The organism is Oscillibacter sp. (genome assembly GCF_040505565.1).
Taxonomy (GTDB): domain Bacteria; phylum Bacillota; class Clostridia; order Oscillospirales; family Oscillospiraceae; genus Oscillibacter.
In genome coordinates this window covers 1-57,671 of the sequence record NZ_JBEUWZ010000025.1, presented here as the reverse complement: position 1 = coordinate 57,671, position 57,671 = coordinate 1, and the positions used below count along the sequence as shown (strand labels likewise).

Here is a 57,671-nt window from a genome sequence, read left to right as displayed (position 1 = left end):
CTACCGGCGTTGACTGTGACGGCTGCATTGGTCTGCGCGGGCAGCCAGAGATAGAGCTTGCCGTCCGTGTCGGTTGTGCTGGTAACGGTACTGCCGCTATTGACGGAATAAGAAACCGCCGTTGCCGCCGTGATGCCCGGAACCGTGACGCTTACAGGATAGGCCGGTGTGCCGGCAGCATCATAACGGACTGCTACCTGCTCGGCGCTGATTCTGCTATAAATATTTACCGAGCCGCCGGTGACAATGCAGGAGCCTGCGGAGGACCCGTTATACCCGGGACCGATGCCTGTACGTCCAGTGGCCGTCACCGTTCCGCCGGTGATAATCACATCGCAGCCGTTGCCGCCGAATCCGCCTCCTATACCTGCGGAGTTGTTAAGGTTAAGATCAGCAGTAGCGTTCACCGTTCCGCCGCTGATTAATACCGTGCAGCTTGACTGGTGATCGGGGACCCCTTCTCCATTGCCAATGGCGGCGCCGCTGCCGCCGGAGGCCGCAGTCACGCTGCCGCCGGTGATGGTGACCTTGGCACCGGTGCTGCCATACCCATTTCCGATTGCGGCGCTAACGTCTATAGAGGACGCCCGCACTTCGCCGCCGTTAATGGTGATGGAGCAGTCTCCTGTGGCCTTAAAGCCGCTGCCGATGGCGGCGCCGCCGCCTTCTGCACCGGCGCTTGCGTCAACCTTGCCGCCGTTGATGGTAATGCTGCCGCCGCTGCCTTCATAGCCGCTCCCGATACCGGCGGAGTTTCTGAATCCGATAGCTTTGATCAGCGCGCCGCCGTTAATCGTGATCGTCCCGCAGGTGCCGCCTTTTGCCCCACCGATTCCCGCCGCGCTTTGGGCTATGGAATTAGTGGCACATTTTGTTGACAGCTTTCCGGCACCGTCGATGATCAGTTTCGCGCCGTCCGGGACGAGGATGCCCGGTGCGTTGGCACCGATCAAGAAATTTACGCCGGTTACCGTCAGGTTCACGGTTGTTCCGGAACCGATTTCCAGTGCACTGACAGTTTTGTTCTGCGGCGGTATTTCATCAGCCCCTATTTTCACTTCGTTGAGGGTGATGTTGACGTCCCCGCTGATATTCGGGCTTACAAGGATATGATAGCCGGTCACCAAGGTCCCGCTAAAGGTATAGCTGCCGCTTTCGGAGATTGTATAATCCGCCGTGAGGATTGTAAGATCAACCGTATCATCATCATCCAGGGCCAAAGCCGTCAGTCCGCCGGGGCCAATCACGATCCCCAGCGTCATAACGATGCTCATAAGCACAGCGAGCAAGCGTTTTTGAATTTGTTTCATTTGCATAACTCCCCCTAAAAGCTCAATTTTTATTTGGTTTGTGTGGGTATCCGGCTCAGTATGGGCCCTATGGTTTCTGCGCCAGCTGGAATGCCTCGTTCAGGGAAATTTCGACTTTTCCCTCCCATGAAACGCAGATACCATCGGTCGTTACTTTCCGGAAGAAAGTCTCGTCAGCCAGCAGCCCAAACCGAATCGTTTCCAGTCGGCTCTTCAAGTTCAGATGTAAGCTGCTGCCGGTGTCCAGAACAATTTCCAGACAGTAGTCCTCCTTGGGTATCACCTGTACGATTTTGCTCACTGTCTCACCTCCATGCAAAACAAAAAATCCACTGCACTTAATTGTACAGTGGATTTTTTCAGTTGTCTGTCACCCGGTGGGTGACAAGGGCGGGTGACAAACCCAAACTATTCCCGAGACTGTATGTATTGCCGCAGCATCTCCCTTGAGCGGATGCCGAGCTTTTCGAAGATGCGCTTCATCATGGTCTTGACGGTGTTGTTCGTAATAAAAAGTCTTGTGCCGATCTCGCTGTTGGAAAGCCCCTGTGATACAAGACGGGCGATTTCCATTTCCCGCTCGGTCAGTTCGGGACGCTTTTCCGTGAAATAGTCTTGCGTCATCTCCAGCACCGCCTGGTGATAGGGTGCATACAGCTTCAATATGACACTGATGGCGTTTCGATACTCTCCGCTATGAGAAAGCCCCTCCAAAACAGGCGTGAGCAAATCACTGTTTTCCACAAAGGGCATCAAAAGCCCGTCGGGCAGCGCCAAAGCGAGCGCCTGACGCAGCTCCTCAAGCGCAGCGTTTCGCCGATGCAGCTTCTCGTTTGCTGCGGCTGCATAAATATGGGCATAAATTTGGCTTAGCAAATTCGGGAAGGCAGTCGCGGTTTCAAGAAAGTAGTCCAGATTTCCCAGCAGTTTTGCATATTCCCCGCACACCAGCAGCGCCCGGCCGTAAACGATATGAAACATCCCCATGGCGGGGAAATACATGCGGCTGGAGAAAAAATCTCCCTCCAAAATCCACTGGGGAATATCCTGCTTCCGTCCCAGGCTGAGCTGAATCCACGCATTACACAGCTCCATCGTATGCATGAGGTTATACCAGCCCCCGCGTTCAAGATCTTCACGCAGATTTTTTAAGCTGTAAGCCGCCAGCGCATAATCTCCTCTGCAAAAGGCTATTCGCGCCTGAAGAAACACCGCGCACAGAAGAATATCCTCCTGCTTGCTGCCGCCCGCCAGATGCAGGGCCTTATGTACGGCGATTTCCGCGCTGCCGAAATCTCCGCGGAGATAGTCCCGCTCCGCCTCCATGACAAGCTCCGCGCCCCGGCCGTGGCCCTTCGCGAAGCGGTCGTAAAGGAGGATACCCTCCCGGAGCAGCTTCACCTCATTGTCCAGCAGTCCAGGTGCGCGATGGAACATATACAGCACGGAGGGCGAGCCGAAGGTCCAGCCGCCGCGGGTATCCAGAAATGCGACCGGGCGGTCCAGCAGCTCTGCCGCCCGCTGATAGTGCGCAACCATTTTCTCAATGTCATTGTAGTCGCCGAAGCTAAGCAGAACCTCAAATTCGCCGGAAAGAGCCCGCACCGTTTCCTTGTCCAGCGCGCCGCCGTAAAGGATGCCGGACAGCTCCGCGCAGGTCGCGGAAAATCGCTCCGTCTCATTATAGGAAAACAGGCAGATGGCGTAGATCAGCAGAGCCACCGGATGTACCCGCCGCAGGGGCGCAGGGCAAGACTCCATATACGCGATAAGGCTTTCCTTATGCTCGTTGTGCATGCTGTGTCCCTGGTCAAGCTCCAAAACGGTCAGCAAACCTTCAAAATCCTGACTAAGTTCATAATAGGTCATAGCCAGAATATAGTCTCCGATCTGCCGGTACCACGCTGCCGCCCGCCTGTATAGGCATTGTTTTTCCTCCGGTGTTTTCTGCTCAAAAATGCCTCTGAGAAATTCGGCAAATATTCGGTGCATCTGGTAGGTGCCGCTCCGCGCATCCCAGCGTATAAAGGCATTTGCACCAGTTATTTTCTCCATCAGCTTCTCGCTGCCGCCCGTTTGCCACATATGAGCCGCCTGCTCCGGCGTAAACGTATCAAAGAGGCAGACGGTTATCAAAAAAGCCTTGATCTCGTCGGACAGAGGCGCATAGACCGTTTTTTCCATCAGCGCCGTGATATTGGGCGGCGCTGTGAATGCCCTCTCCGCCTGATAACTGAGCATTAAAAGATACAATGCGCTGATCCAGCCCTCGGTGTAGGCGTAAAGCCAGTGTACTTCTTTGTCCTTGGGTGACAGACCACACAGACGGTAATAGGCGACAATATCCGCCTGAGTCAGCTCAAGGGTATCCTTCTGGATATGGTTTACGTACCCCTTGAGCGCCATCTCATCCAGGTTTATAAAGTGCGTGTAACGCGCGGTCAGAACAATATGAAGGTTTGGCAGCTCGTTCCAGAGCAAGTATTCGATTAAGCCGGCCACCTCAGGGCAGTCCACCAGATGATAATCATCGATGACCCAAATCACGCCGGAGGGAGGCAGCACGCTCTGAATGAGATCAAGCGCTTTTTCCTTCGTTGTGCTGTCGCCCGGAAACCCGAGCTGCCGCAAATACTCTGCCTGTAAAGCGTCCAGTTCCCGGAACTGCCGGCAGAACGCCAGCCAGAAGCCCGAAACCGATTCGCTGAAAACCTTCTGCCAAAATACGCAGTACGTCGTATTCACCAGGCATTCCCGGACAGCTGTGGTTTTTCCGTAGCCGATTGGTGCTTCCACAAGCGTGCAGGGATATTGCGGTATCAGTTGAAGCTGAAGCCGAACTTTATCCGACAGGAATATTGCTTTGCTGTTAAAGATTTTTTTCTTTGGCATTTTCATCCCTCTCAACCTGTCGTTTCGAGCATTCATTGCATACCCGTTAGGGCGGTACTCTCGTGCTCTCTTCAAGATATTATACTTCAGAGTGTGAAGGATTTCAAATGTAATTGAGAATTTATGGAAATATCATAGTTGCGCAAGCAGGAAAGGGATGATAAAATAGGCTCATGATTGACTGCATGGGTGCGGATGGCTGCGTCTCCGTCGGCAGCGAAACCGTGATTTACAAGAATGTGCCGGTTTCTGCAAAATATGTATGGAACCAGTTCTCCTGGATGACAGGAAATTTCGGCACAGGGTTGCACGAAACGAAGGATGACAGATTAAGGCCTCGCTTGGCATAGATAATTTGTCAAGAGGGATGTGTAAATTCTGCTCTGCCTTTTGAAGCTTGTTAGTGGAAGGAAAATTCAATGAACAATCAACAGTTTATTAAGGAAAATGCACCTTGCTATATTTACGATAAGAAATTGATTAATGAGCAGTGCCGAAAGCTTAAATCTACGCTATCAGCCTTTCATATTCTATACTCAATCAAGGCCAATCCGTTCGACAGGGTAATCCAATGTATTACCGACCAAGGTTTTGGTGCGGATGCAGCATCTGCTAATGAGGTTCTTATTGCGGCTAGGAATGGGCTTCAACCGGAACAAATTTTTTATTCCGCCCCGGGAAAAACAGAAAATGATCTCGTTCTTTGTTATGGCAAGTGTATCATGATTGCGGACAGCTTTACAGAAATTGAGCGAATGAATGCGCAGGCGATGCATAACAAGGATGTATTAAAAATCGGCGTCCGTATAAATCCAAGCTTTTCGATGGGAAATGGCCCCGGTGCGGCAAGTAAATTCGGCATTGACGAGGAACAGATGGGAGAGTTGCAGCAGTTGCTGCGTAAATGCCAGTATCTTCAAATTGTTGGCATTCATATTCATATAAAATCACAGATACTGGATTATAAAACGCTCGAGGCGTACTACCACAACTGTTTTCGTTTGGCGCAGAAAATGGGTAGCCTAGAAAATGTTAAAATGGAATTCATTAATTTCGGCAGCGGTATTGGGACAATTTATGATACTGCTCAGGATCAGCCAGTCAATCTGGAAAAGTTGGCTGATGTTGTTTCAAAAATAGTGAACGAGAACTGCGCGGGATTAAATGCGAAACTCTATATTGAAACCGGACGTTTTGTCGTTTGTAATGCCGGTACATACTACACAAAAATTATTGACATTAAGTTTTCGCACGGGAAAAAGTTTCTCATTGTACAGAATGGCTTAAACGGGTTTATGCGTCCCGCAATCGCCAACTTGCTGCATAAAGTCACTGGAGAAATTGAGATTCCAGAGCAGGAACCATTCTACACCTGCCGCCATGAATTTGCGCTGAATGTTTTGAATCATGCTAATTCACAAGAACCAGTAACTGTTGCAGGAAGTCTCTGCACGGCGCTTGATATTTTAGGTGAAGATGTCGAGTTAAATGTTGCGCAGATCGGCGATGTGATTGCTGTCTCAAACGCAGGTAGCTATGCTTGCACACTCTCTCCTTTGCTGTTTTCAAGTCATGCTGCGCCAAAGGAATTCCTGCAAGCGGAAAACGGGGCAATGCTATAATAAGCATTCAGCACCATACAACAGTGGCATGTTCATATGTAGCAAATTATCCGAGCAAAGGCACGAAAAAAGCAGTCGAAATGAACTTTGCTATAAAAAATTGAGGAAGTGACGACATGGAGATAGAAAGTGCGAGTGGGCATCGTTATCATAAATTTGGGACAGGAAAAGTGGATTTGGTCATTGAAATGGGGCTTGGTTCCGCTCTTGGCGAATGGTGGCACGTTGCGGAAATCCTCTCAAATAAATATACGGTTTTGCTGTATGAGCGTCTCCGTTCCATCTTGCCGGAGCGCACGCCTGAGAATATTGCGAAGGAGCTTCACGCCCTTCTTTCCAACTTCGACTGTGCCGAAAAAATGGTCATCCTTGCACACTCTCAAGGCGGACTTTATGCCGGGCAGTTCGCGCGCCTCTATCCACACAGAGTCAAGGGAATTGTTTTGCTTGACCCACTTTCTCCCTTTGACGATCAATACAAGCAGCTGCTGACGCCGGAGGAACAAAAGAAAAGCGGCTTTGACAAGTCGGGCAACCTTGTTATCATGAGACGGTTGGCTAAATTACATCTTGGATTTGTTATTCAAGCTGTGCTGAAAAAGACCCCTCCATTTTACTATTATACAGGCTTTTCCAAGGACGCTTCGGACGACATTTTGAAAGCAATGACAAAGCCGGAACTTTATGACGCCGCGATAGAGGAATACTGCCTGGCACATACCGAACGTTGCGTTCTGCCTCTCAGGACAAAGGAGTCTTTTCCACAGATTCCTCTTGTACTGGTCACCCACACGAGCGAATATTCCATTAAAGAAATTATGGAATTTGGGCAGACCACAAGAGTGCTTGCCGAGAAAGTGGAACAGATCTGGCAGGAACTGATGCAGAAATACCTCGCTTTTTCCAAGGTTTCTAAACTGATCCGAGCGCGTGACAGCGGTCATTATCTGCATTTGAGTGAGCCGGAATTGATAAACGAGGCGCTTGACTGGGTCAGTGCTCAAATGTAATTTGTGGTTTACTGGAGGCTCATAAACGGATTTCATTTTGCAAAGGTCTGGCGTGCGTGAAATTCCATGCTTTAAGTTGCGCAGTATGTTTTATATACCATACTTAGGACCTTTATAAGATCGGGACTGCTTTAGACTTGTTGCGCCATAATAAAAGTGAAAGAACGAATAGCTTGCGATCAACATGACTAATAATTTTTTTAAAATATTACGGAGGATTTTTAATAATGAGTAAACGGTTAATAATGTGTGCCCTGTTCCTATTAAGCCTTATTTTTGTTGTAGGTTGCCAAGACAGCGGCTCCGGCACAGCAAAGGCATCTGGTTCAAATGCAACGTCCGCTTCTGATACCTCCGCGCAAGGCTCCCAAGTTGATTCCCAGGCATCTCAAGATCAAATAAGGGCTTCATTTGAAGCGCTCTTGAAAAACCCCGGCAATGAAGCAGCCGCTCTTGAGCAAATGAGGCAGGACCTATCGAAGCTGTCACCGGAGAATGCGGATCAGATGATCTTGTCGTTTGAAGCATACCAGAATACCGCAATCAGTGACCTTCCGGATATCAGCCTTATTAAACTAATGCAGACGGAAACGGAAGATCCGTATAATGAGGAGCGGTTGAACAACCCTTCCTCAATTCAAAATACGGATTTGAAAAATGCACTTCAGGAGTTTTTGAATCGGGGCTATAAACTTATAATACCAGAAGGCATGTATCAGGCGGTGATCGATTATGATGTTTATCAATTCGCTGAGAAAAGCGTTACCCCAGATATTGCCGCATATATTCAATTGATGTCAGCGGAATCGGAGAACATAATGCTGGAAGACGGCGGAATCATGATTTCGATTGACGACGTCTTTTCCCGGATGCAGGCTAGCGAAGGTTTTATATCAACATACCAGAATTCAGTAAAATTGGATCAGGTTAAAGTATTATATAACTCACAACTTGAATCATATTTTCTTGGACAAAACAATACTCCGGCTTTTGATTACACATCGAATAAGCTCAACCAAGAATTCTTGGACAGTTATAAAAAAAGAGCCCTAAGCAGTACAGACAGTCCGGTGATAAAGGCCACGGTTGAATATCTCAACCTATTAAAGAATAACGGATACACGCTCACCACGGAAGTAAAAAATTACAGGGATAATATGATAGCTGGATTGAAAGCATAAATCTGCCATACAAGCTTATTTTATCATGGATAAGCTTGAACTTTTTACGATACGAATGACACCGGAATAATTCAAAACCTCTTGCAGTATAAAACTTTGCACTCCATTCATGGTATAATAGGTGCAGGGAAACCAGCCTGGATAGGTCAAAAAACTTGCACAAGGGCGTAATGGGTATGTACAAATACAGCAACGGACAGATCAGTCTGCCGGATTTCAGACAGCCGGTGGGGATGCACATGAAAGATGAAAATCGGTGGGCGAAGAAGGCGCAGATCATCCCCTGGCTGGAAATCGAAAACAAAGACTGCAAATCGTGTCTCTTTTAATGCCCTCTAGAAAGTGTGCAACTTATTCTACCTTATCGCGGTTGACATTACCTAAGCAGCGCCTCAATTAAGAAACTCTGCCTAGTGGAGGCTAAAGAAGATGTCCAAAATAGAAACCTGCCCATGGCCAAGAAATGGAAGAAGGAACATTGAGAAGTAAAGGCGGAAACTGTTTTTTACCTATAGATGAAAATATGCCGTCTCACTCCCTCCTGATATTTTAGAAGCCCATCCAACTTGGCCGGCAGCGTTTATTTGCCGTAACTGTAGAAAGATCATAATTCCATATTGATAGAAAAAATATGAAACTCATTTTTGAATTTTTGCGGTTCTGTGGAACTCATAATCTTCGCAGTTTGTTCAATAGGTAGCCCAAAGGGAACTCCTTGGGTTTGAACAATAAGATGGCAAATAAATTAGAAAATGGAAGCTCTGCGGAGGTAAACTGTATAATGGAATTCCAGAAAAGCAAAAAAGAATTGGAAGAGATTGCGTCCTTTGGAAGCCGCTTTACAATTCTTTTCCTCACTTCTTCCATTTTATCTAGGATTATTACTATGCTTTTACATAAGAGCATCATAAAAACATTTGAGGATGCTTTGAGCAATATTTTGATTCTAATCTTTGCACTTATTTTCGGCAGCCGATTTTTTGGCACGACTCCTAAAGAAATTATTCTTGGAAAACGGACAGCTCCTAAGCTGACGGCTATTGACAGTATTCTTTTAACATGTTCTCTTTTCTTCTTCGAATGGGGAATTGTTTTATTGAGTATGCCTTTCTTGAAGAGATATTTACCCGACGAACTTAACCCGGAGTCCCTTTTTTATTTAACTCTATCCATAATTGGCCCCTGCATTTTAGGACCTGTCAATGAAGAAATTATATTCCGCAGAATCGGTTTTCAGTATGCTCAAAAATATGGGACGATGTTTGCCGTAATTACTTCTTCCGTTATTTTCGCATTCGCACACGGCATTAGTCTTCAAACCATTTTTGCTCTTTTACTTGGATTGTGCGCCGGAATCCTCTGCGCCAAGACAGGAAGTGTTTTGTGGCCCATTTTTCTGCATATGGCACATAACAGCTTTGATGTGGCTATGGTTTACTTGTTTCCCTCCTACGAAGGTATACCATCCTTCCGTTATTATCTCCTTTTGTTGATGTTTGCTATGCTAGGTGCTTTTTGCTTTTTTCTTTATGCAGCTCACCAGAAGATCAACCTACAAAACATTTCAATAAGAATAACAATGAAAAAATTCTGCGAACAAATGAAATTAGATAAAAGAGAATATAAGGCTTACTTTTCCTCGGCAGGGGTGCTAATCTTTTTTCTTTTCTGTGTCATGAGTTTCTTAGGCCAAATAACTTAGCAAAGTCCATCAACGTGACCACGCATGTTAACTGCCCATTATGCTTAATGCAGGACAAGTCCAAGGGGTACCCCTTGGACTTGCGATTAGAAGGGACGTGGTGCAATGAAGGTTGAGAAGGAACTTATCAAGTATCATGCAGTAGCTTTTTCAGCCTTAACTGCCGTGGCGTGCTTTGAAATATTTTTGGTTATCTACTGGTTCCTGATCCAAAGAGTGATTCACCCACATTATTATTTGGGGCTTCTATTTGCTGTACCTTCTCTATATTTTGCTGCAATTGCGTACTGGAGCAAAAGACGTATACAAAAAGAATCCTATTCCGTGCTTACAGCTACTTCGGCCATTATTTTTGGGTTCGTGTTTAGTTTGCTGATGTTAATTCTATTTTCCTGCGTGATGGTTCACGACGAGGTTTCAGATGTAACAGATGTTGAAAGTTATGAACGAGTTATAAAACTCTGCTGCTTTCAACATGACCTGATTGCCGATTTCCCAGATAAACTCCCAACGGACGCAGAGAATGCGAACCTTTATTATTCACCGTTTGCCATAGGTCAGGGCGGTCAAGAAATCGCCGTGGGGTTCCGGGCAAGCACTGACACGACTGAGAGATATCTTAGAAAATTTTCACAAGAGGCCAACTGGATTGGGACGGAGAACGATGCAGCAGCTACCCGACACGGCGTATTTCCCGGAATCTTTTCCTGCTTGGATGGCTCTGTTTCAGGATTGTCGGCGGACTTCAAAGTCTATGTGATTTCGGAAAATCCATATAGAAGTGGAGATTGGAACCACGGAGAACTCAGCCTCGTTGCCATCAGTGAAGAGAAAAATGAGATCCTATTTTGGGCAAGCAACTGGTGATGTTACTAAGTATTAAAAGTGTGGTACATACACTCTGCGAAGAAAATAAATTCCTATCAGCTTTATATAATTTAATAATAAAAAATATAAAATATAAGGGCGCTAACAAATGAAGAAAAAAGTAAGAGTAAAACCAAGTAAAGGGCAATCAATTGTCGGATTCATTGTCGGCATATGTTTCTGCGCTATAGGCGTTTTTGAGGTAATACCACACGCGGGAATATTTGGGATTGTTTGGACGCTATTTGCGGTAATTATCACGGTGATAGATGCGATAAATATTTGGACAAATGATGGAATTGCAACACATGAGATAATATTTGAAGAAGATGAAAAAAACGACGATAAAAATGGGACGATAGAGGAGCGGCTAATTGAAGTACAGCAGCTTTATGAAAAAGGGATGATAACTGCAGAAGAATATAAAGAAAAGCGCAAACAGCTTATAAATAGAATATAAGCGGCTTCCCATTATTCAGATAACATAGAACTACTTAAACTTCGTGTAATATTTATACTGCAAAAGGAGAACGCTAAGAATGCAAAACAAATATGCAGGAGACGCGGGGCTTTTGAAAAATTGGTATATTGCGTAGCCTTTGTCAAGTCAATCCACAGAAAGGCCGCCGATAAAATCGGTGGCCTTTCTGTGGATTGGGGGGGCAATACGCGTTTTCGCGCAGCCGTAATCAACCGCTGTTTTAAGAGTGGACATCCTGACTGCCGCCGAAAATGTCATTGAATAATCCGTTCGCTTTGTCCATAGTCTAGATTATTAAAAGGCAAAGCGGTGCTGATTTGAGAAACGTAAAAGCTCTGTTTCTTAACTTTATACTCCTTTGCGGCGTTTCCGTCATATTGCAGACCGTCGCCCTTTCCTTCCAGGCATATCTCGCCAGGAATCTGGGGTCGGAGGGGCTGGGACTCCTCCAGCTGACTTTATCGGTCTATTTTCTGGCCGCAACGTTTGCCTCCTCCGGGATGCGGTTCACAGTTACCCGGCTGGTGGCCGAGGAGCTGGGCGCCCGCCGACCGAACGGCGCCATTCAGGCGGTACGCTTGTGCCTGGCCTGTGCCGCAGCTTTCAGCATTGCCGCAACGATTCTGGTGAATCTGGGGTCAAATTGGATTGGGACGGTCTGGCTCAATGATGCCAGAGCCATCCTGCCGCTTCGCGTCTTTTCTTTCAGTCTTCCTCTGATTTCACTGTCCGGGGTCTTCAGCGGTTATTTCATCGGCGTGCGCAAAGCGGCAGATATCGCCGCAGCACAATTGATCGAGCAGGTGCTGGAGGTCACCGCCAGCGTCGCGCTTTTGCGTATATGTCTGCCCATGGGGCTTGCATACTCCTGCGCTGCCGCAGCTTTAGGTTGTGTGCTTGGTGAATTGGGCTCCTGCTTCATACAGTTTGTGCTTTACCGCAAAGCCATCAAAAACCAGAGCCGGAAAAACAGTGCGCCAACGCCCCATCTTTTTCACCGACTGCTTCATATTGCCGCGCCAACCGCTTTGAGTTCCTATGTTACATCCGGTATCCGCACAATCGAGCAGCTGCTGATTCCCTACGGTCTGAAAAAGGGCGGTGCCTCCGGAAGCGGGGCTCTTGCCACATTCGGAATCATCCGGGGCATGGCAATGCCGCTGATCCTTTTTCCCGCCTTTCTGCTTAGCACAGCGCTGGATCTGGTTCTTCCCGAACTGACGGAAAGCCAGGCTGCGGGCCACCTTAGGCATCTGAGTTATATCATCCGGCGGGTATATCGAATGGGGATTTTGTTTTCAGTCTGTATGATGTGGATCTTTCTGCGGTTTAGTCACGAATTGGGGATGCTGATCTATCAAAGCACCGATGCCGCATACTTCATCCGTCGTCTGGCCGTTCTGGCCCCATTCTTTTACCTGGACATGATTACCGATATGATGGTTAGAGGCCTGGGCAGGCACATGAGCACGATGAAATATAACCTAATCACTTCTTTGGTCAGTGTTGTACTGCTTTACCTGCTTTTGCCCAAGTTTGCCATTACCGGCTATCTCATCACGGTTTATTGCTCCAAAATTCTGAATTTTACATTGAGCCTCCACAAATTGGTGCATATTTCCGATCTGAAGTTCCGATTGTTCGATATTTTCAAGGCTGTACTGTGTGTGGTTGCATCCGCTCAACTTGCAAATCTGATGAGCCGATTGCTCCCGGCGTTCCCCGAACCTTTTTCATTCCTGACGCAGATTGCCCTGACAATTCTGTTCTATATTCTGAACCTGCGAATTTTTGCCTGTGTTTCCCGGGAAGACATTGCCTGGTGCCGCTCGCTGTTGAAATAGGAGAATCTCCGCCGATCGTGCTTGGACTGGCATGTGACACTGGTACTGTATCGCATGCGGACAATATGATTGATTCGATCCTGAAATTTATTGAGGTTCAGCGCGAAATCAGATAAGTAGACAGCTAGTTATGAATATTCTGAGTCAGGAGCTGAGCTTCGCAGTATGTCTATAATATGACAAGACTGGATAAGAGGGGTACCCCCTGTGGAATGGTTTGATACCTTTTAGGCCGGCTGGCTCATAATCCTATTGGAGGGATATCATAGAAGTGCAGAGGACAAACACCCAAAATGTGATAGAATCAAAGAAAGAACAAGGTGGTGTTTGCTATGCGGAAATATGATAAGGAGTTCAAGGATGAATCGGTCAAGCTGTCCGATGAAATCGGCGTGAAGCAAGCGGCGGCACAGTTGGGCATTCCGTACTACTCTCTGGCGGAGTGGCGGCAGAAGCGAAAGGCCTTCGGAGATCACGCCTTCGTCGGCAGCGGTATTCGCCGCGACGCGCCGCTTTCCGAGAACGAGCGCCGACTGATCAAGGAAAACGCGGAGCTGCGGAAAGCCAATGAAATTCTCAAGGATGCGCTGTTTTTTTTCGCCAAAGACCGGAAACGGTAAAGCCGGAGCGGTTGTATGAGTATATCACGCTGCGCCGTGAGCGGTTCTGCATTCATACCATGTGCCGGGTTGTGAAAGTCAGTGAATCCGGGTACTACCGCTCTTTGCAGTCGGCTGGCAAGCCAAAACCGTGGCAGCTGCTTCTGGTCAAAATACGAGAGATTTATAAACAAAACCCGGACAATGACAATTATGGTGTTGGCCGAATTCTCCTGGCGCTTACACAGCACGGTATCCGGGAAAGCCGAAGCAGCGTACGGCGAGCCATGAAGCGCGGAGGTCTGCTCCATCGTTCTTCTCGTCACCCCAGCAGTCTGACAAAAGCAGACTTGGCTGCACAGAAAGCGGAGAACCTGATTCACCGGGATTTTGCCGTATACGCTCCCAACCGGAAGTGGCTGACGGATATCACGCAGATCCAGTGTCAGGACGGCAAGCTGTATCTGGCAGCAGTTCTGGACTGTTATAACGGGGAGATCGTCGGTCTTGCCATGGATGACAACATGAAGAAGGAGCTGTGTATCCGGGCTTTTCGGTCCGCCTGCCAGGCGCAGGGAGCCTATGGAATGGCCCTGCACAGCGACCGCGGCAGCCAATTTACCAGCGCCGCATTTCGAAAAGTTCTGGCGCAATACGGTGCAATTCAAAGCATGAGCGGTACGGGACACTGCTACGACAACGCCAGGATGGAGAGTTTTTTTGCTACGTTGAAGAAAGAAAAGCTTTATCGAATCAGGACGGAGCGGATGCCCATGACACAGGTTGAGAACATCGTGTTCCGGTACATCATGACCTACTATAACCGCCAGCGTATCTATACTGCGAACCCCGGCGGCCTGCCGCCGGCCATGTATCGTCAGGCCGCCAGAGGCCTGGCTGCATAAGCCGCAGATTTTGGGTGTTCACATTCTGCACTGTTCTTGACTTCTCCATATCGCTTACTTTGCAAGAACGCAATGAGGACTGGACACAGCAAAGTAAAGCTGTGCTCAGTCCTCATTATTTGTCGTTCAGAACAAAACTGGCGTTTTTCAAAAGTCAGTCTTCAGAGAGCATTTTAGGGCTTTCAGAACAAAACCTGCCCTAAAATTTTTTCCCTTAATTTGGCGCTCAAATCAATTTAAAAAGTCCTTCAGCTTCTTGCTTCGGCTGGGATGGCGCAGCTTTCTCAGGGCCTTTGCCTCAATCTGCCGAATTCGCTCACGTGTGACGTTAAACTCTTTTCCGACCTCTTCCAGAGTCCGGGCACGGCCATCCTCAATGCCGAAGCGCAGCTTCAAGACCTGCTCCTCTCTGGGGGTCAGCGTGGACAGTACGTCCATCAGCTGTTCCCGCAGGAGCTTATAGGACGCAGCCTCAGAGGGCTCCGACGCGCCCTCGTCGGGAATAAAGTCGCCCAGATGGCTGTCTTCCTCCTCACCGATGGGGGTTTCAAGAGACACCGGCTCCTGGGCAATCTTCAAAATCTCCCGAATGCGTTCAATGGCTCGCTTTTTTTCGTCCTCCCGGACCTTTTCCCAGGCCGTAGTGCCGCCGTTCATCTCAATGGCGATTTCCAAGGGGCTGGGGTCGTGTCCCAGCTCCTGTAAAAGCTGGCGGCTCACCCGAATCACCTTGTTGATGGTCTCCACCATGTGGACGGGGATGCGGATGGTTCGGGCCTGGTCTGCGATCGCGCGGGTAATAGCCTGACGAATCCACCAGGTGGCATAGGTGGAGAACTTGTAGCCCTTCGTATAGTCAAACTTCTCCACAGCTTTGATAAGCCCCAGATTGCCCTCCTGAATCAGGTCCAGAAACAGCATGCCTCGGCCCACATACCGCTTGGCGATGGAAACAACCAGACGGAGGTTTGCCTCCGCCAACTTCTGCTTGGCGGTCTCCCCGCTGTGGAGGGCCTTCTTTATAGCCGCTTCCTCTTCCGGTGTGATGGCCGCGGGCTCACCTGCCGCCCGCTGGCGGGCCAACTCCTTCTGTGTCTGCTCCGCTTCCGCGCCAGCCGCCATGCGCTGGGCCAGATCAATTTCCTCGTCGGGGGACAGCAGTGGCACCTTGCCAATTTCCTTGAGATACATCCGCACAGGGTCATCAATAGCAAAATTCCCCACCAGAGAGCTGGGGTCCACCAGCTCCTCTTCTTCCACATCGGCGATCTCCTCTGCTGCCGGACCGTCGTCGGGCAGTTCCGGGAGAATATCCTCGTCGGTGCTGATATCAATGTTCAGGGCCTCCAGAGAATCATAGAGCTGATCCATCTGGTCACCCTCCAGGTTGAGGTTGTCCAGAGACTCCGCCAGTTCACCGGAGTCCAGTTTCCCTTTTTTCTGAGCCTTATACAGCAGCTCCCGCAGCTTTTCGTTGCTGGCCAGCCACGCGGCGGCGGGCAGCGTGGACACCTGCTTGTCATCCAGGCGGAGGATGCCGGCTTTCTTTGCCTCCTCGTCGGTCATGATGGGTGCAGGCTCCTCGGTGCTCTTCTCGCTTTTCTTTTCAGCTTTTCCCGCTTTTTCCGCCTCGGCTTCCGCTTGGGCGGCAAGAAGGGCATTGGCCTGCTGCTCCAACAATTCCTCCCGATTTAGTTCTTTCTTCTTAGCCATGTTGCTTTCCTCCGTTGCTTTTTTTCTGATCTTTGAATTTTTCCGTAACTGCCAGCAGTGGGTCCACCGTGCCCGTGCCGGCCCGTTTCTCCGCCTCCCGGCAGACGATCGCTATGTAATCCGCCAGCGCCTTCCGTCCGTTGGAAACAGACTCCGGCTTCTGACAGAGATTCGTGATGTGACTCATTTCCTGTCCGCTCAGCTCCCCTGCAAGGGAGGTGAGCCGTGGAGCGCTCCGCTGTTCTCTTTGCTGCCATAAGAGCGCAAAGACCTTTCCAAGCAGCGGGGAGGAGAATGCATCCTCTCTGAGCGGCGGTTCTGCCGGGAACAGGCTGTCATCCAGCAGAAGCAGACGCAAAATGCCCTCCTCCGCCATGGCGGAACGGACGTTGGTGTAATGCATGGTTCGCTCCTTTGGCTGGAGCTCCGCCGTCGGATTCAGGTCCCGGCGTTCCCGCGCCCGTTTTTCCTTACCCATTCGGCGTTTGAAGGCCCGTTGGACCTCCAGCTTCATGGCCTCCGGCGTCAGCTTTGCCGCCTCCGCCGCCCGAACTGTGTAAATATCCCGTTCCACGGGACTTTCCAGACCCGCCAGCAGCTCACTGACCTCCTCGGCGTAGCCCAGGCGCTGTTGGTCGTCCGTCAGATCATACTTTCCGGCCGTCTGGGCCAGCCGAAATTCGATGCCGTTCTCACTCCCGGCGAGCAGCCGCTCGAACGCCCCAGAGCCAAAACTTTTGATGAAGTCGTCCGCGTCCTGCTTCCCCATGGTCCCGTCTTCCAGCTTCTTGTTGGGCAGCTGAAGGACTCGGACGGCAAACTCCGAATTGTTCAGAATCTGTAAGGCTCGCTCGGTGGCAATCTTTCCAGCGTTATCGTTGTCGTAGCAAAGCACCAGTTCCTTGGTATACCGGCTCAAAAGCCGGGTCTGTTCCTGAGTCAGCGCAGTGCCCATGGAGGCAACCGCGTTGTCGAACCCCGCCTGGTGGAGGGTTACCACGTCGATGTTTCCCTCACACAAAATGATGTTGGACCGTTTGGACTTCTTTGCCAGATTCAGCGCATATAGCTCACGGCGCTTGCTGTATACCGGCGTTTCGGAGGAGTTCATGTACTTTGGCTCCGAGTGATCCAAAACCCGTCCGCCGAAAGCAACCACATCCCCCCGCACATCGATGACGGGGAACATCAGGCGGTTTCGAAATTTGTCGTAGATGCCGCCGTTCTTATTCTGGACCGCCAGACCCGCGGTCAGCAACTCCGACTTCGTATATCCCCGGTGAGTCATGGCGGTGATCAGGGCGTCCCACTGGTCCAGCGACGCGCCCAGTCCGAAGGCGACCGCCGTGGGCTTTCTGACCTGCCGCCGGTCCAGATAATCCCGGATTGCCCGACCCTCAGGCTGCTGGAGCATCTCGTAATAGAACCGGGCCGCGTCCCTGTTCAGGTCCAACAGGCGCTGGCGTCTGCGCCCTGCCTCCCGGTCGCCCTCTTCCTCAGGGACTTCCATGTTGGCTCGTCTGGCGAGGAACCGCACCGCGTCCGGGAAGGAGAGGTTTTCTTCCTCCATGATGAAGTTTATGACGCCGCCGCCCCTTTTACAGCCAAAGCAATAGAAGATTTGTTTGTCTGGAGAAACTGAAAAAGACCCGGTTTTCTCGCTGTGGAACGGGCATAGACCGAAAAAGTTTGCACCCTTTCTTGCCAATTGGACATAGCTTCCAACCACATCCACGATATCGCTGCGGGCGGTCAACTCGTCCAGAAAATTCTGCGGAAATGGCAACGAAACATACCTCCTTCCCGTCAGTCTTGCCAGAATCGCGCCGGGTCATACCGGCATACTCTAACGCATTCTTTTAGTTATACCCCGTTTGAGTCCGATTTCCTCTTTTTTTTCGAATTTTAAGAAAACTTTTCTCTCTTGCCTTTACAGTTTCGCATTTCCCGGCTAGAATAGAGTCTTAAGAAAGAGAGAAAGAGGTGGAAGCATGGGTGTGGAGCTCTGGGCGGCGCTGCTGGATCGTCCGTTGTCTCAGCGGGAGAACGACGCGCTGCTGGAAATGCTGCCGCCGCAGCGGCGGAAGCGTATACTCCAGGTCCATGACGCAGCCAAGTGGCGGGAACCGCTGTGCGCCTACGCCATATTGCGCCGGGCGCTGTGGGAAAAGTACCGCTGGAAGGACCTTCCCGAAATCGCGCTGACCGCTCAGGGAAAGCCCGGCTTTCCCTCCTTTCCAACCGTCCATTTCAATCTGAGTCATACGCCCGGTGCCGTGCTGGTTGGATTGGCCAGCGAACCGGTGGGCGTGGATATCGAAAAAGTCAGGCCCGTATCGGAGCGTACCATGAAGCGGCTGGCGGACGTGGCCTCCGAAAAGGCGTTTTTTCAGAGCTGGGTCCGGCGGGAGGCCCGCTTCAAGCGCAGCGGCGCGGGAGTCAGTACCATGATGGAAGGGGAGACCCCCCTCCAATACGGCGAATATTTTTACTATGTGGACACATTTCAGGGATACGTGGCCGGTGTGGCCACCCGCAGCGCGGAGGGCCTGAGCAGGATTCAAAAATTTTCCCTTGAGCAGATGATATAAGCCTGCCGTTTCGGCAGGCTTATATGCTTACGTAAAACGCTGCTTTTACAGATCGATTACCGTCACATCATGGCCGGTGGAGGGCAAAAATATATTTAAAAGATCACTGGTTTTTATCTTTAAAGAACTGGTGCAAATGCACGGGTGACAGCTGAAATACTCCGCCTTGTAGACATCCCTCTCCATCAGAAGGCGGACGGCGTGATCGGTGTCGTTCATCAGTCCCAGCACCGTGGCGGAACCGGGCGTGCAGTGCAGCAGCTCCCACAGCTGCTCCTCCGGTGCAAAGGACAGTCGGGCGGAGCCGATCTGAGCGCTCAAGTCCTTGGTGTGGAAGGGCTTGTCCGGCCCCATGGCCAGCAGATAGAACTGTGTCTTCTGCCGATTGCACAAAAACAGATTTTTGCAGATCGGCATGCCCAGAACCTGACTTACCTCTGCACATTTTTCCATCGTGTCGGCGGGTTCGCTGGATACCCGGTCATAGCCGATGCCCAGCGTCTCCAGCTGGTGGAAGCATGCGGCCTCCTGCGGTAAAAGCTCGCCCTCCGGGCGGGTGTTGTGACTCAGCGGTGTGATCGTCATATCTGTCTGTCCTTTCTTTGTTACGCTCCCCGCGCCGCATTGCGGAACGGGGAGCGCAGTGTCCCTAACGCTTGATTTGGAAGCTTCGTACGACACAGCGTGAAGCGCCGTTCGTTACTCTTGCACCAGACTTTCGCCGGCCTGGTAGATATCTCCCGCGCCCACGGTCAAAATCAAGTCTCCCGGCTGCGCGATGGCCCGGAGTCGGTCTGTCACCTGTTCGAGCGTAGAGCAGTAGACCGAGCCGGGAATCCGCTTGCACAGGTCATTGGAGCTGATGCCGATGGTGTTGGTCTCCCGGGCGGCGTAGATCTCCGCCAGAACCGCCACGTCCGCCAGCTTCAGCTCTTCTACGAAGCGGTCGAACAGCTTGGAGGTCCGGGAATAGGTGTGGGGCTGGAACGCCAGTACCACGCGTTTGTAGGGAAGCTCCTTGGCCATGGTCAGCAGGGCGTGCAGCTCGTCGGGGTGGTGAGCGTAATCGTCGTAGACATCCGCGCCGTGGAAGGTCCCTTTTCGCTCAAACCGCCGTCCCGCGCCGGTGAATGAGGCCAGGCCCTGTTCCACGGCGGAGCCGGGCAGCCCCAGAACATAGGCGGACGAGGCCGCCGCCAGAGCGTTGAGAACATTGTGCCTGCCGTGGATGGGCAGCTTTACGTGGGCATAGGGTTTGCTGTACACCGTCACGTCGAAGACCTGCTTCCCGTCCTCTTCCCGGAGATTTTCTGCGGTACAGTGGGCGGCGTGCTCCAGACCGAAGGTGAATACGGGACGGCCCAGATTTTTCAGCGCCGCCATAGCTCCGGCGTTGTCCGCGTTGGCCACCACCCGGCCGCCTTCCGGAACCAGCTGCGCAAACCGGCGGAAAGAATGCTCAATGTCTTCAAGATCCTTGAAGAAGTCCAGGTGGTCGGCTTCCACGTTCAGAATCACCGCCACCGTGGGGTAGAACGAGAGAAACGAGTTACAATACTCGCAGGACTCCAGAATAATCGTGTCGCCTTGCCCCACCCGATAGCCGGAGTGAAGCAGGGGCAGCGTGCCGCCGATCATGACCGTAGGGTCCGATTCCGCCGCCATAAAGATGTGGGTACACATGGAAGTGGTGGTGGTTTTTCCGTGGGTTCCGGAAATACACAGGGCGTTGGGATAGTGGCGCATAATGGCTCCCAGTGCCTGAGCCCGCTCATAGACCGGGATGCCCCGGGTCACCGCACCGGAAATTTCCGGGTTGTCGTCGTGGACGGCGGCGGTTCGGATGATAAAGTCGCAGTCCCCCAGATTCTCCGCGCTGTGTCCGATGTCCACGTGGATACCCAAAGACTTCAGATGCTTCACCGCGTCGCTCTCGCGGATATCGGACCCGTGCACCACAAGCCCCATACCCCGCAGGACCTCCGCCAGCGGACACATGGATACCCCGCCGATTCCAACCAGATGGACCTGCTTGCCGGGAACCATGTAAGCGCTGATGGGCTTTGGATTATTCATCATAATAGTTCGCTCCTTCTCCTGCAATTCCTTGCAAATTGGATGCCAGATGCCATTTATTGTATTATAATCTGTAACTTCATTTTTTATAGCCTTGGGCCGCGCAAAATATCGAAACAGCCGCTGGGCGGCCGATCGGCTCAGATGCAACGTTGGAACGGCATAAAAACACCCGATTTACCGGATTTGTGCCCGGTTCGTTTGACTGCCTTTCTCAAAAAGTATATTATACTAGGAGACACTGAAAAATGCAACCGAAAAGGCGCTGTCTGCTGCTTTCAGCGGGCCTCTCTTTTTGAGAAAAGAAAGTCAGGTGGACCTAGTGAACATTCCGGGACCTGTGGAGATGATCCTGAGATTATTGGAAGCTCACGGCCACGCGGCCCACTGCGTGGGCGGCTGTGTCCGTGACTCCCTCTTGGGGCGGACGCCGGAAGACTGGGACGTGGCGACCTCCGCACTGCCGGAGGAAACGCTGGCGATCTTCCCGGGCCGCGCCTTTCCAACCGGCTTGCGGCACGGTACCGTCACTGTCCGGGAAGGCTCTTGCTCGGTGGAGGTCACAACCTTTCGAACCGACGGGCCATACGCCGACAGCCGCCACCCCGATTCGGTGACCTTCACCCGCTCCCTGCGCGACGATCTGAGCCGCCGGGATTTTACGGTGAACGCCATGGCGGCGGACCTTCGGGGAGAACTGACGGACCCCTTTGGCGGACAGGCGGATTTGAAAGCTCATGTTCTGCGCTGCGTGGGGGACCCGGAGGAACGGTTTGGCGAGGATGCGCTGCGTATTCTGCGCTGCCTGAGGTTCTCCGCCACGCTGGAGTTTTCCGTCGAGGCGGAGACAGCCCGGGGACTGCGGGACTGCAAGGAGCTTCTTCTCAACATCGCGGCGGAGCGCGTTCACTCTGAGCTGACAAAATTACTCTGCGGCAAGGCCGCGGCGGAGGTGCTGCGGGAATATCCGGAAGTCGTGGGGGCGGTGCTCCCGGAGATACGGCCCATGGTGGGCTTTGAGCAGCACAGCTGCTACCACTGTTACGATGTGTGGGAGCACACGCTCCACGCTCTGGCCGCGGCTCCGCAGGAACCGGTGCTGCGCTGGGCGGTCCTGCTCCACGACATCGGCAAGCCCCGCTGCTTCACGCGGGATGAACGGGGCGGGCACTTTTACGGGCATCCCGCCGTCAGTGCGGAGATTGCGGACGCTGTTTTGCGGCGGCTGAAGTTCGACAATGCCACCCGGGATGCGGTGACAACCCTGGTGGCGTGGCACGACCGGGAGATTCCCCGGACAGAGAAAGGCGTCCGCCGGGCACTGATGAAGCTGGGTGAGGAGCGTATGCGGCAGCTGACGGAGGTAAAGCGGGCGGACAATCTGGGGCAGGCCCCGGAGCTCCGTTCCCGGCTCCGGGAGGTTGAGCGGGGCGCGGAAATTCTGGACGCCCTGCTGGCGCGGGATGCCTGCTTTTCCCTGAAACAGCTGGCGGTGAACGGACGCGACCTGATGGCGCTGGGCCTTCGCGGCCAGGAGGTTGGTGCGGCGCTGGACCGTCTGCTCTGTGCGGTGGTAGACGGCGAGCTGCCAAACGAAAAATCCGCGCTGCTCTGCGCCGTGAGGGCGCGTAAGTTCGCTGAAACCCCGGAGGAACAGCGGATCTGACGCTGTTTTAAAGAGAAATGGGCCGCCGCATATAAGCGGCGGCCCATTTTGTAATTCAGTCAATCAGCAAACAGCGGCGTGGAAAGGTAGCGGTCGCCGGTATCCGGCAGCAGGGCCACAATGGTCTTGCCCTTGTTCTCCGGCCGCTTGGCCAGCTGAATGGCGGCCCAGACGGCGGCACCGGAGGAAATACCCACCAGAACCCCCTCAGACTTGCCGATCTTCCTGCCGACGGCAAAGGCATCCTCATTCTCCACGGCGATAACCTCGTCATAGATGCCTGTATCCAGCACATCGGGAACAAAGCCAGCGCCGATGCCCTGAATTTTGTGGCTTCCGGCAGTACCCTTGCTCAGCACAGGGGAGGCCGCAGGCTCTACTGCCACAATTTTAATATTGGGATTCTGTCCCTTGAGATATTCGCCCACGCCGGTTACGGTCCCGCCGGTGCCCACGCCAGCCACAAAGATATCCACCCTGCCGTCTGTATCGTCCCAAATCTCCGGTCCGGTGGTTGCCTTATGAACAGCGGGATTGGCGGGATTGACAAACTGCCCGGGGATAAAGCTGTCGGGAATCTCCTTGGACAGCTCATCGGCCTTGGCAATGGCGCCCTTCATGCCCTTGGCCCCTTCTGTCAGTACCAGCTCCGCGCCGTAGGCCTTCATCAGTTGGCGGCGCTCTACGCTCATGGTTTCCGGCATGACAATGATGATACGGTAGCCTCGGGCGGCAGCCACGGAAGCAAGGCCGATACCGGTGTTGCCGGAGGTGGGTTCGATCATGACGGAGCCGGGTTTCAGCAGGCCTTTGGCCTCGGCGTCATCGATCATGGCCTTGGCGATGCGGTCTTTGACGCTGCCCGCCGGATTGAAATATTCCAGCTTGCCCAGCACACGGGCCTCCAGCCCCTCTTCCTTTTCAATATGGACCAGCTCCAGCAGCGGGGTCTTGCCGATCAGCTGATCGGCGGAAGTATAAATATGACTCATTGTCTATTCCTCCTGATAAATACAGTCGATGGTTTTGTGATTTATTGAAAAAGCGTTCCTTTGGTACAAATGGAATAGCAACATCGAAAGCATTTGAACAACGACGAAATAAGTCCCATCTTTAATTACCAACCTTTCAAGTAGGTTAATATGAATTATAACTGCAATTTCCAAATCTGTCAATGAGATTGCAAAATATTTTTTAGCCTCCCCGTTGATTCCCCATTAACCATGTCATATAATAGGTTTATTTCATATGGAGGAGTTTTATATGCTGATTTCAACGAAAGGCCGCTACGCGTTGCGCATTATGATCGACCTTGCCGAGCACCAGGCGGAAGGGTATATTCCCCTGAAGGAAGTTGCGCAGCGGCAGGACATTTCTGAGAAGTATCTGGAGAGCATCATCAAACTCCTTGTCAAGGCCGGGCTGCTGAGCGGACTGCGGGGAAAGGGCGGCGGATACAAGCTGACCAAAGACCCCAATCTCTATTCCGTGGGCGGCATTTTGCGGCTGACGGAGGAATCTCTGGCCCCCGTTGCCTGTCTGGAAGGCGGAAACGTACCCTGCCCCAGAATGGCGGAATGCCGCACGATTTCCATGTGGCGGGGGCTTGACAAAGTCATCAGTGACTACCTGAACAATATCACCGTCGCCGATCTCGTAAAGTCCCACCCCGAAGGCGATGATTATGTGATTTAGCTGCGGTAGGTGCAAAGGCGTGCGTGGTAAGGAGGTCCGTTTCGGAGTACCTTTGAACATGTCCCACGGAGACCAAAAGCAATGAAAACGAAAAAATCCTGTTGGCAGCACGTTGTTGTGCTGCCAACAGGATTTTACCAACCGCACCTCTGCGTATACAGAAACAGGACCATGTTTGCCGGACAAAGCAAACGTGCGTAAAAATACGGATGGAGAGGTGCTTTTTCAGAAGATTGGCTTATCGGATGCGACGATCTCAAGCCTCAGGAATTCCCTGAATTTCCAGCAGCTCCACAACGTGCTGCCCGGTGGCGGTCAGGGCCATGCTGCCCCTGTGGGGGTAGACCTTATATGCCGCATAGTTAAAGTTCGCCAGCGGCAAATCATAATCCAGCCGAATCAACCGTTTTTGATAGAGCGCGGTAATGATCTTTTCATACTCCTCTACGGTATACCGATCACTCTCCAGATAGATCGGGGCCTCGGAATCCGCCCGCCGGGCTACGGGGAGAAAGGGAGTCTGGGCAAAATCCAGCAGCAAATCGATCTCGGCTTGCGTCATCTGCAGAGTTCCTCCGCAGCCATCGCAGCCGCCGCAACCACCGCTACCGCAATGATCATGTTCACAGCTCATGCGTCCACCTTCAATCTCCAGAAATGGATTCTTTATAATCCAGCCTTAGCTGTAAGTAATGACCTTCTGTGCTTCAATTTTGCTTGGTAATTATAGCATGGACGAAGAGGTAAATCCACAGCATTTTTTGCAGCAGCAGGCCGAAATATACCTGCAATGCGCTGCATCGTCATCTTAGTTTTAAGCTGCGCTGCTTTGCGCTGGGGTGTTTTCGGAGCTGTCGGCTGAGGCGGACTGTGTGCAGGTCCGCCCGGTGCTTGTAGACCACGCCATCCATCTTTTTCTTGAGTTCCACAAAGGACTGGAAATCCGGTGCGCCGCAGAGAGCAGGAACTTCAGTTCCACGCGGCGGAATACGCTTTGATAACCGTTCATATCGTTCTCCTTTTATTACCAAGGGACTGCAGCCCCTTATTCGGTATGGCGTCAGTTTAAAAGAAATATTGAACAAGATAAAAAGCAGGTAAAATTTCAAAAGAAATTTTACCTGCTTTTTACTGTGTGAAAAAAGGAGCTTTATTTTCTCAGCGCCAGCGTTTTTTCGTATGCCGCAATGACCGCGCCCATCGCCGCCGCTCGGAATCCGCTCTGCTCCAGTGCCCGGACGCCCTGAATGGTGGTCCCGCCAGGAGAGCACACCGCATCCTTCAGTACGCCGGGATGCTTTCCGCTCGTCTGCTGAAGACGGGCGGAGCCTACCACCATCTGCGCCGCCAACTCCATGGCCGCCGCCCGGGGTAAGCCGCAGGCCACGCCCCCGTCCGCAAGCGCCTCCAGAAACAGATCCACATAGGCCGGACCGCAGCCGGAGACTGCGCTTCCGGCGTCGATCAGATGCTCGGGCAGCGCGATCAGCTTTCCGGAGCCTGTCATGTCGGAGAGAAAGGTTTTCTCCTCTTCCACCGTTACCTCCGTGCCGCAGGCATAAAGCGTCATACCTTCTCCAATGGAGCAGGGGGTGTTGGGCATAATGCGGATGACGGGATACGCTCCTCCCACCATCTGCTGGATGTTGGCAATGGTCAGGCCCGCCGCCATGGTCACCAGAATGAATCGGGTCTTCCGCGCGGCCAGCAGGGGACCGATCTGCGTCAAAAGTCCCTCCATCATTTGGGGCTTCACGCCCAGAAAGATAAAGTCGGCGCTTTCGGCGATGGCGCTGTTATCGGTAACCCGGCAGCCCAGTTCCTCCGCCAGCGCTTTGGCCTTTTCCAAAGTGTGGTTGGCCAGAAAGATCTCATCCGGTTCCGCCGTGCGGCAGACGGCCCGCGCCAGCGCGCCGCCCATATTGCCCACGCCGATGAATCCATAAGTCGCCATATTCATACTACCTTTCGTTCTTTCATTTCCCGTGCCCGACGATAAACAGACCCCGCCAAAGTAGGGAGGAGTGCCGCATTCCAAAAGCAGCCCCTGATTTAGGGCATACTGCCTGCGCACCCCTTATTCCCGGATCTGGCCCTCGCCGTAGATCACATATTTGCAGCTGGTCAGTTCCTCAAGGCCCATGGGGCCGCGGGCGTGCATTTTCTGCGTGGAGATGCCGATCTCCGCACCCAGGCCGAACTCGCCGCCGTCGGTGAACCGGGTGGAGGCGTTGACATAGACCGCAGCCGCGTCAACCGCGTCCAGAAAGTGCTGGGCGGTGAAGTAGTTCTTTGTGATAATGGATTCGGAGTGGCCGGTGCCGTGTGCATTGATGAAATCAATGGCCTCCGCCGCGTTTTTCACCACATGAACCGCAAGAATATAGTCGTCATACTCCGCGTCCCAGTCGGACTCCTGCGCCGCGATTCCGTCCCCGCCCACGAGGGCCAGAGCGGCCTTGTCGCACCGCAGTTCCACGTTTTTGGTCTTCAGCAGGGGGACGGCTTTTTGGAAAAAGTCCGCCGCGATGTCCTGCGCCACCAGCACGCATTCCGTTGCATTGCACACGGAGGGACGGGAGCATTTCGCGTTGTACAAAATCCTGGCGCCCATATCCAGATCTGCTTCGCTGTCGATGTAGACGTGGCACACGCCCTCGCCGGTGCGGATGACGGGAACGCTGGCGTTTTTAGCGACGGAGCGGATCAGGTTCGCGCCGCCCCGGGGAATGAGCACGTCCACATATGCCGTCAGGTGCATCAGCTCATTGGCGGACTCATGGCTGGTGTCCTGCACCAGAGAGATGCAGTCTGCCGGCAGGCCCGCGCTCTCCAGCGCTCCGCGCATCAGCTCCACCACGGCGCGGTTGGAGCGGATGGCTTCCTTCCCGCCCCGCAGAATGCAGGCGTTGCCGGATTTCAGGCACAGCGCCGCCGCGTCCACGGTGACATTGGGCCGGGCCTCGTAAATGATGGCAATGACGCCCAGAGGGACTCGCCGCCGCCCGATAATCAGCCCATTGGGCCGGGTCTCCATTTTTGTGACTGTGCCGATGGGATCGGGGAGCGCCGCCACCTGACGAATGCCGTCCACGATGCCTGCGATGCGCTCCTGCGTTAAGGTCAGCCGGTCCAGCATAGCCGGACGCATTCCGGTCTCCTTCGCGGCGGCCACGTCCTCCGCGTTGGCGCAGAGCCACACGTCCTGCTTTTCCGCCAGAGCTTTGGCTATGGCTTCCAGCGCGGCGTTTTTTCTTGCGGAGCCCGCAATTGCCAGCGTCCGCCCGGCGGATTTGGCCAGTTCGCCCTGCCGCTCTAATACAGTCATATCCCGTGCCTCCTTATTTTGCAGCCAGAAATCGGGTTCCGATATCCTGACCGTTTACGATGTCGTACAGGTCCTCTGTCCGCTGGCCGTTGGTGATGACCATGTCGCACCCGGCATCCATGGCGATCCGCGCGGCGGAGAGCTTGGTGGACATGCCGCCGGTACCGCGCCAGGAGCCGGCGCCGCCGGCCATTTCCAGAATTTCCGGGGTCAGAGTCTCCACGCGGTGAATGAGCTGCGCCTCCGGGTGAGAATGGGGGTCCGCGTCGTACAGCCCGTCAATGTCTGAGATCAGGATCAGAAGACGGGCCCGGCACAGACGGGCAACAATGGCAGACAGGGTATCATTGTCGCCCAGAACCTTATGCTGCCCGGTTTCGATCTCCGCCGAGGATACGGAGTCGTTTTCATTCACCACGGGGATAATGCCCATGCTCAAAAGCGCTTCAAATGTGCTGGAGAGGTGGGCTGCTCGGGTGGGGTCATCCACGTCGTCTCCCGTCAGCAGGATCTGCGAGACGATGCGGTTATACTCGCAGAACAGCTTGTCGTAAATATGCATCATGCGGCACTGGCCCACTGCCGCCGCGGCTTGCTTCATCCGCAGTTCTTTCGGCCGTTCCGGCAAGCTCAGCCGGGCGGTGCCGATGGCGATGGCGCCGGAGGATACCAAAATCACCTGATGTCCCATTCCGCTCAGATCCGCCAGCACCCGCACAAGCTGCTCCATGCGGTGCAGATTCAGCGCGCCGGAATCATGGGTGAGAGTCGATGTGCCCACCTTCACCACGATACGCTGGGTATTCAATCCGTCAGCTCCCTTCAAGGAAATTTCTCTCTTGTAAGTTTTTTATAAAAAGCGCGAAAATCTACAAACATACGGTTACGCTGCCTCCGGATTCAAGAATTTCGGCGAGGAGCGCCGAAATACGCAGATCATGGACTCATTGGCAATCGGACCTTATGTTCGCATAACGCGGCAATTATTAACATTATAGCACCGCCGTTTTTAAAATAAAACCCGATTAATTTCTAAATTTTTGCAGAAGATAGGAGAGAAAGTGAGGGATTCCATGACAGAAGAAACAAAAACCAAGAAAACAACGGAGGACGACGACGCCGACACCAAATCCGATCAGGATACGGATAAAGATAATACGGACAAGGGCGGAACCGGTCCGGAGGAATGGCAACAGCAGATCGTGGACAGCGGCTCCGTTACCACAAAGAGTAAGCGGGGAAATCTCCACTGTCTCACCATTATTGGGCAAATCGAAGGCCACATGACCGCAGCCACCAACATAAAGGCCACAAAATATGAGCACGTAATGCCTCTTTTAGCGGCACTGGAGCAGTCCGACGAGGTAGACGGTGTGCTGTTTCTTCTGAATACGGTGGGCGGCGATATCGAGGCGGGACTTGGCATTGCGGAGCTGATCGCCGGGATGAGCAAACCCACCGCGTCGCTGGTACTGGGCGGAAGCCATTCCATTGGCATTCCCCTTGCGGTGTCGACAAAGCGGAGCTTCGCTGTGCCCTCCGCGGCCATGACTATCCATCCCGTTCGCATGAGCGGCACGGTGATCGCCGCACCCCAGACTTACCATTACTTTGAACGGCTGCAGGATCGCATTGTGGATTTTGTCACCCGCAATTGCGCCATCGACAAAGATAAATTTCTTTCGCTCATGATGAAGACCGGGGAGATGGCGGCGGATGTGGGCAGCGTGATCTACGGCGAAGAGGCCGTTCGCATGGGGCTCATCGACCAGGTGGGGACGCTGTCCGACGCGTTGAACTGGTTGTATGATCAGTTAAAGTAAGCGGATAGTCGAGAACGGTAAGTGCCGAAGCCACTTTACGACCGAAAGCAGGAAAATAAAAAACGGTTCCGCGCCGCCTGCCGCTGAGAGCAGACGGCGCGGTTTTCTCAGTGTTGTCACGCGGCGCGCCACAGGTTTGCCTCGTAAAAATGTCACAAATACAGCAATCCAAAATAAGCAAAAAAGAGAAAGAAAAGAGAAGGATTTGACATTTTTTAGAAAAGCGCTATAGTAGGCCACAATGGGGCGGGCAGTTGCGCCCGCCATTTTTTAGCGCCGGAAATAAAAGATTGGGGCAGACCCATGGCAAAGGAGGCAGCGTAACGTTGAAAATCACAGTTTTAAACCAGACAGATATGCAAAGGGTCTTTACAATGAAGGACGCCGTTCAGGCCGATAAGGACGCCCTTCGGATGTATTCCGCGGGAATGACCAATATTCCGCTCCGTGCCAATCTCGACGTGCCCAAGCATGAAGGACAGAGTCTCTATATGAGCGGCTACGCCGAGCCGGCTGGCGCGCTTGGCGTCAAGATTGTATCCGTTTACCCCAAAAATGTTGAAAAAGGCTTGACGAGCGTCCCGGCGATGATGGTTCTCGTAAACGACGAGACGGGCGAAGTATGCGCCATTATGGACGGCACGTTTTTGACCCGTATTCGTACCGGGGCCGTTTCCGGCGCCGCGACCGATGAGCTTGCGCGAAAGGATAGCAAAGTTTTTGCGCTCTTCGGAACGGGCGGCCAGGCGGAAACGCAGCTTGAGGCGGTATTGACCGTCCGGCCCATTGAGCTGGTGAGGGTTTTTGGCTTGAACGACCACCGGGCGAAGGATTTCGCGGAGAGGATGATGAAGAAGTTCGGCGGGAGATTCGACGTGAAGATCATAGCCGCCCGATCCCCTGAGGACGCCCTGAAGGATGCCGACATCATCACGGCCGTAACCACCGCGAAGGAGGCGATCTTTGACGGAAGACTCGTGAAAAAGGGCGCGCATATCAACGGCGTCGGGTCGTATACGCCCGAAATGGCCGAGATCGACGAATACATCGTGACCCACGCCGATAAGGTGTATGTGGATACGCGGGACGGTGCCCTCAGCGAGTCGGGCGACCTGATCCAGCCGATTAGAAAGGGAGTTTTTAGCGAAGACAGAGTGTCGGGAGAGCTTGGCGAAGTGATTGCCGGCAAAGTCCCGGGACGGGAGTCGGACGACGAGATAACGTTCTTTAACACGACGGGAAGCGCCGTTCTCGATCTGGTAACGGCAAAGCGCATTTACGAATGCGCTCTGAAACAGGGGATCGGCGGCGTTCTTGACATGTAAATGAAAGAAACATCCGGGTGCAAGAGAAAAAAGACCGGATGTTCAGACGGAGTATCATGGGGACAGAGAAAGGGTCGGACAGTCTAGGCTGTCCGACCCTTTCTCTGTTATTTGAGGAATTGACCGACATTTATCAATGTAATTTAGACAAATCTTGAAAAGAAGAGGCCGGTATGTTATGATTAAATGATATGTCAGGTAGGCCTGAGAACCTGTGAGAGGTTACGTGAGCATCTAAACCTCGAAACCCCTTGATAGCAGGGGACTTATGAACTTATGAGAAGAAAGAGGCCGCTTATGTACCTCAAAGCATTGGAAATCCAGGGTTTCAAATCCTTCCCGGACAAGACGGTCCTGAAATTCGGAGAGGACATCACCGCGATCGTGGGCCCCAACGGCTCAGGTAAATCAAATACCTCCGACGCCATTCGCTGGGTCATGGGTGAGCAGAGTGCCAAGGGTCTCCGGGGCGCGAAGATGGAGGATGTGATCTTCGGTGGCACCGCCAAACGGCCCCAGCAGGGCTTTGCGCAGGTGACGCTGGTGCTGGACAACACGGCGCACATCTTTCCCGCCTTGGAGGAATCCGAGGTGGCAGTTACCCGCCGATACTATCGCAGCGGAGAAAGTGAGTATTATATCAACCGCCAGTCCGTCCGGCTCAAGGACGTGACGGAGCTGTTTCTGGACACCGGCATGGGCCGGGAGGGCTACTCCATTATCGGTCAGGGCAAGATCGACGAGATTTTGTCCACCAAAAGCGCTGACCGCCGGGAGATTTTCGAGGAGGCTGCGGGCATCTCAAAATACCGCCACCGCAAGGAGGAGGCGGAGCGAAAGTTGGAGCGTACGGATGAAAATCTGGTGCGCATCAACGACAAAATCGCGGAGCTGGAGCTTCAGGTGGAGCCCTTGCGGGAGCAGGCGGAAAAGGCGAAAAAATTTCTGGTCTTTCGGGACGAACTGCGGCTGTTGGAGATATCCACCTGGCTGGAGGATCTGGACGCCCTAAAGGCCGGGGCCAGAAAGCTGGAATCTGATTTCCTTGCCGCCGAGTCCGCCCGGGACGAGGCCAGAACCCGGTTGGATGCTCTGTACGCCGAGGGTGAGCAGTACGGTGAGCGAATGCGCCGGAAGGACGTGGAGGCGGAGCACCTGCGAGCGGAGGCAGCGGAGCAGGACTCCGACGCGGCGGAACAGGAATCCGCCATCGCTGTGCTGAAAACCACAATCGCCCACAATCAGGAGAACATCGACCGCATGGAGCGGGAATTGCAGGATCAGGAGAGTCGGGCGGAGGGTCTCGCAAAGCAAATCGGGGAGCAGACGGCCCGCATTGCGGAGATCGACCGGCAGACCGCGGAGGAGACCGAGCAGCTGGACGCGCTGCTGGCGCAGGCCCAGGAGGCCGCGCAGGCCGCGGGCGGTAAGCTGTCCGAGGCAGAGCGCCTGCGGGCGCAGGAGACGCTGACCGTCGCCGCCGCTGCCGACGCCCGGGCAGAGGCGTCCGCCGCTGCGGCGGAGAGCGCACAGATTCTGGAGCGCCGGATCGCGGCTGAAACAGAGCTGGCGAATGTCAAAGACCAGCTGACTCAGAACGAAGAAGAAGCAAAATCCAACCGCCGCGCTTTGGAGGACGCCCGGGACGAGGCCGCCGCGGTGACCAACATCATCGCCGGGCATACCATGAAAATGGAAGAGCGCCGCCGGAAGGCCGACGAGGCGGCGGAGCAGGCCGGCAAGCTGACGATCGACGCCGGGGCGCTGGACAACCGCATTCGGATGCTGACGGAGATGGAGAAGGAATACGAGGGCTTTTCCAAGGCCGTCCGGCTGGTGTGTCAGGCGCAGAGCAGTCTGCGGGGTATCCGCGGCCCGGTGGCCGGACTGATGACCACCGAGCGGAAATACTCCGTGGCCATCGAAATCGCTCTGGGCGCGGGCCTGCAAAATATTGTAGTGGACCGGGAAGAGGACGCGAAAGCCGCCATCGGCTTTTTAAAGCAGCGGGACGCGGGCCGGGCCACCTTCCTGCCCCTGTCCGCCATCCGGGGGGACGAACTGCGGGAGAGCGGCGTGGAGCGGGAGTACGGCTACGTGGGCCTTGCCTCCCGGCTGGTGGAATACGACCCCCCATACAAGAACATTTTTGAAAACCTACTGGGCCGCACCGTTGTGGCGGAGGACCTGGACTGCGGCATTGCCATGGCTCGGAAATACGCCAATCGCTTTCGCATCGTCACGCTGGACGGCCAGGTCATCAACCGCGGTGGTTCCATGACCGGCGGCAGCGTCAGCCGCAGCGCCGGCGTTCTGAGCCGGGCGGCGGAGCTGAAGGAGCTTCACGGCAAAGCAGACGCCATGCACCGCCGGCTCTCCGACGCGAAGACGGAGGCAGAGGAGCTGGCACGGGAGCTGGAAAAGGCGAAGTATGAGCTGGAGACTGCCCAGAGCCAGCAGCGGACGGCGGAGGATGAGGTTCTGCGGCTGGACGGTCGGAAGAACCACTTTGATATCCTGATTCAAAGCCTGAAGGCGAGCCTTGAAAATCTGGAGGGCGAATACGGGGCCCTCTCCGGCCGACTGGCCGACAACGCCAAACGGGCGGAGGCCGCGGCGGCGGATATCGCCGCGAAGGAAGCGGAGGCCGCCGCCCTCCGGGCAAAGGCCGACGAGCAGCTTTCCGGCCAGACGGAGCTACTGGCCCGCTCCGGTGAGCTGACGGAGGCCGTCAGCCAGCGGAAGTCCCAGTTGGCCGCCCTGCGGGCGGAGCGGGAGAGTACCGCAAGACGTGCGGAAGACTTGCAGAGCTTGAAAACCGACCTCTCCGGCGACCGCTCCGCGCGGGAGAACATGCTGGAATCCTGTCGTCAGGCCATTGCCGCAGCGGATGGGGAGATCGAGCGGAGGATGGGGGAGATCCAGACTCTGCGCGCGCGACAGCAGGAGCTGCGTGACCGCCTGACCGCTCTGGATCAGGAGAAGATCGCGCTGGAGGCCGAGCGCACGGCCAAGAGCCGTGCCGGTCAGGAGATGAACGAACATCTGCTGGATCTGGAACGCACCGCCAGCAAGCTGGAACAGAAGATCGCCACAGGCGCCATGGAGGAAAAGCAGATTCTGGACCGCCTGTGGGAACACTATGAGCTGAGCCATTCCGACGCGCAGGCCCAGCGCGTGGAGTTGGAGAGCCGCCCCAAAGCAAACCGCCGCATCGGGGAACTGAAGCGGGATATCGCCGCGCTGGGAACCCCCAACATCGGCGCCATTGAGGAATTCGACCGGGTGAATACCCGCTATACGTATCTCAGCGAACAGCGGGACGACGTGGAAAAGGCCAAGGGGGAGATTGCGGGGGTTATCCAAAATCTGACGAAAGAGATGACTGCCATCTTTGCCGAGCAGTTTAAGCTGCTCAGTGAGAGCTTTCAGGCCACGTTTATGGACCTGTTCGGCGGCGGACAGGCGACGCTGGAGTTGGAAGACGAGGATGATATTCTCAACTGCGGCATCGAGATCAAAGCCCAGCCCCCCGGAAAGACGCTGAAGACGATCTCCCTTCTCTCCGGCGGAGAAAAGGCGTTTGTGGCCATTGCGCTGTACTTTTCCATATTAAAGGTCCACCCCACGCCGTTTTGCGTCATGGACGAGATCGAGGCCGCGCTGGACGACGCCAACGTCACCCGCTACGCCCGGTACATGCGCACCCTTGCGGGAAAGACGCAGTTTATCGTCATCACCCACCGCCGTGGTACCATGGAGGAGGCCGACGTCCTTTACGGCGTCACGATGCAGGAGCAGGGCATCAGCAAGATTTTGACCATCAATCTCAACGATATGTCGAAGGAACTGAAATTCAAGTGAAGAGGGAGCTCCGTGTCCGCCAGAAAAAAGCAGGCAATTGTGCTCACATTTCTTGTTGCGGGAGGAGCTTTGGTGCTTCTGGGCAGACTACAGAATCCTGAAATGGGGCGGTTCATCGGCGTGCCGTATATTCTGATAGGGCTCGTATTGGAAGTGGCCTTATTCCGCTGTCCGCACTGCGGGCGGCGTCTGGGAAAGAGTTTCCGGCCCGGGAGGCATTGCCCCTACTGCGGCGAAATAATCGATTAAAGGACGGGTGTTATGGGCTTTTTCAGCAAACTGAAAAAAATCTGGCAGGAGGATATTACCGGCTACGCCATCTCCGCAGACGACGAGACGTTTTTTGACGATTTGGAGGAACAGCTGATTCTGGCGGACGTGGGTATGGAGACCGCCACAGAAGCGGTGGAAAAGCTGCGGTCCAAAATGAAGCGGGAGGGCGTCTCCGGAGAGACGGCAGTCCGCGCGGCTCTCCGAGACATTCTGGCGGAGATGCTGAACGTCGGGGATACGGCTCTGAACCTCTCGGCAAAGCCCGCCGTGGTGCTGTTTATCGGCGTCAACGGCGTGGGGAAGACCACCTCCATCGGAAAGCTGGGACATCAGATGAAGGAAGAGGGCAAAAAGGTTCTCTTCTGCGCGGCGGACACCTTCCGCGCCGCCGCCGCCGACCAGCTGCAGATCTGGGCGGAGCGGGCGAATTGCGAGCTTGTGCGAAGCCGCGAGGGAGCAGACCCCGGCGCGGTGCTGTTTGATGCGCTGGCCGCCGCAAAAGCCCGGAACATGGACGTGGTCTTGTGCGACACCGCCGGACGTCTCCATAACAAGGAAAATCTGATGAAGGAGCTGTCGAAGCTCTCCAAAATTATCGACCGGGAGTGCCCGGATGCCAGCCGGGAAACGCTGCTGGTGCTGGATGCCACCACCGGGCAGAACGGATTGATTCAGGCGCGGACCTTCAAGGAGACCGCGGGCCTCACCGGCATCGTTCTCACCAAGCTGGACGGCACCGCCAAGGGCGGCATTGTCATCGCCATCGCCCGGGAGCTGGGCGTGCCTGTCAAGTATGTGGGGCTGGGCGAGGGGATCGACGACCTCCGACCCTTTGACGCAAAGGAATATGTGGAGGCTATCATTTAAGGAGGAATCTCCATGATTACGATTTTCAACCGTCGGGAGCTGATTACCCTTGCGTCTACGGAGAAATTTTTCAATGTAAGGGAGGCGCTGTCCGCCGCCGGAATTTCAAACCACGTCAAGATCAGAGGCAGCGGCGCGGGCTGGTCCAGCCGGGGACGGGGAATTCCCGGGATGCGGCAGGACGCTATGTATACCTACACGTTTTACGTCCTCCGGGACGACTATAACAAAGCGGCGGCAGCCATGCAAACGGCGCTGCGGAACGGATAAAGGAGAAGAACCATGACCAGAATCGACGGCCGGGCTTTTGACCAGCTTCGGCCCATAAAAATTACCACCGACTTTGTGAAATTCCCGGAGGGAAGCTGCCTCATTGAGTGCGGAAACACAAAAGTCCTCTGCTGCGCCAGCGTGGAGGACCGGGTTCCGCCCCATGTTGCGGAGGGGACCGGCTGGGTGACCGCAGAGTACAGCATGCTGCCCCGGGCGAATCGGGAGCGGAGCAAGCGGGATATTTCCAAGCTGAAGCTGTCCGCCCGCAGCGCGGAGATTCAGCGGCTTGTGGGCCGGTCCCTCCGGGCCGCCGTGGACATGACCAAACTGGGGGAGCGGACGATCAACATCGACTGTGACGTTTTGCAGGGCGACGGCGGGACCCGGACGGCCTCCGTCACCGGCGGCTTCATCGCGTTGTCGCTGGCTCTGCGCAAGCTGGCGGAGGAGGGGGCTTTGAAGGAGATACCTTTGTTAACCTCCGTGGCGGCGGTGTCCGCCGGGATCGTGGACGACAGGCTGCTGCTGGACCTTTGCTATGAAGAGGACTCGGCGGCGCAGGTGGACCTGAACTGCGTCATGACCGGCGACGGACGGCTGGTGGAGTTGCAGGGAACCGGCGAGGGCCGGGCCTTTACGATTGAAGAACAGCGGACGCTGGTGGACCTGTGCGCCAAGGGTATCCGGGAGCTTCAGGCCATTCAGAAAGCCGCGTTGGGAGGTTAATATGGAACCGCTGAAATTTGTACTGGCGACCCATAATCCCGGTAAGCTGAAGGAGATGTCCGCCATTCTGGGGGCTTTGGGCGTGGAGGTGGTCAGTCCCTCCGATCTGGGTCTCACCGTGGATGTGGAGGAGACCGGAGAGACCTTTGCGGAAAATGCCATGCTGAAGGCAAAGGCCGTCTGTGGGTTGGCGGGGCTGCCCGCCATCGCGGATGATTCCGGCCTTTGCGTGGACGCGCTGAATGGCGGCCCGGGCGTGTACTCCGCCCGGTATGGCGGCGAGGAACTGGACGACCGGGGGCGGTATATGCTGCTGCTGAACTCCATGCGGGGCGCTTCTTCCCGTTCGGCCCACTTTGAAACCGCCGTTGCCTGCGCCTTTCCCAACGGAGAAACCCTGACGGCGGCGGGGCGGTGTGACGGGGCGATCGCCTTTGCCCCCATGGGTACCGGCGGCTTTGGGTACGATCCGGTGTTTCTGGTGCCGGAGCAAGCCAAAACCTTCGGACAGATGACGGAGGAGGAAAAGGCAGCGCTTTCCCACCGGGGCAAGGCCTTGCGGGCCTTTGCGGCGGGGCTGGAGGCGTATCTCAGAAACTAGACGCCTGACTGCGGAAAACCGACGTCTTCTGCCGGAGCAAATGCCGTTTTAGTGAGCCTTTGAAAAAAGATTCCTGAAAATGGGGGAAACTTATTGACAAATTCGAGCGTCTGACATAGAACTATAAAAATTAAGGGGAGATCATACTAAATTTATGGAACTGACAAGTAAACAGCGCGCGCAGCTGCGCGGCATGGCAAATACAATTGACACAATTCTGCAGGTGGGTAAAGAGGGCATTACCGACAATCTCATCCATCAGGCGGATGAGGCGCTGGAGGCACGGGAACTCATCAAGGGCCGGGTGTTGGAAAATTCCATGCTCACCGCGCAGGAGGTCTGCGACCAGCTGGCAAAGCCCACCCGCAGCGAGCCGGTACAGGTGATCGGAAGCAAGTTCGTGCTGTACCGGGAGACCCACGCAAGGCCGAAGGACAAGCGCATTGCACTTGTAAAAGAAAGAAAGCGTAAGGCCTGATTTTAAAAAGCAAGGGGGAAGTTCCATGCGGATCGGTGTCTACGGCGGGACCTTCAATCCGCCCCATCTGGGCCATATCACGGCGGCGCGAGCGGTATTTGAACTGCTCAAGTTGGACAAGCTGCTTTTGATACCCGACGCCCAGCCTCCCCACAAGCCCCTGCCGGAGGGCAGCCCCACGGCGCAGCAGCGCCTGGAGCTGACGCGTTTGGCGGGAGAGCAGCTGGGACTGGAGGAAAGGGTGGAAACTCTGGACATCGAGCTGTGCCGCGGCGGCAAGAGCTATACCGCCGACACGCTGACGGCGGTCCGGGCGCTGTATCCGGATGACGAGCTGTGGCTGCTGATGGGAACGGACATGTTTTTGACCCTTCATACATGGCATGAGCCAGAGCGCATCATGGCTCTGGCGGGAATTGCGGCCTTCGGCCGGTCGGAGAAGGACTCGGAGGAGCTGTTTGCCATTCAGCGGGAGCGGCTCTACCAGACGTACCCCTTTGCACGTATCTTCACGCTCACCGTCCCCGGCGTGGTGGACATTTCCTCCACGGACCTGCGGGATAAGCTGGCGGAGGGCGGAGGAAGCTATTATCTGGCCCCGGCGGTATACGGCGCCATTCTGCGGGATAAGCTGTACGGTACGGATGAGAACCTGAAGGCTCTGCCGCTGGAAAAGCTCCGGCCCGTGGCGCTGAGCTTCCTCAAGCACAAGCGCATCCCCCACGTGCTGGGTACGGAGCAGGAAGCGATCCGCCTGTCTGTGCGGTACGGCGCGGACGTGGGGAAGGCCCGGGTGGCGGCCCTGCTGCATGACTGCACGAAAAGACTGGAGATGGACGAGCAAACTGCCCTTTGCCGAGCTTACGGCATCCAGCTGGACCAACTGGAACAGCACGCGCTGAAGCTGCTGCACGCCAAGACCGGCGCGGCCATCGCACGGGATGCCTTCGGCGTGGACAACGAGATCTACACAGCAATTTTCTGGCACACCACGGGCCATGCCAACATGACGCTTCTGGAAAAGATCATGTACCTCGCGGATTACATCGAGCCTACCCGTGACTTTCCCGGTGTGGACGGGCTGCGGGCGGCGTGTTATGAAGATCTGGACAAGGGGCTGCGGATGGGCCTTGAAATGACGATTCAGGAAATGCATGACCGGGGCAACCCGGTCCACAGCGCCACGCTGGAAGCGGATGAGTATCTGAAAGGAAACTAATAAACAGACGATGAACGACTATAGAGAGGCTAAGAACGGGGGACAGAAAAAGTCCTCACAGGGATCGGAGCGGAAAGCAAAGCACAAAAGCCGCCTGACGGGAAAGCAAAAGATCCTGCTTTCCGTGGCAATCGTGCTGACTGTGGTTTTGGCGGTGACGCTGGCGTATCGGGCAATATTTGTCAAGCCGGAGCTGATCCCAAAAGACCCGGACTCCTCCGTGGAGGAGATTGACTACGGCGACGGCGTCCGCCCCCGCAGCGACGGAGAGCGGAAGAGCAAGGATTATTACACCATTCTGGTGATGGGCCGTGACACCGGCGGCGGAGGCAATACGGATACCATGATGCTGGCCAGTTATGACGTGACCAACCAGAAGCTGACCGTCATGAATATTCCCCGGGATACCATGGTGAATGTCTCCTGGGACATCAAGCGCATCAACTCCGTTTATAATTACTACGGCGGCGGAGATAAGGGCGTCAAAAAGGTCTACCAGGAGGTTTCCCAATTGGTTGGCTTTGAGCCGGATTATCAGGTCATCGTCGAATGGGATGCTGTGGGCAAGCTGGTGGACGCCATCGGTGGGGTCTATTTCGACGTACCCAGAAACATGAATTATGAGGACCCCTATCAGGATCTTTCCATTCATATCGACAAGGGCTATCAGCTGTTGGACGGAAAGCAGGCCATGGGGGTCATCCGCTATCGTCACGACAACAACATGAAATACGGCTACGCCAACGGAGACCTGGGCCGCATTGAGACCCAGCAGGCGTTTTTAAAGGCGGTCATCCAGCAGCTTTTGCAGGTAAAAAATGTAGGTAAGATCAATCAGTTCGCTAAAATTTTCGAGGAGAACGTGGAGACCGACCTGAGCGTACAGAATCTGTTCTGGTTTGGCCAGGCGGCTATTATGGGCGGACTAACCATGGACAATGTGAAATTTGTCACCATGCCCAACACGCCGAAATCCTGTTACAGCCGGGTCTATCACAACTACCAGTCCTACGTGGTTCCCAAAGCCACGGAGCTGCTGGATCTGGTGAACAATCAGCTCAGTCCCTTTGTGGAGACCTTTACCCTCAGTGATTTGGATATCATGGCCATCAATTCCGACGGCTCCGTCAGTTCTTCCACCGGACATGTGGAGGACAGCAAGGCCGTGTTCGCCCCGGTGATCCCCTCCAATACGCCCACCGACCCAGTGGAGGAGGAGAACAGCGAGACCGATAGCGGCAAGACTGCAACAGACCCGTCGACCACTGACCCGTCCACCACGAATCCGCCGACCACGGACCCAAGTGTGACGGATCCGTCCACAGCGCCCCCTAACGGAACCACTGGAGGGACTACCGGAGGAACCACCGGAGGAACCACCGGAGGAACTACCGGAGGAACCACCGGAGGAACTACCGGAGGGACCACAGGTGGAACCACCACGACGCCCTCCACCGATGGGACCGGCGGCCCCGCCACCACCGATCCGGGCACGCAGACCACCCCACCGGACAATTCGGTGATCGTTCCGCCGGAGGTTACTACAGTGCCGGACAACGCCTCCGGGACTTAAGGCGCAGGTGTGCCAAATTGCGTCGTATTACTTTAAAATGCCGTGTATTGAGACGGCTTAAATTGAAAGGAAAAATAGAATGACACCAAAGGAAATTGCTCTGGCGGCCGTTCGCGCGCTGGATGAGAAGAAGGGCAAGGAGATCGCCGCCATCGAGATTGCGGACCTGACGGCATTGGCGGACTATTTTGTCATCGCCTCCGGCACGTCCAACACCCAGATCAACGCGCTGTGCGACGCCGTGGAAAAGGCGCTGAAGGAGCAGGGGGAGACGCCTTTGCGCCGGGAAGGCTACCGGGACGGAACCTGGGTTCTGCTGGACTACGGTTGCGTTGCCGTGCATGTATTTTCACAGGAGGCGAGAGAATTTTACGACTTGGAACGCCTGTGGAGGGACGGCAGGCAGGTGGACCTGACGGGACTTCTGACGCAGGACTGAGGAAGACCGTGAGAAAGCTCGCGGATTTTTCTTGACAAAAAGCAAAAACCCCCGTAGAATAGCGATGTTAAAGACGTTGAAGGGATGAAAGACGATCTTGTCTGCCTCAGAGAGCCGGCGGCTGGTGCGAGCCGGTGGAGACATGTTCGTGAATGACTGCTCCCGGAGTTTTCCGCCTGAACCGGAGTAGGGCGGGACGGACGGCCCCGTTACAGGCTGATGGTCCGAGAAGGCGCGTGGAGGTTCGCGGCAGACGCCGATGTCCCAGTCCGGTGCCTTTTCGGGACCCAAGAGAGCCGTCCGGGCGACCGGTGGCTGAATCAGGGTGGTATCGCGTTACAACGCCCCTGACCGCTGCGGTCAGGGGCGCGTTTTTTTGCGTTTTCCCGGCCGGGGCAAAAACCAGAAAGGAACGGTCTTGTAAAATGAAGTATGATTTTACCGGCATCGAAAAGAAATGGCAGGCAAAGTGGCTGGAGGAAAAGCCCTTCGCCGCTGTCAACGGCGACACGTCCCGGCCTAAGTTCTACGGCCTGATCGAATTTCCCTACCCCTCCGGGCAGGGACTGCACGTTGGCCATCCGCGGCCCTATACCGCCATGGACATCATCTGCCGCAAAAAGCGGATGCAGGGGTATAACGTCCTGTTTCCCATCGGGTTCGACGCTTTCGGACTGCCCACGGAAAACTATGCCATTAAAATGCATATCCATCCCCGGAAGGTGACGGAGGACAACATCGCCAACTTCCGCAAGCAGATCCAGTCTCTTGGCTATTCCTTCGACTGGGACCGGGAGGTGGACACCACCGACCCCAGCTACTACAAGTGGACGCAGTGGATCTTCCTCCAGATGTACAAGAAGGGCCTGGCCTATAAGACCACCATGCCTGTGAACTGGTGTACGTCCTGCAAGTGCGTCCTGGCCAACGAGGAAGTGGTGGAGGGCGTGTGCGAGCGCTGCGGCAGCGCCGTCATCCGCAAGGAGAAGAGCCAGTGGATGCTGAAGATCACGGAGTACGCCGAGCGGCTCATCGACGATCTGGACGATGTGGACTTTATTGAGCGGGTCAAGATTCAGCAGCGCAACTGGATCGGTCGGTCCGAGGGTACCGAGTTGGATTTTACCGCCACCAACGGCGACAGGCTGACGGTTTATACAACTCGGTGCGACACCCTGTACGGCGTGACCTATATGGTCCTGTCGCCGGAGCACGAGTATTTGAAAAAGTGGAAGGACCAGATCAAAAACTGGGGCGAGGTGGCCAGCTATATAGACGCCGCGGCCCGGAAGTCCGATCTGGAGCGCACCGAGCTGAACAAGGAGAAGACCGGTGTCCGGCTGGAGGGCATTGAAGCCGTCAACCCCGTCACCGGCGAGAAGATCCCCGTGTTCGTCTCCGACTATGTTCTGATCACGTACGGCACCGGTATCGTCATGGGCGTGCCCGGTCATGACCAGCGCGACTGGGAATTTGCAACGAAGTTCCACCTCCCCATTGTGGAGGTGGTCAAGGGCGGCGACATCACCAAAGAAGCGTTTGCTCTGAAGGACGACACCGGCATTATGGTGAACTCCGGCTTCCTGAACGGAAAGACCGTGAAAGAGGCCATTCCCGCCATGAAGCAGTGGGTCACGGAGAAGGGCATCGGCCGTCCCAAGACCAACTACAAGCTCCGCGACTGGGTTTTCTCCCGTCAGCGGTACTGGGGAGAGCCTATCCCCATGGTGAAGTGCGAAAAGTGTGGTTGGGTACCCCTGCCGGAGGATCAGCTGCCCCTGCTGCTGCCAAACGTGGAGAACTACGAGCCCACGGACGACGGCGAGAGCCCCCTGTCCGCCATGACCGACTGGGTGAGCACGACCTGCCCCCACTGCGGCGGAAGCGCCAATCGGGAGACGGATACCATGCCTCAGTGGGCCGGTTCCAGCTGGTATTTCCTGCGGTATATGGACCCCCACAACGACAAGGCCCTGGCGTCTAAAGAGGCGCTGGAATACTGGTCTCCCGTGGATTGGTACAACGGCGGCATGGAGCACACCACACTGCATCTGCTGTACAGCCGGTTCTGGCATAAGTTCCTCTATGACATCGGTGCGGTTCCCACCAAGGAGCCCTATCAAAAGCGCACCAGCCACGGCATGATTCTGGGCGAGGGCGGCGAGAAGATGTCTAAGTCCCGGGGCAACGTGGTGAACCCCAACGACATTGTGGAGCAGTACGGCGCGGATACCATGCGCCTGCACATCATGTTCATTGGCGACTTTGAGAAGGCCGTTACCTGGTCCAACGAGGCCGTAAAGGGCTCCAAGCGGTTTTTGGACCGCGTGTGGAATCTGGCGGAGTCCGCCTCCGACAGCTATGAGGTGACGCCCGCGAATGAGTCTATCATCCACAAGACCATTAAAAAGGTGACGGAGGACATCGACGAGCTGAAGATGAACACCGCCATCTCGGCAATGATGACCATGGTCAACGAGTTTTACGCCAACGGCGTCAGCCGGGGCGATATGAAGTATCTGCTGCTGCTTCTCAGCCCCTTTGCACCGCATATTGTGGAGGAGCTGTGGGAGGACCTTGGCTTTGCCAGAATGACGGGCAGGATGGCCAGCCAGAACAACTGGCCCTCCTTTGATGAAACCAAGACCGCCGCCGCCACTGTGGAGATGGCGGTGCAGGTGGGCGGCAAACTGAGGGGTACCGTGATCCTTCCCGCCGACAGTGACGAGGAGACGGTCATGTCCGCTGCGCTGAAGGTGGAGAAGGTTCAGAAAGCCACCGAAGGAATGCAGATTGTTAAGACGATCTACATTAAAAACCGTCTGATTAACATGATTGTGAAGCCGCGGTAACCGGAGTCAACGAATGAAGATCGTATTGGTCATCGACCAGTTTGATGACGCCAACAACGGCACCACCATCAGCGCCCAGCGGTTTGCCCGCGCTCTGATCGCACACGGAAATCAGGTGCGGGTCATCGCCTGCGGAAAACCGGCGGACTATAAGTACGCCGTGCGGCAGATGAGATTTCTGCCGGTGGTGGAGCATCTGATTACCAGCCAGGGGATGCGGCTGGCCATTCCCAACCGCCATGTGTTTGAAAAGGCGGCGGCCTGGGCGGACGTGGTGCATTTCATGATGCCCTCGCCGCTGGGAATCATGGGACTGAGACATGTGGAAAAACTGGGAATTCCCCATACGGCGGCGTTTCACTGCCAGCCCGAGAACATCACGTTTTCCATCCACCTTGGCAACAGCCAACGGGCCAACGACTTTGTCTACAGCCGTTTCCGAGACACCTTTTTCAATCGCTTCACGCACATCCACTGTCCCAGCCGTATGATTGCGGACCAGCTCCGCCAGCACGGGTATACCGCTCAACTCCATGTGATCTCCAACGGAATCAGTCCTGCCTATTTCTATCAGAAACGGGAGAAGGAGGATTTTTTGAAGGGGAAATTCACCGTTTTGATGGTAGGGCGGTATTCTGGTGAGAAGCGTCAGGACGTGCTGATCGACGCATGCGCAAAGTCCCGCCACGCATCTCACCTCCAGTTGATTCTGGCGGGCAAGGGTCCCACGGAAAAGAAGCTGCGAAGACTGTGTGAGAAGCGGCTGGCGAATCCGGTTATTATGGAATTCTATTCGCCCCAGCGGTTGATTGAAATCATCGATCAATGCGACTTGTACGTTCATACCTCCGATGCGGAAATTGAGGCTATGAGCTGCATGGAGGCGTTCGCCTGCGGCTTGGTGCCGGTGATCGCTCAGTCGCCCCGTTCCGCAACGCCCCAGTTTGCGCTGGACGAGCGCAGCTTGTTCCCGGCGGGTGACAGTGCGGCCTTGGCCAGGCGCATTGACTATTGGCTCGAGCACCCGGAGGAGCGGGGGGAGATGGAAAAGCGCTACGCGGAAAGCGCCGCAGATTATTCTCTGGAAAATTCCATTCTCCATACGGAGGAGATGTTCCGCATGGCGATTCATGAAATTCGGCCCTGACGAGAGAAGCCGAGACGGTCCCTCCCTCGAAATGCGCCGGTTAGGTGTGGTGCGATTTCACCAGACGGAAATAGCACGGCAATCCGAGACGGGGTCCTCCCTTTGGGGAGGGCCCTCTTTTTATGGAAGCCTGCGATTTCAGCAAAGAAAGAATCTGTGTAAACTTGCGCTTATGCAAAGAAAATGCTACAATAAAACAAATGCAGTGCGCTTAGGCGCATGGACGGACCGGAGAATGATTCCGGCTGAAGATCGGCGTACCGCTCGCCGCAAAAGCGGCTGACCGCGGCGCGCGTCAAGCCTCCAAAGGGGGCTTTTTCAATGGACGCGGACGCGGCGCATGGAGGTTCCTGCTATGAAACTTGGCATCGTGGGCCTGCCCAACGTGGGCAAGAGCACTTTGTTCAACGCAATTACCAACGCCGGTGCGGAGAGCGCCAATTACCCTTTCTGCACCATCGATCCCAATGTGGGAATGGTGGCTGTGCCGGATGAGCGGCTGGACCGCCTTGCGGAGATGTATGAGCCAGATAAGAAGACCCCGGCAGTCGTCGAATTCGTTGATATCGCGGGTCTGGTTAAGGGCGCCAGCCAGGGTGCGGGTCTGGGGAACAAGTTCCTGGCCAATATTCGGGAGACAGATGCCATCGTTCATGTGGTCCGCTGCTTTGACGACGAAAACATCATGCATGTGGTGGCGGATGCCGGTACCAACGTACCTGTGGACCCGCTGGGCGATATCGAGACCATCGACCTGGAGCTTGTGATGGCCGATTTGGAAATGGTGAACCGCCGCATGGAAAGGGCCGCCAAAGCAGCCAAGGGCGACAAGAAGTTCCTCCACGAGGCGGAGGTTTTCAAGGCCCTTGCGGAGCATCTGAATGCGGGAAAGTCTGCCCGCACCTACGAATGCGAGCCGGAGGATATGGCGCTGATCTCCACCTCTGACCTGCTGAGCCTGAAGCCCGTCATTTATGCCGCCAACACCGATGAAGATGGCTTCACCAATTTGGACGGGAATCAATATTACCAGCAGGTAAAGGAGCTGGCGGAGCGGGAGGGCAGTCAGGTGCTTCCCATCTGCGCCCGAATGGAGCAGGACATCGCCGAGCTGGAGGGCGAGGAGAAAGAGATGTTTCTGGAGGAGTTGGGCGTAAAGGAGTCCGGGCTGGACCGGCTGATTAAATGCTCCTATTCGCTGCTGGGCCTGATTTCTTTCCTGACCTACGGAAAGGATGAGTGCCGGGCTTGGACCATCCGAAAGGGAACAAAAGCGCCGCAGGCCGCCGGTAAGATTCACACCGACATTGAGCGGGGCTTTATCCGTGCGGAGGTCATCTCCTATGAGGATATGATGAAATGCGGCGGAATTGCTGCAGCCAGAGAGAAGGGCCTTTTGCGCAGCGAGGGTAAGGATTACGTGGTACAGGACGGCGACATGATCTATTTCCGCTTCAACGTGTGATATTGAACGGAGGGCACCCAGCGCGGAGAAAATCTCCTGAGCCGGACCACGGTATGGGGATTGAAAGAACGGAAGGGCTATATAAAAGAAAGTACCACGCGTGGCCTTATAATTTTCCGATTTCAGCCGATAAGAGAGTAAGTCTAGCTGCGCATATATCGGTCAGCTTTCGGGAGGTAGCCAACCGGGAAAGAGCTTTGGCGCAGGGCGGATTTGAAGACAATGGGTGAGAAAGGAAAACATTTATGAGACGTGAAACGAAGAGGGGCAACGAATCCAAAGAACAAAACAACGGACGGAAAGAAAAGCAGTCCACAATCCGAAAAGAACTAATGGTGCAAATTTGTATCCTTGTCTCCATTCCCATGATTCTGTTGGGGGCCCTTGCCGCTTTTTTAATCTTCAGAAGTACTGAGACCACCCTGGAGCAGACCATGACGCAATTGTCCAGTGTCGCGGCCGACAAGGTTCAGGAGCGGTTGGGTTCCATTGAGAACGTGGCGATTGAGACCGGCTACTTGACGCGACTGTCCAGCAGCTCCAGCACCATCGAGGACAAGCAGGCCATCATCGACCAGCGCGTCGAAAGCCATGGTTTTCACCAGGGCAACATCCTGTCACTGGACGGGAAAAGCATTTTTGACGGTACCGACTTCTCTGACCGGGAGTATTTTCAGCAGGCAAAGGCGGGCAAGGCGTGGGTTTCCGATCCGCTGGTCAGCAGGGTTACCGGCGAGATGACAATCGTTGTCGCCGCTCCGATCTGGAAGGACGGCGTCCCTAACAGCACGGTGACGGGTGTGGTGTATTTTGTCCCCCAGGAGACATTCCTCAACGATATTGTGACTGAGATTCACGTCAGCGAGAATGGCGGTGCCTATATGCTAAACAAAAACGGCATTACCATTGCTCATAAGGACATGGATGTCGTGAAAAATCAGGAGAACACCGCTGAGGACGCCAAGACGGATTCCTCTCTGGCGGCTCTGGCCGCGCTTGAGAAAAAAATGGCCAACGGCGAATCCGGCTTCGGACAGTATACCTATAACGGTGTGACCAAGTTTCTGTCGTACGCGCCCATTGGAGGGACCGACGGCTGGAGCATCGGCGTCAATGCCCCGGTGGGCGACTTCATGGGTTCCACTTATCAGGGAGTCCTTCTCACCGTGATTCTGATTGCGATTACAATTATTACGTCTATTCTTATTGCCATCCGGGTTGCCAAGGGTATCGGTGACCCCGTGGCGCGGTGCACTGCCCGGTTGGAGCTGTTGGCGCAGGGCGATTTAAAGTCGCCGGTGCCGGAGGTCCGAAGCAGAAACGAGACGAAACGGCTGGCGGAGACCACGGCTTCGATGACCCGTACAATCTCCGGTATCATAGGAGATCTGGGGCAGGGGCTGGAGACCATTGCCCGCGGCGATTTTACCGTTACCACCACGAACCAGGAACTGTATCAGGGCGACTATACCGCCCTGCTGGCCTCCATCAGGAATTTGATTAAGCTCCAAAGTGGGACTATGCGCCAGATTGGCCTGTCTGCCGAACAAGTGTCCGCGGGAAGCGAGCAGGTGTCTGCCGGTGCGCAGGCCCTGAGTCAGGGCGCCACGGAGCAGGCTTCATCCGTTGAGGAGCTGGCGGCTACCATCTCGGAGATCTCTGGCCAGATCGGTGAAACCTCTAAGAATGCGGGGGAGGCCAGACAGAAGGTCGATGAGACCGGCGCGATGATGGTCCAGTGCGACAGGCAGATGAAGGAAATGGTTGCCGCGATGGGCGAGATCAGCGAGAACTCCCAGCAGATCGGCCGCATCATCAAGACCATCGAGGACATCGCGTTCCAGACGAATATTCTGGCGCTGAACGCTGCCGTGGAGGCTGCGAGAGCCGGCGAGGCCGGCAAGGGTTTTGCCGTGGTGGCGGACGAGGTACGGAATCTGGCTGGAAAATCCGCCACAGCGTCCAAGGATACCTCCGCTTTGATTGAGGCCGCAGTGCAGTCCGTGGAAAGGGGCGCGGGTATTGCCAATACCACCGCTGCAACCCTGGACAATGTGGCGGAGAACTCCAAAGCCACGGCGAAGATGGTGGAGAAGATCGCGGAGGCGGCCCAGCAGCAGGCTGTTTCCATCACCCAGGTTTCTCAGGGAATCGATCAGATCTCCAGTGTGGTGCAGACCAATTCTGCCACCGCTGAGGAGAGCGCCGCATCCAGCGAGGAGATGTCGGCACAGGCACAGACGCTGAAAGATCTGGTGAGCCAGTTTAAGCTGAAAGAGGATAAGCCGGCTCCTGCGGCGGCTTCCTCTGAGACTTCTGCGGAGATTTCGACAAGGACTCCGGCCGGAACTTCAGCAGGACCTTCGGTAAAGGCTTCAGCGGTCATTTCGACAAAAGCCCCGGCAAAGGCTCCGGTTTCTTTGTCCGGAAAGTATTGATTGAATAGAAAAAAACCGCTCCAGCCAGCCAATAATATTTTGCGCCGACGGCCTGCCGAATACATTCGGCAGGCCGTCGTATTAGAAGCAAGTGCGTAGTATCTTACAAAATGTTATACAGCGTGGACATGACAAGGTAGAGCTGAGAGAAGGGGCGCATGACGTTCCAGATACCCGCCCCCTGAAAGCCGTACTCCTGAATAAGCCGAAGGCGGGCAGCGAGGCTGCGGGCGTCGTCAAACCAGACCTCGTGGACCGCGCTGCCGGAATCGGTATAATGGAAAAAGGGAGCTTGGGCGGTCTCGTCGTACTGGATGGCGACGCCGTGCTGGATGGCAAGCTGGATGGCCCGCTGGTTTGAGATGGACTGAGCTTTTGTCTCTCCCTGTACAAAGGGGAGAGACCAGTCGTAACCGTAATTGGAGAGGCCCAGAAAAATCTTTTTAGCGGGGATTTCCGTGACGGCGTAATCAAGCACTGCACGGACCTGAGGCATAGGAGAGACTGCCATGGGTGGACCATATGTATATCAACAGCTAGGCTATAAGTCATTTTCGAATGGAGAAATTTTAGGAAAAATGTAAAGCTGCATGTCGCTCTTCTTCCACTGTCCCCCAACGGATTTTGAATAGATTACATGATCCAGTACAGACTTGAGCAGCGCGTTTTGGTCGGCGGGATTGTCAAGGGTGTTATAAATGTCCAAGACATTTTGTATACGGGGAATCAGCTGGCTGCGGGTCTGCTCGGCCTCGTTGATGGATGCCAAATGCTCGTGCAAGCGCTGCACGGCTGCCTCGGCTTCGGTTATTCTGGATGCCAGAAGGCGGGAGCGCTCCAGAAACACGTCCTGCGTATAAACGCCCTGCTCCAGCAAATCATACAGCTTTCCCTTTTGCGCCGACAGCTTCTCCAGATTCTTTTGCGCAGATGCCAGGGCGGACTCCGATTCCTCCCGCTGCTCCGCGCCCTGCTCCGACTGCGGGCTGATCTTGATACGATAGCTTATGAGCCAGTCGGACAGGCTCTCCATCAGCGCCTGCTCCACCACTTCCCGCCGGCTGCCGACGGTGGGACATTTGGACGTTGGACACATGACGGTGGGACCGCTCTTCGTACCTTTAGGCAGCTGCACCAATGAGCGGCCGCACACAGAGCAATAGAGCAGCCCCGCCAGTGGGTTTGCAATGTGCTTGGCGCTGGGTAACGGAGCATGGCTGCGGTCTCGCATGGACGCCATAGCACGCCGCCACGTCAGCTCTGCTATGATCGGCGCGTGGACTCCCTCTTGGAGCTTACAGTCCTTGTTGACGGGGTAGGAGACCGTCAGCTCGCCGCCGACCATCTGCTTTGTCTGCGGACGATAGGCCCAGCGGACGTATCCGGCATAGGTCGGATTTTTGAGCACGTCCCGCACGCTGACGGCAGACCATTTCATGCCGCCGGGAGATGGGATGCCCTGGGCGTTGAGCTGATTTGCAATGGCATAGCTGCCGATCGGGTCCAGCGTGCCGTCCGGTCGAGGATCTCCGTCGGTGTACAACCGGAAGATCTCTTTTACCACGCGGGCCTGCTCCGGGTTGATCTCCAGTGTATAGCCCTTTTGATGCTCAATCTTTACCTTACGGTACCCATAGGGGGGAGTCCCGGCAATATATTTGCCCTCGTTGAGCGACGCCATGCGTCCACGCTGCAGGCGGCGATTAATCGCCATGTATTCCCGCCGGGACATAAACAGGCCAAACTCAAAATATTCCTCGTCCGCCTCGTCGGAGGGGTCATAGACCTTATCCGGCGTGACAATCTTGGTGTCGCTATACTTAAATGTCTCGGCCACGGTGCCCTGGTCCCGGGTGTTGCCACGGGCCAGACGGGGGACTTCCATGACCAGCACGCCGGTATACTTGCCTGTCTCCACAGCGGCCAGCAGCTTCTGCATCTCCGGCCGCTCAGCAATGGTGTCGCCGCTGACGACTTCCTCAAAGATCCCGGCAATCGTATAGCCTTTGTTGTTGGCAAGGCTCAGGAGTGTGTCACGGTGGCGCTGTAGCGTGTCAAATACACCGGTCTGCATCTCCGTGTCGCGGTCCTTGCGGGACTTGCGCAGGTAGACTAGATATTGCTCCATGAGTCCTCCTATGGATAGCGCCGCCCAGAAGGGCGGCGCTGTTTTTCAGACTTGCAAGAATCGTCATGTGTTTTTAATTGTACGCTTCTTCAGTAATTAACCACAGGTGAATTTTACTAAAATATGGAAACATATAAGCACGCGAGCAAGAATAAAGCGGTCTGCGGCTAATCGCGCCATTTAAAACGGTTCAAAATTATTTTAGCACCACGGGGGGAATGTTGCAAGTCCCGTTGAAAGGAGGAGACCGTATTCAGAACAAGTGACGGCGGGACTCAAGGTCAAATATTCGCATAAGTTGAAAACCACGAATAGAACGGATCATCATTTCGTACATTGCGGTGAGGTGATGATTATGGCAAAGCTCGGAGCATTCCCGTTTGTTCCCAATATGGACGACTGCAAAATGGTTGTACAAGCCAACGGAGCCGTCTGCTACATCATGGACACCCACTGCCGCAATATGACTCGGGAGGATAAGGCGCGCGCCGATCAGGAGATCGTGGACATATATCTGCGGGCGGCCATGCGCAGAAAGGCAAAAGGCTCTGCTTGAGCAGAGCCAGTGGACAAGTTGGGAGGACGGCGTGAAAACGTTTTCTTTGAGCGGTGCGGAGCTTGTTTTTGTCAAAACCGCTAATGAGGATGCTGGGGACATTTGAATAATTTTAACCTCAAATTCCAATACGCAACATAAACAGAATAAAGGCCCACTTTAAATTGAACTGACCCCCAAAAGTTAGACCCAAAAATCGAACCATTGGAGGTCAGTTCACAGGATTCAGACCCTTTATATAAAAGATTCTCCGCATTTATCCAATCACATTATTGCGACGGAGAAGATTTAAAAAGTACACAATTGCTGACTGACGGTCGCGCTTCGTTTTGACGGCCTGTCACGGATCAAGCCTGTTTCGTTATTTTTCCTTGGACTTTTTATTTAAACGTTCCACCAGAGCAGCCGTCCGTAAACGGTAATCATCCAGCTCGGTCACGATTCCCATAAAAGAAGACACCAAATCCAGCGAAGCGCGCAGCGTACTTTGTTCACTCTGATCAATCGCACGTTTCGTCAGACGCATGGCCTGCTGGGGCGCATCCAGTAGTTTTTGGAGATATTGTTCCACATAATCATCCAACTGGTCATCGGGTACAACGTGTGTGACAAGGCCGATTCTTTCCGCTTCAGGGCCTTTTAGCACCCGTGTCGTTAAAAACAAATCGAGTGCCTTGTCTCGCCCCACAAGACGAGGTAAAAAGTAAGCGCCGCCGTCACCGGGAACAATTCCTGCGTTAAAATAGCTTTCCGAAAGTGAGGCGCTTTCCGAAGCGATGCGGATATCACACATCAGAGCCATATCCAACCCCGCGCCCACAGCCGCGCCGTGAACCTTAGCGATAACCGGTTTGTCAATTTCCTGCAGAATCAGCGGGATACGCTGAATTCCTTCCCAAAGAGAGTTCTTTCTGGCAAGCGCGGTGGAAGTAATATCCTCATTGCTTTCGAAGAAGCCGTTCCCGGTCGCCATGGCTTTTACATCTCCGCCGGCGCAAAACGCCTTTCCGTTTCCCGATAAAAGAACAACATCAATATCATCCCGGTCCCGGATGTCCTCCAGTGCGTTTGCCCAGAGTTGAATCATCTCCTCACTGAAACAATTGAGATGCTCCGGGCGGTTTAGCGTAATACGGGCCAAGTGGTTTTCTACCTCATAAATTAAATCCGACATATTGCTATTTTACCTCTTCTCATATTTGCAGTAAGAGAAAGCAAGGGCGGTATCAGATAGGTCATGTGGGTGTTGTAAATTGATGCCGGCAAGCCTTTTCCTATGTGTGACAGCTATGATACCACAGATGCAGCATTCTGTTGAGATATGTTTTATAACTTAGCAATATAGTATTTATATTATAGCAAATTATATCAATATGAGTCCATGAAAGGTTTGCTCTGTCTCAAATTTCAAGTTCATGACTCATGATCACTAGGTGATACAATAGCAGAATCATTATTCTTGACTGAGAATAACGATTGTGCTATTGTAATCCTGATGACTTACCAAATTATTCATAAGGGAGAGAAACCGATGAAAAAGATTTTAGTAACAGTCCTTGCGTTCTCAATGATACTCTCACTTGCTGCTTGCGGAGGGCAGGGGCAGGATTCTTCCGGCAGCGTTTCCAGCAATACTACGACCTCTGCTGCATCTGGTGAAGCGGCGAGTTCCTCATCGACTACACCGGATCTCAGTGGTCAGTCGCTCCTGATATACTGCGGCGCGGGGATGCAGCAGCCTTTTCAGGAAATTGCAGATGCATTTCAAAAGGAAACCGGCTGTCAAATGAATGTTACTTACGCAAACGCGGCACAGCTTCAAACACAGATTACAGAATCCAAAGAAGGGGACTTCTTTATTGCCGGTTCTGCGGATGAGGTAAAGCCTGTTAAAGATGATGTATCCGGCAGTGTAGACCTTGTAAAACACATTCCCGTCCTGGCGGTTGCCAAGGGAAATCCAAAAGGAATTACCGGCGTTGCGGATCTGGGCAAAAGCGATGTTGTAACCGTGATTGGAGATCCGGAGTCCACACCGATTGGAAAAATTGCAAAAAAAGTATTTTCTGATTTCGGCGTCTCCGATACCGTAACGCTTGGCGCGACAACGACCACGGCTCCTCAACTGGCAACGGTCGTTGGTCTGGGAGAGGCAGATGCGGCGATCATCTGGAAGGAAAACTGTAATGCGGAGGGTGTGGAAATCTGTGAGACGAAGGACCTGGACAGCTATGTAAAAACGGTTCCGGCGGCAAGGCTCACTTTTTCTACAAACAGCGCGGCTGCGGACGCATTCAGCACATTTCTCAGTTCGGATGCAGCCAACCAGATATGGACTGCCCATGGCTATGAATTGGCAGGATGAACCGGCGAAAACATAACATTTTCCAATCCGCCTGTATGCTTCTCACACTCCTGACAATTCTTTTTATCGGAGGAAATATTGCCGTAATCGCATTCCGGGGGATACGTAGTCTCCCGGAATGCCTGCATCAGCCCGAAACGTTGTTTGCGGTATATTTAAGCATCAAAAGTGCGTGCATATCCAGCATACTTTGCTTCCTGCTGTCGATTGCAGTTTCATATGTCTTGACCAAAACCAGATTCTTCTGCCGGGAAGCCATTGAGATTCTTCTGGAACTGACGATGTCGCTGCCCAATATTGTATTGGGGCTGAGCATGCTGATTCTGTTTTCCTCACCATTGGGAAAGGCTTTAAAAAGTGCGGGCTTTCCGGTGGTCTTCAACAGCAGTGGTATTATTCTGGCGCAATTGGTTGTCAATCTGCCGTTTGCTGTTAAGCTGACATCAACAGCCTTTCGCGGGGTCGATCAAAAATTAGAGCGGGTGGCGGGGCTGCTTGGCGCCACCCAGGGAAAATGCTTTTTCACCATCCTCCTGCCCCTATGTAAGAACACCCTGATCAGTGCGTTTATTTTGGTATGGTCGAGAGCCTTGGGGGAATTTGGGGCGACACTGATGCTGGTGGGCGTTACCCGCATGAAAACAGAGACGCTGCCTGCCAGCATTTATCTGGATGTCAGCACCAACAATCTGGGCGGCGCGCTGGCCAGCGCATTTATTTTACTGCTTATTTCCGCTGTCTCGCTTGGAATTGCAAACCACCTTGCCAAGGCGAACAGGAAGCTGAGTCGATATGAATCATAATACGGGCTGCCTTTTGGAGATACAGGATCTTTCAGTCAGACGCGGCAACTTTTTGTTGGAGCATATCAATTTCTCGCTTTACCAAAATGAGATCTTTTCGATTATCGGAAAAACAGGCTCCGGAAAAACATTGCTTCTGGAAGCGGTTGCCGGATTCTATCAACCGGATCATGGAAAAGTCCTTTACGGGGGAACCCCGATGTGTGAGATTCCGGTATTCCGGCGGCACATTGGGTACCTTTATCAGGATTATAGTCTATTTCCGCATATGACGGCATTTTCAAACATTGCTTACGGACCTAAAATTCAGGGAGTCCCAAAGGCGGAAATACAGGCCAGAGTGAAGGAGATAGCCGCGAAGTTTGAAATTGAGCATATTCTCGATCAGTATCCTGGAACACTCAGCGGCGGAGAGCAGCAACGTGTTGCTTTGGCACGCGCGCTGATCATGCGGCCATCTTTGCTGCTGCTGGACGAACCATTTTCCGCACTGGACCCGGTCACAAAACGCAACATGTATGATATGATCCAAAAAATTCGGGAAGATTTTTGCTGCTCTCTCATTTTTGTGACGCATGATTTTGCCGAAGCTGAGCGTTTGGCTGATCGAATTGGCGTGTTGATTGATGGACGCCTTTGTGGTATTGTAAAAAGCAATGAATTATACAGTGCCAAATGGGGTCAGGAGGTCCTTGATTTTCTCGGGATTACTAAAAAAACGGAGGAATTGCCGTGACGAGGGAAGAACTTTATGAAACACTGAAAATCGGATTTTCACAGGTTTTAAAACAGTATCATATTGAAGATGACACCGTAACCGTGTCCTGCCGTGCTTTGACGCCGCAAGAGGCAATTGGAGAAACGGTGCGGAAGGACTTCCCGATTATTACCGGAAAGGATGTCATGATTGAAGCAAAGTACCGCGGCTGTCGAGGTCAGGCATTTACAGACTCTCCGACCGCATTCAACGGGACGCTTGCTGAGATTTTGCAAATGGAAATTGCCCACAACTCTCACAACTGCGGAATTTTTATTGCAACCTTGAATGCAGTGATGAACTCCGTGGGACTGTGCAGCGGGACCGTGCACTGCCGAACGGACGGACCGGAACAATGCGCGGTGGACATGCTGGCGTTTCTTCGGGTAAATTATCCGCATGTCAGGCGTATTGCATTGATCGGCTATCAGCCCTCTCTTCTTGAAATGCTGTCCGGCAGCGAATACGAGGTCCGGGTACTTGATCTGAATCCGGGGAATATCGGGCAGCGGCGATATGGGGTTGAGGTGGAGGATGGAACCCACAAGAAAGACGAGATTATTCATTCTTTCGCAGACCTGATTCTCTGTACTGGAAGCACGTTGTGTAACGGAACGATCATTGATTATATGGGCTTGCCTGTGGAGGTGCTGTTCTTCGGTATCACGATCGCCGGCAGCGCCGGTTTACTTGGGCTAAAGCGGGTCTGCTTTGCCGAAAAATACGAGAAATAAATCATAGACTTGATTGAAAACGTCAGGTGTTGCTGACAATTTGCTGATAACTGAAACAAACTTCACCAAACCGAGCCGGAATAAATATCCCCAAAAGCTTCCACTGGGGCGTTGTCAATGCAGTATGATGCACGGGACATACGCTGTGTCATGCCAGCCTTTTTTAGTTTGTGGTGGAAAGTCCTGTTTGTGTACGTATAGCCACATTAATTCTACGTATATGACTGTAAATCCGTTTTTCCCTTGGCTTTCTACTAAAGTCGGAATGTTTGGCTCGAATGATAAAGAAGTGCAATTTATCCCATCATGTGGGCTGCGGTGGCAAATAAAATGCACGAGACCATACGAATTGACGTCGGTATTGCCGCCGCAAGTGCCGTCCACTTCCAGCTTCCCGTTTCTTTTTTATTGTTAGCAGTGTGGTGGAACAGGGCCAGTGCATAAGAGAAAACAGCATCATGCTGATTGCTGTAATCCATGTCCAGCTGTTTGATACAAACAGCTCTTTCATTTGAGCAAGGCTGCCAAGTTCAAGAATACTGCCCTTTGCCATGTACGCCATAATAATAATGGGAATGACAATTTCATTGGCGGGAAAATCCAGGATAAAAGCAATCAGTATGACGCCGTCCAGCCCCATCAACTGCGCAAAGGGGTCCAAGAAAGCTGCACAGTGATTCAGGACGCTGGCATCGCCAACCATGATATTTGTCATGAACCAAATAACCAGACCTGCGGGGGCCGCAACGCTGATTGCCCTGCACAGCACGAACAGCGTCCTGTCAAGGATAGAGCGGACAATTACCTTGCCGATCTGCGGCATTCTGTACGGTGGCAGCTCCAGCATAAAAGAAGACGGTATCCCTTTCAGCAAAGTTTTGGAAAGCAGCTTGGTGACTGCAAAGGTAACTCCAACCCCGAGCACGATCACCGCCGTCAGCAGCACCGCAGAAAGGAACGAGGTAAATGCTCCGCCCGCGGTTCCTACAAAAAACATGGTGAGAATTGCAATCAGTGTGGGGAAGCGGCCGCTACAGGGTACAAAGTTATTCGTCAAAATGGCCAGCAGCCGCTCCCGGGGAGAGTCAATGATCCGGCAGCCAATAATACCCGCAGCGTTGCACCCTATACCCATGCACATGAGTATTCCATTTATGCTATACTGCTTTTGCTATAACGGCAATATTATGATTCAGAAAACACACTTTTTGACAAAGAAAATGATGTTGTACCATTTTGAAAAAACGAGCGTTGACCATAGGTCAGCGCTCATTTCCTTTTGATAGCAAGTCGTGCGCCGGATTACTCCAACTAAGTGGAGTGTTCGCTGTGTAGCTGAGACGATACAGGAGTTATCCGCGGACAAGAAATATCTTGGCGCCGCCACTGGCCACACTGCTTCTGTAAACGCCGGAGTATAATTGACCGAAATCGCCGGTAAAAATTGACCCACTCAAGAATAACGGCTACCATGGCCTAAAGA

Annotated in this window: 49 protein-coding genes, 1 pseudogene and 1 other annotated feature (1 of these 51 running past the window's edge); of the genes and pseudogenes, 33 read left to right on the top strand and 17 right to left on the bottom strand. The window is 54.1% G+C overall.

Annotation, left to right across the window (positions count from 1 at the left end):
• From ABWQ15_RS13635 to ABWQ15_RS13625, 3 genes are all read right to left on the bottom strand, one after another.
• Positions 1-1,310, bottom strand: part of the annotated coding region (locus ABWQ15_RS13635; protein WP_502919129.1) for a beta strand repeat-containing protein (this coding region is incomplete at its 3' end). 1,217 nt of the annotated region lie to the left of the window's left edge; 1,310 of its 2,527 annotated nt are in view.
• Between the two features lie 67 nt (positions 1,311-1,377).
• On the bottom strand, positions 1,378-1,611 hold the full coding sequence (locus ABWQ15_RS13630) for a hypothetical protein (protein ID WP_353909329.1): 234 nt from the start codon (positions 1,609-1,611) through the stop codon (positions 1,378-1,380).
• A gap of 107 nt (positions 1,612-1,718) precedes the next feature.
• Entirely contained in the window at positions 1,719-4,202 is a 2,484-nt protein-coding gene (locus ABWQ15_RS13625; RefSeq protein ID WP_353909328.1) for a winged helix-turn-helix domain-containing protein, read from the bottom strand.
• A 419-nt stretch (positions 4,203-4,621) separates the two neighbouring features.
• On the opposite strand from ABWQ15_RS13625, the gene ABWQ15_RS13620 reads away from it, so the two are divergent.
• From ABWQ15_RS13620 to ABWQ15_RS13575, 10 genes are all read left to right on the top strand, one after another.
• A complete protein-coding gene (locus ABWQ15_RS13620) occupies positions 4,622-5,824 on the top strand; it encodes a diaminopimelate decarboxylase family protein (protein WP_353909327.1) in 1,203 nt (400 codons plus the stop codon).
• Positions 5,825-5,940: 116 nt separating this feature from the next.
• Positions 5,941-6,834 carry an alpha/beta hydrolase gene (locus ABWQ15_RS13615; RefSeq protein WP_353909326.1) on the top strand — a complete coding sequence of 298 codons (894 nt, stop codon included), beginning with the start codon at positions 5,941-5,943 and terminating at the stop codon, positions 6,832-6,834.
• Positions 6,835-7,061: 227 nt separating this feature from the next.
• Positions 7,062-8,015, top strand: coding sequence for a hypothetical protein (locus tag ABWQ15_RS13610; RefSeq protein WP_353909325.1), 954 nt, complete (start codon positions 7,062-7,064; stop codon positions 8,013-8,015).
• Positions 8,016-8,191: 176 nt separating this feature from the next.
• Entirely contained in the window at positions 8,192-8,344 is a 153-nt protein-coding gene (locus ABWQ15_RS13605) for a hypothetical protein (protein WP_353909324.1), read from the top strand.
• Between the two features lie 452 nt (positions 8,345-8,796).
• A complete protein-coding gene (locus tag ABWQ15_RS13600; RefSeq protein ID WP_353909323.1) occupies positions 8,797-9,717 on the top strand; it encodes a CPBP family intramembrane glutamic endopeptidase in 921 nt (306 codons plus the stop codon).
• A gap of 105 nt (positions 9,718-9,822) precedes the next feature.
• Positions 9,823-10,584 (top strand): hypothetical protein, encoded by a 762-nt coding sequence (locus tag ABWQ15_RS13595; RefSeq protein ID WP_353909322.1) that lies wholly within the window; start codon positions 9,823-9,825, stop codon positions 10,582-10,584.
• 109 nt (positions 10,585-10,693) lie between these two features.
• The gene (locus ABWQ15_RS13590) at positions 10,694-11,044 is read left to right on the top strand and encodes an SHOCT domain-containing protein (protein WP_353909321.1); all 351 of its coding nucleotides are present in this window, start codon (positions 10,694-10,696) and stop codon (positions 11,042-11,044) included.
• 338 nt (positions 11,045-11,382) lie between these two features.
• Positions 11,383-12,909 (top strand): oligosaccharide flippase family protein, encoded by a 1,527-nt coding sequence (locus ABWQ15_RS13585; RefSeq protein WP_353909320.1) that lies wholly within the window; start codon positions 11,383-11,385, stop codon positions 12,907-12,909.
• A 332-nt stretch (positions 12,910-13,241) separates the two neighbouring features.
• Positions 13,242-13,529 (top strand): transposase, encoded by a 288-nt coding sequence (locus ABWQ15_RS13580; protein ID WP_353909319.1) that lies wholly within the window; start codon positions 13,242-13,244, stop codon positions 13,527-13,529.
• An 11-nt stretch (positions 13,530-13,540) separates the two neighbouring features.
• A complete protein-coding gene (locus tag ABWQ15_RS13575) occupies positions 13,541-14,413 on the top strand; it encodes an IS3 family transposase (RefSeq protein WP_353909318.1) in 873 nt (290 codons plus the stop codon).
• Positions 14,414-14,644: 231 nt separating this feature from the next.
• Here ABWQ15_RS13575 and rpoD read toward each other — a convergent pair whose 3' ends face one another.
• Complete coding sequence (gene rpoD, locus ABWQ15_RS13570; RefSeq protein WP_502919131.1) at positions 14,645-15,979, bottom strand: RNA polymerase sigma factor RpoD; 1,335 nt, start codon at positions 15,977-15,979, stop codon at positions 14,645-14,647.
• A 139-nt stretch (positions 15,980-16,118) separates the two neighbouring features.
• Positions 16,119-17,912 carry a DNA primase gene (gene dnaG, locus ABWQ15_RS13565; RefSeq protein WP_353909316.1) on the bottom strand — a complete coding sequence of 598 codons (1,794 nt, stop codon included), beginning with the start codon at positions 17,910-17,912 and terminating at the stop codon, positions 16,119-16,121.
• Between the two features lie 205 nt (positions 17,913-18,117).
• On the opposite strand from dnaG, the gene ABWQ15_RS13560 reads away from it, so the two are divergent.
• On the top strand, positions 18,118-18,717 hold the full coding sequence (locus tag ABWQ15_RS13560; RefSeq protein ID WP_353909315.1) for a 4'-phosphopantetheinyl transferase family protein: 600 nt from the start codon (positions 18,118-18,120) through the stop codon (positions 18,715-18,717).
• 45 nt (positions 18,718-18,762) lie between these two features.
• Here the strand turns inward: ABWQ15_RS13560 and ABWQ15_RS13555 are convergent, their stop codons facing one another.
• Together ABWQ15_RS13555 and murC are read right to left on the bottom strand one after the other, a co-directional pair.
• Positions 18,763-19,302 (bottom strand): prolyl-tRNA synthetase associated domain-containing protein, encoded by a 540-nt coding sequence (locus tag ABWQ15_RS13555; RefSeq protein ID WP_353909314.1) that lies wholly within the window; start codon positions 19,300-19,302, stop codon positions 18,763-18,765.
• A gap of 114 nt (positions 19,303-19,416) precedes the next feature.
• Positions 19,417-20,796, bottom strand: coding sequence for a UDP-N-acetylmuramate--L-alanine ligase (gene murC, locus ABWQ15_RS13550; protein ID WP_353909313.1), 1,380 nt, complete (start codon positions 20,794-20,796; stop codon positions 19,417-19,419).
• A 292-nt stretch (positions 20,797-21,088) separates the two neighbouring features.
• Between murC and ABWQ15_RS13545 the strand changes: the two genes are divergently transcribed.
• The gene (locus ABWQ15_RS13545; RefSeq protein WP_353909312.1) at positions 21,089-22,459 is read left to right on the top strand and encodes a CCA tRNA nucleotidyltransferase; all 1,371 of its coding nucleotides are present in this window, start codon (positions 21,089-21,091) and stop codon (positions 22,457-22,459) included.
• 59 nt (positions 22,460-22,518) lie between these two features.
• Here the strand turns inward: ABWQ15_RS13545 and cysK are convergent, their stop codons facing one another.
• Positions 22,519-23,451: a cysteine synthase A gene (gene cysK / locus ABWQ15_RS13540; RefSeq protein WP_353909311.1), complete on the bottom strand. Its 933-nt coding sequence runs from the start codon at positions 23,449-23,451 to the stop codon at positions 22,519-22,521.
• Positions 23,452-23,722: 271 nt separating this feature from the next.
• Here cysK and ABWQ15_RS13535 point away from each other — a divergent pair, with 271 nt between their 5' ends.
• The gene (locus ABWQ15_RS13535; protein WP_353909310.1) at positions 23,723-24,154 is read left to right on the top strand and encodes an RrF2 family transcriptional regulator; all 432 of its coding nucleotides are present in this window, start codon (positions 23,723-23,725) and stop codon (positions 24,152-24,154) included.
• Positions 24,155-24,410: 256 nt separating this feature from the next.
• Here ABWQ15_RS13535 and ABWQ15_RS13530 read toward each other — a convergent pair whose 3' ends face one another.
• From ABWQ15_RS13530 to proB, 4 genes are all read right to left on the bottom strand, one after another.
• Positions 24,411-24,788, bottom strand: coding sequence for a hypothetical protein (locus ABWQ15_RS13530; protein ID WP_353909309.1), 378 nt, complete (start codon positions 24,786-24,788; stop codon positions 24,411-24,413).
• A gap of 516 nt (positions 24,789-25,304) precedes the next feature.
• Positions 25,305-26,114: a pyrroline-5-carboxylate reductase gene (gene proC, locus ABWQ15_RS13525; RefSeq protein WP_353909308.1), complete on the bottom strand. Its 810-nt coding sequence runs from the start codon at positions 26,112-26,114 to the stop codon at positions 25,305-25,307.
• A 117-nt stretch (positions 26,115-26,231) separates the two neighbouring features.
• On the bottom strand, positions 26,232-27,482 hold the full coding sequence (locus tag ABWQ15_RS13520; RefSeq protein ID WP_353909307.1) for a glutamate-5-semialdehyde dehydrogenase: 1,251 nt from the start codon (positions 27,480-27,482) through the stop codon (positions 26,232-26,234).
• A 13-nt stretch (positions 27,483-27,495) separates the two neighbouring features.
• Positions 27,496-28,314, bottom strand: coding sequence for a glutamate 5-kinase (proB, locus tag ABWQ15_RS13515; RefSeq protein WP_502919130.1), 819 nt, complete (start codon positions 28,312-28,314; stop codon positions 27,496-27,498).
• A 241-nt stretch (positions 28,315-28,555) separates the two neighbouring features.
• On the opposite strand from proB, the gene ABWQ15_RS13510 reads away from it, so the two are divergent.
• Complete coding sequence (locus tag ABWQ15_RS13510) at positions 28,556-29,305, top strand: ClpP family protease (RefSeq protein WP_353909305.1); 750 nt, start codon at positions 28,556-28,558, stop codon at positions 29,303-29,305.
• Here the strand turns inward: ABWQ15_RS13510 and ABWQ15_RS13505 are convergent.
• On the bottom strand, positions 29,297-29,572 hold the full coding sequence (locus ABWQ15_RS13505) for a hypothetical protein (RefSeq protein WP_353909304.1): 276 nt from the start codon (positions 29,570-29,572) through the stop codon (positions 29,297-29,299). The two genes, ABWQ15_RS13510 and ABWQ15_RS13505, sit on opposite strands and share 9 nt — an antisense overlap.
• Before the next feature lie 59 nt (positions 29,573-29,631).
• Here ABWQ15_RS13505 and ABWQ15_RS13500 point away from each other — a divergent pair, with 59 nt between their 5' ends.
• From ABWQ15_RS13500 to ABWQ15_RS13435, 14 genes are all read left to right on the top strand, one after another.
• Positions 29,632-30,630, top strand: coding sequence for an ornithine cyclodeaminase family protein (locus tag ABWQ15_RS13500; protein ID WP_353909303.1), 999 nt, complete (start codon positions 29,632-29,634; stop codon positions 30,628-30,630).
• Positions 30,631-30,927: 297 nt separating this feature from the next.
• Positions 30,928-34,494 carry a chromosome segregation protein SMC gene (gene smc, locus ABWQ15_RS13495; RefSeq protein WP_353909302.1) on the top strand — a complete coding sequence of 1,189 codons (3,567 nt, stop codon included), beginning with the start codon at positions 30,928-30,930 and terminating at the stop codon, positions 34,492-34,494.
• Between the two features lie 261 nt (positions 34,495-34,755).
• Entirely contained in the window at positions 34,756-35,634 is an 879-nt protein-coding gene (gene ftsY, locus ABWQ15_RS13490) for a signal recognition particle-docking protein FtsY (protein WP_353909301.1), read from the top strand.
• Between the two features lie 12 nt (positions 35,635-35,646).
• On the top strand, positions 35,647-35,904 hold the full coding sequence (locus tag ABWQ15_RS13485; RefSeq protein ID WP_353909300.1) for a hypothetical protein: 258 nt from the start codon (positions 35,647-35,649) through the stop codon (positions 35,902-35,904).
• Positions 35,905-35,916: 12 nt separating this feature from the next.
• A complete protein-coding gene (gene rph / locus ABWQ15_RS13480) occupies positions 35,917-36,633 on the top strand; it encodes a ribonuclease PH (RefSeq protein WP_353909299.1) in 717 nt (238 codons plus the stop codon).
• Between the two features lie 10 nt (positions 36,634-36,643).
• Positions 36,644-37,234 carry an XTP/dITP diphosphatase gene (locus ABWQ15_RS13475; protein ID WP_353909330.1) on the top strand — a complete coding sequence of 197 codons (591 nt, stop codon included), beginning with the start codon at positions 36,644-36,646 and terminating at the stop codon, positions 37,232-37,234.
• Positions 37,235-37,388: 154 nt separating this feature from the next.
• On the top strand, positions 37,389-37,712 hold the full coding sequence (gene yhbY, locus ABWQ15_RS13470) for a ribosome assembly RNA-binding protein YhbY (protein ID WP_353909298.1): 324 nt from the start codon (positions 37,389-37,391) through the stop codon (positions 37,710-37,712).
• Positions 37,713-37,737: 25 nt separating this feature from the next.
• A complete protein-coding gene (nadD, locus tag ABWQ15_RS13465; protein ID WP_353909297.1) occupies positions 37,738-38,931 on the top strand; it encodes a nicotinate (nicotinamide) nucleotide adenylyltransferase in 1,194 nt (397 codons plus the stop codon).
• 10 nt (positions 38,932-38,941) lie between these two features.
• Positions 38,942-40,504 (top strand): LCP family protein, encoded by a 1,563-nt coding sequence (locus ABWQ15_RS13460; protein WP_353909296.1) that lies wholly within the window; start codon positions 38,942-38,944, stop codon positions 40,502-40,504.
• A gap of 79 nt (positions 40,505-40,583) precedes the next feature.
• Entirely contained in the window at positions 40,584-40,943 is a 360-nt protein-coding gene (rsfS, locus tag ABWQ15_RS13455) for a ribosome silencing factor (RefSeq protein ID WP_353909295.1), read from the top strand.
• A 67-nt stretch (positions 40,944-41,010) separates the two neighbouring features.
• Positions 41,011-41,295, top strand: a binding site (T-box leader).
• Positions 41,296-41,368: 73 nt separating this feature from the next.
• Entirely contained in the window at positions 41,369-43,795 is a 2,427-nt protein-coding gene (leuS, locus tag ABWQ15_RS13450; protein ID WP_353909294.1) for a leucine--tRNA ligase, read from the top strand.
• A gap of 13 nt (positions 43,796-43,808) precedes the next feature.
• Complete coding sequence (locus ABWQ15_RS13445) at positions 43,809-44,942, top strand: glycosyltransferase (protein ID WP_353909293.1); 1,134 nt, start codon at positions 43,809-43,811, stop codon at positions 44,940-44,942.
• Between the two features lie 355 nt (positions 44,943-45,297).
• Positions 45,298-46,407 (top strand): redox-regulated ATPase YchF, encoded by a 1,110-nt coding sequence (gene ychF / locus ABWQ15_RS13440; protein WP_353909292.1) that lies wholly within the window; start codon positions 45,298-45,300, stop codon positions 46,405-46,407.
• 245 nt (positions 46,408-46,652) lie between these two features.
• The gene (locus tag ABWQ15_RS13435) at positions 46,653-48,845 is read left to right on the top strand and encodes a methyl-accepting chemotaxis protein (protein ID WP_353909291.1); all 2,193 of its coding nucleotides are present in this window, start codon (positions 46,653-46,655) and stop codon (positions 48,843-48,845) included.
• A gap of 103 nt (positions 48,846-48,948) precedes the next feature.
• Here ABWQ15_RS13435 and ABWQ15_RS13430 read toward each other — a convergent pair whose 3' ends face one another.
• Together ABWQ15_RS13430 and ABWQ15_RS13425 are read right to left on the bottom strand one after the other, a co-directional pair.
• Positions 48,949-49,341 (bottom strand): glycosyl hydrolase family 18 protein, encoded by a 393-nt coding sequence (locus tag ABWQ15_RS13430; protein ID WP_353909290.1) that lies wholly within the window; start codon positions 49,339-49,341, stop codon positions 48,949-48,951.
• 45 nt (positions 49,342-49,386) lie between these two features.
• Positions 49,387-50,973: a recombinase family protein gene (locus ABWQ15_RS13425; RefSeq protein WP_353909289.1), complete on the bottom strand. Its 1,587-nt coding sequence runs from the start codon at positions 50,971-50,973 to the stop codon at positions 49,387-49,389.
• A gap of 355 nt (positions 50,974-51,328) precedes the next feature.
• Here ABWQ15_RS13425 and ABWQ15_RS13420 point away from each other — a divergent pair, with 355 nt between their 5' ends.
• Entirely contained in the window at positions 51,329-51,529 is a 201-nt protein-coding gene (locus tag ABWQ15_RS13420) for a hypothetical protein (protein WP_353909288.1), read from the top strand.
• Positions 51,530-51,890: 361 nt separating this feature from the next.
• On the opposite strand, the gene ABWQ15_RS13415 is transcribed toward ABWQ15_RS13420, so the two are convergent.
• The gene (locus ABWQ15_RS13415; RefSeq protein ID WP_353909287.1) at positions 51,891-52,703 is read right to left on the bottom strand and encodes an enoyl-CoA hydratase/isomerase family protein; all 813 of its coding nucleotides are present in this window, start codon (positions 52,701-52,703) and stop codon (positions 51,891-51,893) included.
• A 357-nt stretch (positions 52,704-53,060) separates the two neighbouring features.
• Here ABWQ15_RS13415 and modA point away from each other — a divergent pair, with 357 nt between their 5' ends.
• The 4 genes from modA to ABWQ15_RS13395 are packed head-to-tail and all read left to right on the top strand — an operon-like array spanning position 53,061 to position 56,188.
• On the top strand, positions 53,061-53,894 hold the full coding sequence (gene modA / locus ABWQ15_RS13410) for a molybdate ABC transporter substrate-binding protein (protein WP_353909286.1): 834 nt from the start codon (positions 53,061-53,063) through the stop codon (positions 53,892-53,894).
• The gene (locus ABWQ15_RS13405; protein ID WP_353909285.1) at positions 53,891-54,697 is read left to right on the top strand and encodes a molybdate ABC transporter permease subunit; all 807 of its coding nucleotides are present in this window, start codon (positions 53,891-53,893) and stop codon (positions 54,695-54,697) included. Before modA ends, ABWQ15_RS13405 begins: the two co-directional genes overlap by 4 nt.
• Positions 54,687-55,433, top strand: coding sequence for an ABC transporter ATP-binding protein (locus tag ABWQ15_RS13400; protein WP_353909284.1), 747 nt, complete (start codon positions 54,687-54,689; stop codon positions 55,431-55,433). The genes ABWQ15_RS13405 and ABWQ15_RS13400 overlap by 11 nt, the downstream gene beginning before the upstream one ends.
• Positions 55,430-56,188: a Rossmann-like domain-containing protein gene (locus ABWQ15_RS13395; RefSeq protein ID WP_353909283.1), complete on the top strand. Its 759-nt coding sequence runs from the start codon at positions 55,430-55,432 to the stop codon at positions 56,186-56,188. Before ABWQ15_RS13400 ends, ABWQ15_RS13395 begins: the two co-directional genes overlap by 4 nt.
• A gap of 296 nt (positions 56,189-56,484) precedes the next feature.
• On the opposite strand, the pseudogene ABWQ15_RS13390 reads toward ABWQ15_RS13395, so the two are convergent.
• A pseudogene (locus ABWQ15_RS13390) lies at positions 56,485-57,335 on the bottom strand (nucleoside recognition domain-containing protein); the annotation flags it as partial.
• Positions 57,336-57,671: the final 336 nt, after the last annotated feature.

Bases quoted from the DNA above. Each gene is read 5' to 3' on its own strand.
- ABWQ15_RS13555 (WP_353909314.1), bottom strand. From the start codon at position 19,302: ATGACGATCACACCGCTGAGTCACAACACCCGCCCGGAGGGCGAGCTT.
- ABWQ15_RS13445 (WP_353909293.1), top strand. From the start codon at position 43,809: ATGAAGATCGTATTGGTCATCGACCAGTTTGATGACGCCAACAACGGC.
- ABWQ15_RS13530 (WP_353909309.1), bottom strand. From the start codon at position 24,788: ATGAGCTGTGAACATGATCATTGCGGTAGCGGTGGTTGCGGCGGCTGC.
- nadD (WP_353909297.1), top strand. From the start codon at position 37,738: ATGCGGATCGGTGTCTACGGCGGGACCTTCAATCCGCCCCATCTGGGC.
- ftsY (WP_353909301.1), top strand. From the start codon at position 34,756: ATGGGCTTTTTCAGCAAACTGAAAAAAATCTGGCAGGAGGATATTACC.
- ABWQ15_RS13510 (WP_353909305.1), top strand. From the start codon at position 28,556: ATGACAGAAGAAACAAAAACCAAGAAAACAACGGAGGACGACGACGCC.
- yhbY (WP_353909298.1), top strand. From the start codon at position 37,389: ATGGAACTGACAAGTAAACAGCGCGCGCAGCTGCGCGGCATGGCAAAT.
- ABWQ15_RS13420 (WP_353909288.1), top strand. From the start codon at position 51,329: ATGGCAAAGCTCGGAGCATTCCCGTTTGTTCCCAATATGGACGACTGC.
- rsfS (WP_353909295.1), top strand. From the start codon at position 40,584: ATGACACCAAAGGAAATTGCTCTGGCGGCCGTTCGCGCGCTGGATGAG.
- ychF (WP_353909292.1), top strand. From the start codon at position 45,298: ATGAAACTTGGCATCGTGGGCCTGCCCAACGTGGGCAAGAGCACTTTG.
- murC (WP_353909313.1), bottom strand. From the start codon at position 20,796: ATGATGAATAATCCAAAGCCCATCAGCGCTTACATGGTTCCCGGCAAG.
- ABWQ15_RS13430 (WP_353909290.1), bottom strand. From the start codon at position 49,341: ATGCCTCAGGTCCGTGCAGTGCTTGATTACGCCGTCACGGAAATCCCC.
- ABWQ15_RS13620 (WP_353909327.1), top strand. From the start codon at position 4,622: ATGAACAATCAACAGTTTATTAAGGAAAATGCACCTTGCTATATTTAC.
- ABWQ15_RS13605 (WP_353909324.1), top strand. From the start codon at position 8,192: ATGTACAAATACAGCAACGGACAGATCAGTCTGCCGGATTTCAGACAG.
- ABWQ15_RS13600 (WP_353909323.1), top strand. From the start codon at position 8,797: ATGGAATTCCAGAAAAGCAAAAAAGAATTGGAAGAGATTGCGTCCTTT.
- ABWQ15_RS13610 (WP_353909325.1), top strand. From the start codon at position 7,062: ATGAGTAAACGGTTAATAATGTGTGCCCTGTTCCTATTAAGCCTTATT.
- rpoD (WP_502919131.1), bottom strand. From the start codon at position 15,979: ATGACCGACGAGGAGGCAAAGAAAGCCGGCATCCTCCGCCTGGATGAC.
- smc (WP_353909302.1), top strand. From the start codon at position 30,928: ATGTACCTCAAAGCATTGGAAATCCAGGGTTTCAAATCCTTCCCGGAC.
- ABWQ15_RS13425 (WP_353909289.1), bottom strand. From the start codon at position 50,973: ATGGAGCAATATCTAGTCTACCTGCGCAAGTCCCGCAAGGACCGCGAC.
- ABWQ15_RS13405 (WP_353909285.1), top strand. From the start codon at position 53,891: ATGAACCGGCGAAAACATAACATTTTCCAATCCGCCTGTATGCTTCTC.
- ABWQ15_RS13560 (WP_353909315.1), top strand. From the start codon at position 18,118: ATGGGTGTGGAGCTCTGGGCGGCGCTGCTGGATCGTCCGTTGTCTCAG.
- ABWQ15_RS13535 (WP_353909310.1), top strand. From the start codon at position 23,723: ATGCTGATTTCAACGAAAGGCCGCTACGCGTTGCGCATTATGATCGAC.
- cysK (WP_353909311.1), bottom strand. From the start codon at position 23,451: ATGAGTCATATTTATACTTCCGCCGATCAGCTGATCGGCAAGACCCCG.
- rph (WP_353909299.1), top strand. From the start codon at position 35,917: ATGACCAGAATCGACGGCCGGGCTTTTGACCAGCTTCGGCCCATAAAA.
- ABWQ15_RS13435 (WP_353909291.1), top strand. From the start codon at position 46,653: ATGAGACGTGAAACGAAGAGGGGCAACGAATCCAAAGAACAAAACAAC.
- ABWQ15_RS13415 (WP_353909287.1), bottom strand. From the start codon at position 52,703: ATGTCGGATTTAATTTATGAGGTAGAAAACCACTTGGCCCGTATTACG.
- ABWQ15_RS13615 (WP_353909326.1), top strand. From the start codon at position 5,941: ATGGAGATAGAAAGTGCGAGTGGGCATCGTTATCATAAATTTGGGACA.
- ABWQ15_RS13520 (WP_353909307.1), bottom strand. From the start codon at position 27,482: ATGACTGTATTAGAGCGGCAGGGCGAACTGGCCAAATCCGCCGGGCGG.
- ABWQ15_RS13595 (WP_353909322.1), top strand. From the start codon at position 9,823: ATGAAGGTTGAGAAGGAACTTATCAAGTATCATGCAGTAGCTTTTTCA.
- proC (WP_353909308.1), bottom strand. From the start codon at position 26,114: ATGAATATGGCGACTTATGGATTCATCGGCGTGGGCAATATGGGCGGC.
- ABWQ15_RS13505 (WP_353909304.1), bottom strand. From the start codon at position 29,572: ATGGCGGGCGCAACTGCCCGCCCCATTGTGGCCTACTATAGCGCTTTT.
- ABWQ15_RS13485 (WP_353909300.1), top strand. From the start codon at position 35,647: ATGATTACGATTTTCAACCGTCGGGAGCTGATTACCCTTGCGTCTACG.
- ABWQ15_RS13590 (WP_353909321.1), top strand. From the start codon at position 10,694: ATGAAGAAAAAAGTAAGAGTAAAACCAAGTAAAGGGCAATCAATTGTC.
- ABWQ15_RS13580 (WP_353909319.1), top strand. From the start codon at position 13,242: ATGCGGAAATATGATAAGGAGTTCAAGGATGAATCGGTCAAGCTGTCC.
- ABWQ15_RS13400 (WP_353909284.1), top strand. From the start codon at position 54,687: ATGAATCATAATACGGGCTGCCTTTTGGAGATACAGGATCTTTCAGTC.
- ABWQ15_RS13625 (WP_353909328.1), bottom strand. From the start codon at position 4,202: ATGCCAAAGAAAAAAATCTTTAACAGCAAAGCAATATTCCTGTCGGAT.
- modA (WP_353909286.1), top strand. From the start codon at position 53,061: ATGAAAAAGATTTTAGTAACAGTCCTTGCGTTCTCAATGATACTCTCA.
- ABWQ15_RS13460 (WP_353909296.1), top strand. From the start codon at position 38,942: ATGAACGACTATAGAGAGGCTAAGAACGGGGGACAGAAAAAGTCCTCA.
- leuS (WP_353909294.1), top strand. From the start codon at position 41,369: ATGAAGTATGATTTTACCGGCATCGAAAAGAAATGGCAGGCAAAGTGG.